55 protein-coding genes (2 of these 55 cut by a window edge) are annotated in these 56,807 nt (G+C 73.1%); 24 read left to right on the forward strand and 31 right to left on the reverse strand.

The window, feature by feature from the left end; all coding sequences use genetic code 11:
• Positions 1-494: the 5' portion of a S1C family serine protease gene (locus tag V6V47_RS03935; protein ID WP_334626572.1), read on the reverse strand. Its footprint begins 835 nt before the window's first position; 494 of the gene's 1,329 nt are visible here — the first part of the coding sequence; its start codon is at positions 492-494; its stop codon lies beyond the left edge, outside the window.
• Between the two features lie 210 nt (positions 495-704).
• Between V6V47_RS03935 and V6V47_RS03940 the strand changes: the two genes are divergently transcribed.
• From V6V47_RS03940 to V6V47_RS03955, 4 genes are all read left to right on the forward strand, one after another.
• Positions 705-2,036 carry a ribonuclease D gene (locus tag V6V47_RS03940; RefSeq protein ID WP_334626573.1) on the forward strand — a complete coding sequence of 444 codons (1,332 nt, stop codon included), beginning with the start codon at positions 705-707 and terminating at the stop codon, positions 2,034-2,036.
• Positions 2,037-2,389: 353 nt separating this feature from the next.
• Positions 2,390-3,586: a thiolase family protein gene (locus V6V47_RS03945; protein WP_334626574.1), complete on the forward strand. Its 1,197-nt coding sequence runs from the start codon at positions 2,390-2,392 to the stop codon at positions 3,584-3,586.
• On the forward strand, positions 3,583-5,643 hold the full coding sequence (locus V6V47_RS03950; RefSeq protein WP_334626575.1) for a 3-hydroxyacyl-CoA dehydrogenase NAD-binding domain-containing protein: 2,061 nt from the start codon (positions 3,583-3,585) through the stop codon (positions 5,641-5,643). Before V6V47_RS03945 ends, V6V47_RS03950 begins: the two co-directional genes overlap by 4 nt.
• A gap of 185 nt (positions 5,644-5,828) precedes the next feature.
• Positions 5,829-6,590, forward strand: coding sequence for a hypothetical protein (locus V6V47_RS03955; RefSeq protein WP_334626576.1), 762 nt, complete (start codon positions 5,829-5,831; stop codon positions 6,588-6,590).
• A 76-nt stretch (positions 6,591-6,666) separates the two neighbouring features.
• Here the strand turns inward: V6V47_RS03955 and V6V47_RS03960 are convergent, their stop codons facing one another.
• The 4 genes from V6V47_RS03960 to V6V47_RS03975 form a co-directional block, all read right to left on the reverse strand.
• Positions 6,667-7,170, reverse strand: coding sequence for a levansucrase (locus V6V47_RS03960; RefSeq protein ID WP_334626577.1), 504 nt, complete (start codon positions 7,168-7,170; stop codon positions 6,667-6,669).
• A gap of 114 nt (positions 7,171-7,284) precedes the next feature.
• Positions 7,285-7,692 (reverse strand): VOC family protein, encoded by a 408-nt coding sequence (locus V6V47_RS03965; protein ID WP_334626578.1) that lies wholly within the window; start codon positions 7,690-7,692, stop codon positions 7,285-7,287.
• Positions 7,693-7,854: 162 nt separating this feature from the next.
• Positions 7,855-9,030, reverse strand: coding sequence for a sensor histidine kinase (locus V6V47_RS03970; RefSeq protein WP_334626579.1), 1,176 nt, complete (start codon positions 9,028-9,030; stop codon positions 7,855-7,857).
• Entirely contained in the window at positions 9,027-9,695 is a 669-nt protein-coding gene (locus V6V47_RS03975) for a response regulator transcription factor (protein ID WP_088951539.1), read from the reverse strand. The genes V6V47_RS03970 and V6V47_RS03975 overlap by 4 nt, the downstream gene beginning before the upstream one ends.
• Before the next feature lie 142 nt (positions 9,696-9,837).
• On the opposite strand from V6V47_RS03975, the gene V6V47_RS03980 reads away from it, so the two are divergent.
• Entirely contained in the window at positions 9,838-11,043 is a 1,206-nt protein-coding gene (locus V6V47_RS03980; protein WP_334626580.1) for a peptidase C39 family protein, read from the forward strand.
• Here the strand turns inward: V6V47_RS03980 and V6V47_RS03985 are convergent, their stop codons facing one another.
• A complete protein-coding gene (locus tag V6V47_RS03985; protein ID WP_334626581.1) occupies positions 11,044-12,312 on the reverse strand; it encodes an outer membrane protein assembly factor BamB family protein in 1,269 nt (422 codons plus the stop codon). It lies immediately after the preceding gene.
• 141 nt (positions 12,313-12,453) lie between these two features.
• On the opposite strand from V6V47_RS03985, the gene V6V47_RS03990 reads away from it, so the two are divergent.
• On the forward strand, positions 12,454-14,325 hold the full coding sequence (locus V6V47_RS03990) for a hypothetical protein (RefSeq protein ID WP_334626629.1): 1,872 nt from the start codon (positions 12,454-12,456) through the stop codon (positions 14,323-14,325).
• Here V6V47_RS03990 and V6V47_RS03995 read toward each other — a convergent pair whose 3' ends face one another.
• Both V6V47_RS03995 and V6V47_RS04000 read right to left on the reverse strand, forming a co-directional pair.
• The gene (locus V6V47_RS03995) at positions 14,326-16,134 is read right to left on the reverse strand and encodes a hypothetical protein (protein WP_334626582.1); all 1,809 of its coding nucleotides are present in this window, start codon (positions 16,132-16,134) and stop codon (positions 14,326-14,328) included.
• Positions 16,134-18,248 carry a hypothetical protein gene (locus tag V6V47_RS04000; RefSeq protein WP_334626583.1) on the reverse strand — a complete coding sequence of 705 codons (2,115 nt, stop codon included), beginning with the start codon at positions 18,246-18,248 and terminating at the stop codon, positions 16,134-16,136. Before V6V47_RS04000 ends, V6V47_RS03995 begins: the two co-directional genes overlap by 1 nt.
• A 157-nt stretch (positions 18,249-18,405) precedes the next feature.
• On the opposite strand from V6V47_RS04000, the gene V6V47_RS04005 reads away from it, so the two are divergent.
• The gene (locus V6V47_RS04005; protein ID WP_442934178.1) at positions 18,406-19,599 is read left to right on the forward strand and encodes a hypothetical protein; all 1,194 of its coding nucleotides are present in this window, start codon (positions 18,406-18,408) and stop codon (positions 19,597-19,599) included.
• A gap of 311 nt (positions 19,600-19,910) precedes the next feature.
• Here V6V47_RS04005 and dxs read toward each other — a convergent pair whose 3' ends face one another.
• The 4 genes from dxs to V6V47_RS04025 form a co-directional block, all read right to left on the reverse strand.
• Positions 19,911-21,857: a 1-deoxy-D-xylulose-5-phosphate synthase gene (gene dxs, locus V6V47_RS04010; protein ID WP_334626584.1), complete on the reverse strand. Its 1,947-nt coding sequence runs from the start codon at positions 21,855-21,857 to the stop codon at positions 19,911-19,913.
• Between the two features lie 151 nt (positions 21,858-22,008).
• Complete coding sequence (locus tag V6V47_RS04015) at positions 22,009-22,263, reverse strand: anhydro-N-acetylmuramic acid kinase (protein WP_334626585.1); 255 nt, start codon at positions 22,261-22,263, stop codon at positions 22,009-22,011.
• Positions 22,264-22,267: 4 nt separating this feature from the next.
• The gene (locus V6V47_RS04020; protein WP_442934182.1) at positions 22,268-23,494 is read right to left on the reverse strand and encodes a class I SAM-dependent RNA methyltransferase; all 1,227 of its coding nucleotides are present in this window, start codon (positions 23,492-23,494) and stop codon (positions 22,268-22,270) included.
• Positions 23,495-23,543: 49 nt separating this feature from the next.
• On the reverse strand, positions 23,544-25,652 hold the full coding sequence (locus V6V47_RS04025) for an APC family permease (protein ID WP_334626632.1): 2,109 nt from the start codon (positions 25,650-25,652) through the stop codon (positions 23,544-23,546).
• Between the two features lie 164 nt (positions 25,653-25,816).
• Between V6V47_RS04025 and V6V47_RS04030 the strand changes: the two genes are divergently transcribed.
• Complete coding sequence (locus V6V47_RS04030; RefSeq protein ID WP_334626586.1) at positions 25,817-26,482, forward strand: potassium channel family protein; 666 nt, start codon at positions 25,817-25,819, stop codon at positions 26,480-26,482.
• A 3-nt stretch (positions 26,483-26,485) separates the two neighbouring features.
• On the forward strand, positions 26,486-27,175 hold the full coding sequence (locus V6V47_RS04035) for a potassium channel family protein (protein ID WP_334626587.1): 690 nt from the start codon (positions 26,486-26,488) through the stop codon (positions 27,173-27,175).
• A gap of 35 nt (positions 27,176-27,210) precedes the next feature.
• On the opposite strand, the gene V6V47_RS04040 is transcribed toward V6V47_RS04035, so the two are convergent.
• The 4 genes from V6V47_RS04040 to dut form a co-directional block, all read right to left on the reverse strand.
• Positions 27,211-27,894 (reverse strand): DUF3159 domain-containing protein, encoded by a 684-nt coding sequence (locus V6V47_RS04040; protein WP_334626588.1) that lies wholly within the window; start codon positions 27,892-27,894, stop codon positions 27,211-27,213.
• Between the two features lie 26 nt (positions 27,895-27,920).
• The gene (locus V6V47_RS04045) at positions 27,921-28,301 is read right to left on the reverse strand and encodes an OB-fold nucleic acid binding domain-containing protein (RefSeq protein WP_334626589.1); all 381 of its coding nucleotides are present in this window, start codon (positions 28,299-28,301) and stop codon (positions 27,921-27,923) included.
• Between the two features lie 126 nt (positions 28,302-28,427).
• Entirely contained in the window at positions 28,428-29,090 is a 663-nt protein-coding gene (locus V6V47_RS04050; protein ID WP_334626590.1) for a DUF3710 domain-containing protein, read from the reverse strand.
• 25 nt (positions 29,091-29,115) lie between these two features.
• Positions 29,116-29,643 (reverse strand): dUTP diphosphatase, encoded by a 528-nt coding sequence (gene dut, locus V6V47_RS04055; RefSeq protein WP_334626591.1) that lies wholly within the window; start codon positions 29,641-29,643, stop codon positions 29,116-29,118.
• An 88-nt stretch (positions 29,644-29,731) separates the two neighbouring features.
• Here dut and V6V47_RS04060 point away from each other — a divergent pair, with 88 nt between their 5' ends.
• Complete coding sequence (locus tag V6V47_RS04060) at positions 29,732-30,259, forward strand: DUF3093 domain-containing protein (RefSeq protein WP_334626633.1); 528 nt, start codon at positions 29,732-29,734, stop codon at positions 30,257-30,259.
• A gap of 5 nt (positions 30,260-30,264) precedes the next feature.
• Here V6V47_RS04060 and V6V47_RS04065 read toward each other — a convergent pair whose 3' ends face one another.
• Positions 30,265-31,062, reverse strand: a complete 798-nt coding sequence (locus V6V47_RS04065; RefSeq protein WP_334626592.1) for a hypothetical protein — start codon at positions 31,060-31,062, stop codon at positions 30,265-30,267.
• Positions 31,063-31,184: 122 nt separating this feature from the next.
• Positions 31,185-31,481 carry a DUF4193 domain-containing protein gene (locus tag V6V47_RS04070; protein ID WP_007075406.1) on the reverse strand — a complete coding sequence of 99 codons (297 nt, stop codon included), beginning with the start codon at positions 31,479-31,481 and terminating at the stop codon, positions 31,185-31,187.
• 427 nt (positions 31,482-31,908) lie between these two features.
• Between V6V47_RS04070 and V6V47_RS04075 the strand changes: the two genes are divergently transcribed.
• Positions 31,909-32,418 (forward strand): LytR C-terminal domain-containing protein, encoded by a 510-nt coding sequence (locus tag V6V47_RS04075; protein ID WP_334626634.1) that lies wholly within the window; start codon positions 31,909-31,911, stop codon positions 32,416-32,418.
• 153 nt (positions 32,419-32,571) lie between these two features.
• On the opposite strand, the gene V6V47_RS04080 is transcribed toward V6V47_RS04075, so the two are convergent.
• The gene (locus tag V6V47_RS04080) at positions 32,572-33,393 is read right to left on the reverse strand and encodes an inositol monophosphatase family protein (protein WP_334626593.1); all 822 of its coding nucleotides are present in this window, start codon (positions 33,391-33,393) and stop codon (positions 32,572-32,574) included.
• A 288-nt stretch (positions 33,394-33,681) separates the two neighbouring features.
• On the opposite strand from V6V47_RS04080, the gene V6V47_RS04085 reads away from it, so the two are divergent.
• Together V6V47_RS04085 and V6V47_RS04090 are read left to right on the forward strand one after the other, a co-directional pair.
• On the forward strand, positions 33,682-35,253 hold the full coding sequence (locus V6V47_RS04085) for an RNA polymerase sigma factor (RefSeq protein WP_334626594.1): 1,572 nt from the start codon (positions 33,682-33,684) through the stop codon (positions 35,251-35,253).
• A 245-nt stretch (positions 35,254-35,498) separates the two neighbouring features.
• A complete protein-coding gene (locus V6V47_RS04090; protein WP_334626595.1) occupies positions 35,499-35,732 on the forward strand; it encodes a DUF7455 domain-containing protein in 234 nt (77 codons plus the stop codon).
• Positions 35,733-35,839: 107 nt separating this feature from the next.
• On the opposite strand, the gene V6V47_RS04095 is transcribed toward V6V47_RS04090, so the two are convergent.
• The 3 genes from V6V47_RS04095 to V6V47_RS04105 all read right to left on the reverse strand — a co-directional run bounded on the left by V6V47_RS04095 (position 35,840) and on the right by V6V47_RS04105 (position 38,684).
• On the reverse strand, positions 35,840-37,573 hold the full coding sequence (locus V6V47_RS04095) for a DEAD/DEAH box helicase (protein ID WP_334626596.1): 1,734 nt from the start codon (positions 37,571-37,573) through the stop codon (positions 35,840-35,842).
• Between the two features lie 189 nt (positions 37,574-37,762).
• Complete coding sequence (locus V6V47_RS04100) at positions 37,763-38,407, reverse strand: trimeric intracellular cation channel family protein (RefSeq protein WP_334626597.1); 645 nt, start codon at positions 38,405-38,407, stop codon at positions 37,763-37,765.
• A gap of 40 nt (positions 38,408-38,447) precedes the next feature.
• Positions 38,448-38,684: a DUF3039 domain-containing protein gene (locus V6V47_RS04105; RefSeq protein WP_334626598.1), complete on the reverse strand. Its 237-nt coding sequence runs from the start codon at positions 38,682-38,684 to the stop codon at positions 38,448-38,450.
• Positions 38,685-38,756: 72 nt separating this feature from the next.
• Here V6V47_RS04105 and V6V47_RS04110 point away from each other — a divergent pair, with 72 nt between their 5' ends.
• Together V6V47_RS04110 and V6V47_RS04115 are read left to right on the forward strand one after the other, a co-directional pair.
• Complete coding sequence (locus V6V47_RS04110; RefSeq protein ID WP_334626599.1) at positions 38,757-39,689, forward strand: pseudouridine-5'-phosphate glycosidase; 933 nt, start codon at positions 38,757-38,759, stop codon at positions 39,687-39,689.
• Positions 39,686-40,585 (forward strand): carbohydrate kinase family protein, encoded by a 900-nt coding sequence (locus V6V47_RS04115; protein WP_334626600.1) that lies wholly within the window; start codon positions 39,686-39,688, stop codon positions 40,583-40,585. Before V6V47_RS04110 ends, V6V47_RS04115 begins: the two co-directional genes overlap by 4 nt.
• A 27-nt stretch (positions 40,586-40,612) precedes the next feature.
• Here V6V47_RS04115 and V6V47_RS04120 read toward each other — a convergent pair whose 3' ends face one another.
• Complete coding sequence (locus V6V47_RS04120; protein WP_334626601.1) at positions 40,613-40,972, reverse strand: DUF3099 domain-containing protein; 360 nt, start codon at positions 40,970-40,972, stop codon at positions 40,613-40,615.
• A gap of 104 nt (positions 40,973-41,076) precedes the next feature.
• On the opposite strand from V6V47_RS04120, the gene V6V47_RS04125 reads away from it, so the two are divergent.
• Together V6V47_RS04125 and V6V47_RS04130 are read left to right on the forward strand one after the other, a co-directional pair.
• Positions 41,077-41,361, forward strand: coding sequence for a hypothetical protein (locus V6V47_RS04125; RefSeq protein ID WP_124816076.1), 285 nt, complete (start codon positions 41,077-41,079; stop codon positions 41,359-41,361).
• Positions 41,362-41,378: 17 nt separating this feature from the next.
• Positions 41,379-41,690, forward strand: coding sequence for a hypothetical protein (locus tag V6V47_RS04130; protein ID WP_334626635.1), 312 nt, complete (start codon positions 41,379-41,381; stop codon positions 41,688-41,690).
• Between the two features lie 9 nt (positions 41,691-41,699).
• On the opposite strand, the gene V6V47_RS04135 is transcribed toward V6V47_RS04130, so the two are convergent.
• Positions 41,700-42,290 (reverse strand): HhH-GPD-type base excision DNA repair protein, encoded by a 591-nt coding sequence (locus V6V47_RS04135; protein WP_334626602.1) that lies wholly within the window; start codon positions 42,288-42,290, stop codon positions 41,700-41,702.
• A 147-nt stretch (positions 42,291-42,437) separates the two neighbouring features.
• On the opposite strand from V6V47_RS04135, the gene V6V47_RS04140 reads away from it, so the two are divergent.
• Together V6V47_RS04140 and dtd are read left to right on the forward strand one after the other, a co-directional pair.
• A complete protein-coding gene (locus V6V47_RS04140) occupies positions 42,438-43,922 on the forward strand; it encodes a DUF7782 domain-containing protein (protein WP_334626603.1) in 1,485 nt (494 codons plus the stop codon).
• A gap of 40 nt (positions 43,923-43,962) precedes the next feature.
• The gene (gene dtd, locus V6V47_RS04145; RefSeq protein WP_334626604.1) at positions 43,963-44,385 is read left to right on the forward strand and encodes a D-aminoacyl-tRNA deacylase; all 423 of its coding nucleotides are present in this window, start codon (positions 43,963-43,965) and stop codon (positions 44,383-44,385) included.
• A gap of 131 nt (positions 44,386-44,516) precedes the next feature.
• Here dtd and V6V47_RS04150 read toward each other — a convergent pair whose 3' ends face one another.
• The gene (locus V6V47_RS04150) at positions 44,517-45,305 is read right to left on the reverse strand and encodes a sporulation protein (RefSeq protein ID WP_334626636.1); all 789 of its coding nucleotides are present in this window, start codon (positions 45,303-45,305) and stop codon (positions 44,517-44,519) included.
• A gap of 259 nt (positions 45,306-45,564) precedes the next feature.
• On the opposite strand from V6V47_RS04150, the gene sigB reads away from it, so the two are divergent.
• On the forward strand, positions 45,565-46,581 hold the full coding sequence (gene sigB, locus V6V47_RS04155) for an RNA polymerase sigma factor SigB (RefSeq protein ID WP_442934179.1): 1,017 nt from the start codon (positions 45,565-45,567) through the stop codon (positions 46,579-46,581).
• 66 nt (positions 46,582-46,647) lie between these two features.
• On the opposite strand, the gene V6V47_RS04160 is transcribed toward sigB, so the two are convergent.
• Genes V6V47_RS04160 through V6V47_RS04170 form a run of 3 tightly spaced genes read right to left on the reverse strand, consistent with a single transcriptional unit; the run spans position 46,648 to position 51,318 of the window.
• Positions 46,648-49,203 (reverse strand): bifunctional acetate--CoA ligase family protein/GNAT family N-acetyltransferase, encoded by a 2,556-nt coding sequence (locus tag V6V47_RS04160; RefSeq protein ID WP_334626605.1) that lies wholly within the window; start codon positions 49,201-49,203, stop codon positions 46,648-46,650.
• Positions 49,204-49,227: 24 nt separating this feature from the next.
• Entirely contained in the window at positions 49,228-50,409 is a 1,182-nt protein-coding gene (locus V6V47_RS04165; RefSeq protein WP_334626606.1) for an acetoin utilization protein AcuC, read from the reverse strand.
• 48 nt (positions 50,410-50,457) lie between these two features.
• On the reverse strand, positions 50,458-51,318 hold the full coding sequence (locus V6V47_RS04170) for a sulfurtransferase (protein ID WP_334626607.1): 861 nt from the start codon (positions 51,316-51,318) through the stop codon (positions 50,458-50,460).
• A 100-nt stretch (positions 51,319-51,418) separates the two neighbouring features.
• On the opposite strand from V6V47_RS04170, the gene V6V47_RS04175 reads away from it, so the two are divergent.
• Positions 51,419-52,108: a metal-dependent transcriptional regulator gene (locus tag V6V47_RS04175; protein WP_334626608.1), complete on the forward strand. Its 690-nt coding sequence runs from the start codon at positions 51,419-51,421 to the stop codon at positions 52,106-52,108.
• Between the two features lie 30 nt (positions 52,109-52,138).
• On the opposite strand, the gene V6V47_RS04180 is transcribed toward V6V47_RS04175, so the two are convergent.
• The 3 genes from V6V47_RS04180 to V6V47_RS04190 all read right to left on the reverse strand — a co-directional run bounded on the left by V6V47_RS04180 (position 52,139) and on the right by V6V47_RS04190 (position 54,108).
• Positions 52,139-52,687, reverse strand: a complete 549-nt coding sequence (locus V6V47_RS04180) for a hypothetical protein (RefSeq protein WP_334626609.1) — start codon at positions 52,685-52,687, stop codon at positions 52,139-52,141.
• Positions 52,688-52,813: 126 nt separating this feature from the next.
• Positions 52,814-53,068 (reverse strand): DUF5522 domain-containing protein, encoded by a 255-nt coding sequence (locus V6V47_RS04185; RefSeq protein ID WP_334626610.1) that lies wholly within the window; start codon positions 53,066-53,068, stop codon positions 52,814-52,816.
• A gap of 50 nt (positions 53,069-53,118) precedes the next feature.
• Positions 53,119-54,108: an asparaginase gene (locus V6V47_RS04190; RefSeq protein WP_334626611.1), complete on the reverse strand. Its 990-nt coding sequence runs from the start codon at positions 54,106-54,108 to the stop codon at positions 53,119-53,121.
• 170 nt (positions 54,109-54,278) lie between these two features.
• Here V6V47_RS04190 and V6V47_RS04195 point away from each other — a divergent pair, with 170 nt between their 5' ends.
• The 3 genes in view from V6V47_RS04195 to V6V47_RS04205 are tightly spaced (at most 47 nt apart) and all read left to right on the forward strand, a layout consistent with a single transcriptional unit that may run on beyond the window.
• Positions 54,279-55,550, forward strand: a complete 1,272-nt coding sequence (locus V6V47_RS04195) for an MFS transporter (RefSeq protein WP_334626612.1) — start codon at positions 54,279-54,281, stop codon at positions 55,548-55,550.
• A gap of 47 nt (positions 55,551-55,597) precedes the next feature.
• Entirely contained in the window at positions 55,598-56,461 is an 864-nt protein-coding gene (locus V6V47_RS04200; RefSeq protein ID WP_334626613.1) for an alpha/beta fold hydrolase, read from the forward strand.
• A 33-nt stretch (positions 56,462-56,494) separates the two neighbouring features.
• Positions 56,495-56,807: the beginning of a MerR family transcriptional regulator gene (locus V6V47_RS04205; protein ID WP_334626614.1), read on the forward strand. Its footprint extends 629 nt past the window's final position; the window shows 313 of its 942 coding nt (coding positions 1-313); it begins with the start codon at positions 56,495-56,497; its stop codon lies off the right edge, out of view.

A 56,807-nucleotide genomic window follows, 5' to 3' on the forward strand; every position in this document is an offset into this window, starting at 1 on the left:
CCCGGGTAACCCGGCGTGGTGAACGGCGGCGCGCTCGGCGGCGGCGCGGCCCCCGCCGGTGCGTAACCACCGACGCCCTGCGCGGCAGGGCCCTGCGCCGGGGCGCCCGGGCCAGCGGCCGGCGGGTAGGTCGGCGCAGCGGCGGGCGGATAGCCCGAGCCGCCGGCCGGCGGGTAGCCGCCAGGGCCGTACGGGGTGGTGGGCGCGGGTGCGCTGCCGTAGGAGGCGGCCGGGGCGGTGCCGGGAGGTGCCGTCGGGGCGGCCCATTGGCCGGCGTTGGGCGGGGCGGACCAGCCGGTACGGGGAGTCGGGACCACCCGGGACGGATCGGTGCCCCCGGCCGGTGCGGCGGGCCACGTCGACCCGACGGCGGGGTGCGGCTCGATGCGCGGTGGCAACGGACCGGGCCGGTCGGCCGCCGGGTCCACTCCACCCGCGTCGCCAGGGTCGGCGCCCGCCGGTCGCCCGTCCCCCGAACCGAAGCCAGCCGTCATGATCGCCTTGCCTTTCCCGTCGTTTCCCCGTGCCGCAGAACCAGCCCGCGAATCACCCGGACCGGCTGTGGCCGCATGGACCGTACCTGCGCGAACGGGGTTTGTCTCCCCCGATGTCCGGCCTCCGACGGGACACCTGCCGGACACCTGACCGACACACGCCGGGACCGGCTGCACCCGCCGGATCACCGCGCGCACTAGGGTTGGCAGGTGACCGACGAACCACCCCTGCGCCGTCGGCCCGCCGAAGACCTTCCGGGAAACGCCCCCCACCAGCCACCGTCGGCACAGCCGCAGCCGGTTGGCGAGGGGGCCGACCCGATCGACGGTGGGCCCGTGCCGCTGATCGCCCCGCGTGACGGCACTCCTGATCCGGTAGCCGCTCCGGCCGAGCTCGCCGAGGTTGTGGCCCGCTTCGCCGCGGGCACCGGCCCGGTCGCCCTGGACGCCGAGCGGGCCTCCGGCTACCGCTACAGCCAGCGCGCCTACCTGGTGCAACTCCGCCGGGCCGGCGCGGGTACGGCATTGATCGACCCCTTGCCGCTGCCCGACCTCAGCACGCTCGACGCGGTGATCGGCGAGGCCGAGTGGGTGTTGCACGCGGCCAGCCAGGATCTGCCCTGTCTGGCCGAGGTGGGGCTGCGTCCGCGGCGCCTCTTCGACACGGAACTGGCCGCTCGGCTGGCCGGATTCGAGCGGGTCGGCCTGGCCGCCCTGACCGAGCAGTTGCTCGGATTCACCCTGGAGAAGCACCACTCGGCGGCCGATTGGTCGAGCCGACCCCTGCCCGAGTCGTGGCTGACCTACGCCGCTCTCGATGTGGAGCTGCTCACCGACCTGCGTGACGCGCTCGACGCCGAGCTGACCCGGCAGGGTAAGTCGGCCTGGGCCGCGGAGGAGTTCGACGCGCTGGTCCGCACCGGTGCGCGCCCACCCAAGGTCCGCGCGGAGCCGTGGCGGCGCACCTCGGGCATCCACCGGGTGCGTGGGGCCCGAGCCCAGGCCCGGGTCCGCTCGATCTGGTACGCCCGCGACCAGATCGCCGCTCGGCGGGACGCCGCGCCCGGCCGGGTGCTGCCCGACTCGGCGATCATCGCCGCCGCCGAGTTGGACCCGACGGACGAGAAGACCCTGCTGACCCTGCCCGGCTTCGGCGGCCGGTCGGTCCGCCGACTGGCCCGCACCTGGCTGGCGGCGCTCGACGACGCCCGGCAGTTGCCGGAGGATTCGCTGCCGGTCACCCCGGTGGTGGAGGGCCCGCCCCCGCCGCACCGGTGGGCCGAACGGGACCCGGTGGCGGCCGGGCGGCTGGCGCGTTCCCGGGAGGTGGTGGTCCGCATCGCGGGCGAGCACAACCTGCCTCCGGAGAACCTGATCACCCCGGATTCGGTCCGCCGGCTGGCCTGGACCCCGCCGCAGGAGGTCACCGAGGAGACCGTGGCGGAGGCCCTGCGCGGCTTCAACGCCCGCGAGTGGCAGATCGCCCTCCTGACCCCCGACCTAACTCTCGCCCTGGACCCCCCGGCAGCAACTCCGGCTTAACCCCCACCCCACCCCACCCCACGCGGCCCCACCCCCGCCCTCGGCGCGGCCCCACCCCCGCCCTCGGCGCGGTTGATCATGAGGTTGACGGGCGATCTGGAGATCCACCGCCCCGTCAACCTCATGATCGCCCGCGAGGGCGGGGCAGAGGCGACCGCGAGGGCGGGCCAGGTGCGACCGCGGGGGCGGGGCAGGGTGCGTGGCAGTGTGGGGTGGGCCACAGCGGGGGGTGCGGACGGGGTTGGTTACTGGCGAGTAGCATCCGGGGCAACGTGCCCGTGTCGGCGACCCTCATTCGTTCCCGAGCCGCCTGTCGGCGCGAAGGCCTGATGATGGTCGAAAAGGAGGCTCCAGTGCCCCGTGAAGTTCGGGATGTCGTCTTCGTCGACGGCGTCCGTACCCCGTTCGGCAAGGCGGGCGGCATGTACGCCAACACCCGCGCCGACGACCTGGTGATCCGTTGCATCCGTGAACTGCTGCGCCGCAACCCGCAGCTGCCCCCGGAGCGGGTCGAGGAGGTCGCCATCGCGGCCACCACCCAGATCGGCGACCAGGGCCTCACCATCGGGCGGACCGCCGCCCTGCTGGCCGGTCTGCCCAAGACCGTTCCCGGCTTCGCGATCGACCGGATGTGCGCCGGAGCGATGACCGCGGTGACCACCGTGGCCAGCGGCATCGCCATGGGCGCGTACGACATTGCCATCGCCGGCGGCGTCGAGCACATGGGCCGCCACCCGATGGGTGAGGGCGTCGACCCCAACCCGCGCATCATCGCGGAGAAGCTGGTCGACCCGTCCGCGCTGGTCATGGGCGCCACCGCGGAGAACCTGCACGATCTCGTCCCGCACATCACCAAGGCACGCACCGACGCGTTCGCGCTCGCCTCGCAGCAGAAGACCGCCAAGGCGTACGCCAACGGCAAGCTGCAGGACGACCTGGTGTCGATGTCGATCCGGGACGCCGAGGGCGGCTGGGGTCTGGCGACCGTGGACGAGGCACCACGGGACACCTCGTTGGAGAAGCTCGGCACCCTGAAGACCCCGTTCCGCCCGCACGGCAAGGTCACCGCGGGCAACGCGGCCGGCCTGAACGACGGCGCCACCGCGAGCCTGCTCGCCTCCGAGGCCGTCGCCCGCGAGCTGGGCCTGCCGGTCGCCATGCGGCTGGTGTCCTTCGGTTTCGTCGGCGTCGAGCCGGAGGTGATGGGCATCGGCCCGATCCCCTCGACGGAGAAGGCGCTGCGCATTGGCGGGCTCAGCATCGACGACATCGGCCTGTTCGAGCTGAACGAGGCCTTCGCCGTGCAGGTGCTCGCCTTCCTCGACCACTTCGGCATCGCCGACGACGACCCGCGGGTCAACCAGTGGGGCGGTGCGATCGCCATCGGCCACCCCCTCGCCTCGTCGGGCGTCCGGCTGATGACGCAGCTGGCCCGCCAGTTCGCCGAGCACCCCGAGGTCCGCTACGGCCTCACCGCGATGTGTATCGGCATCGGCATGGGCGGCACGGTCATCTGGGAGAACCCGCACTGGGAGGGTGGCAACAAGTGAAGGCACCGAACGAGGTCGTCACCAAGGCGCTGCTGCGCCAGGTGAACGTGCCGGGGCTGGACCGGCCGGCCGCCCTGATCACCCTGGACAACGGGCTCGACCACACCAAGCCGAACACCTTCGGGCCGGGCGGGTTGACCGACCTGGACGACGCGATCACCGCGGCGTTGGCCGCCGACCCGGCGTTCATCGCGGTCACCGGCAAGCCGTACATCTTCTGTGTGGGCGCGGACATCGTCGGCCTGCCGCAGCTCGCGGACCGCGCGCAGGCCCTGGAGATCGGTCGGCTCGGCCACCGGGTGTTCGCCCGGCTCAAGGACAGCACCGTTCCGACGTTCGCGTTCGTCAACGGCGCGGCGATGGGCGGCGGCCTGGAGCTGGCGCTGCACTGCCACTACCGCACGCTCTCCGGCGGTGCGGCGGCGCTCGCCCTGCCCGAGGTGTCGCTGGGCCTGGTGCCCGGCTGGGGCGGCACGCAACTGCTGCCGAACCTGATCGGCATCCCCGCCGCCACCCAGGTGATCATCCAGAACCCGCTGATGCAGAACAAGATGCTCAAGCCGAAGCAGGCCGCCGAGCTGGGCGTCGCGGACGTGCTGCTGGAGCCGGCCGACTTCCTGGAGCGATCGCTGGAGTGGGCCGCCGGTGTGGTGCGGGGTCAGGTCACCGTGACCCGGCCCGAGGTCGACAAGGACATGTGGGCGGGCGTGCTCTACTTCGCCCGCGAGACGCTGAACCAGCGGCTGCACGGCGCGGTTCCCGCCGCGTACAAGGCGTTGGACCTGCTGGAGACGGCGAAGGACGCGGACTTCGCGGCCGGCACCGCCGCCGAGGACGAGGCCCTCGCGGACCTGGTCTTCTCGGAGGAGCTGCGCAGCGGTCTGTACGCGTTCGACCTGGTGCAACGGCGGGCCAAGCGCCCGGCCGGCGCACCGGACAAGGGTCTGGCCCGCACGATCACCAAGGTCGGCATCGTCGGTGCCGGCCTGATGGCCAGCCAACTGGCGCTGCTCTTCGCCCGCCGCCTCCAGGTGCCGGTGGTCCTCACCGACCTGGACCAGGCGCGTGTGGACAAGGGCGTCGGCTACGTGCACACCCAGATCGAGAAGGCCGTCACCAAGGGCCGGATGGACAAGGGCACCGCCGCCAAGCTGTACGGCCTGGTCAGCGGCACGGTCGACAAGAGCGCCTTCGCGGACGCCGACTTCGTCATCGAGGCGGTCTTCGAGGACCTGGGCGTCAAGAAGCAGGTCTGGGCCGAGTTGGAAAAGATCGTCTCCCCGGAGGCGGTGCTCGCCACCAACACCAGCTCGCTCTCGATCACCGACATGGCGGCCGACCTGGAGCACCCGGAGCGGGTGGTCGGCTTCCACTTCTTCAACCCGGTGGCGGTGCTGCCGCTGCTGGAGATCGTCCGGGGTGAGCGCACCGACGACGCCACCCTGGCCACGGCGTTCGCGGTCGGCAAGCAGCTCAAGAAGTCGAGCGTACTGGTCAAGGACGCCCCGGCGTTCGTGGTGAACCGGCTGCTCACCCGCTTCCTGGGCACCGTCTTCGCCGCCGTCGACGCGGGCACCCCGCTGGACGTGGCGAACAGCGCACTGGACCCGCTGGGCCTGCCGATGCGCCCGCTCGCCCTGCTCCAGCTCGTCGGGCCGGCCGTGGCGTACCACGTGGGCGGGACCCTGCACGCGGCGTACCCGGACCGGTACGGCGTCAGCGAGAACCTCAAGCGGATCGCCGACTCGGGCCAGCCGATCGTGGTCGACGACCAGGTCAACGAGGACGTTGCCAAGCTGCTCGTGGTCGGCGACCAGCCGTTGACGGCCGAGCAGGTCCGCCAGAGCGCGCTCGACGCGATGGCGCAGGAGATCCGGCTCATGCTGGACGAGGGCGTGGTCGCCGAGGCGCAGGACATCGACCTGTGCATGATCCTCGGCGCGGGTTGGCCGTTCCACCTGGGCGGCGTCACGCCGTACCTGGACCGGACCGGCACCGCCGAGCGGGTCACCGGCCGCCGGTTCCTGCCGCGCGGAGCGGCGAGCCTGCCCGCCTGACCGACCGCAACACCACCGATCGCGGTGGCCGAACCGTCCGAAAGGGACGGCCCGGCCACCGCGATCGTGTCTGTTACCCCAGGCGGTACGGGGTGTCGTGTTGAACGGGCAGCGCACGGGACAGCGCGGAGAGCAGTCTCCGGGTTAGGATCATCCGTTTTCCATCCCGATCTTGGAGCTGACTGATGTCCCAGCCGCCGGCCAACCCCCATGGCACGCCGCCCGGTTCCTATCCCCCGCCGCAGCAGCCCGGCCAGCCGGCGCCGTACGGCCAGCCGGTTCCCGGACAGCAGGGTGGCTTCCCGCCCGCCCAGCCGGGTCAGCCGTACGGCGACCCGAGCCTGTCCGCCGGCCCGCCGGCACCGAAGAAGTCGAAGGCCGGCAAGATCATCCTGATCGTGCTGGCCGTGGTGCTGGTGCTCTGCCTCGGTGGCGCGGCGATCACCTGGTTCGCGGTGAAGGACGAGGTGGGCGACGTCGTCGACGCCACCAAGACCCGGGTGTCCGCGCCGGCCACGCTCGCCGGCCGTGCGAAGAACACCGACCCGCAGTTGCAGAAGGCCGCCGACGACATGGTCGCCGGGATGAAGGCGACGGCGAAGAACGAGACCGGCGCGGTCGGTGCCTTCTACGGCGACCCGGCCAAGAAGGACCTCTTCATGATCGCCGCCGCCTCCGGCGTGATGGCGGACCCGAAGAAGGAACTGGACGACCTGGTGACCGGGCTCTCCAGCCAGGTGGGCGTGGCCAGCATGGCGACGGTCGAGGCCGGCCCGCTCGGCGGCGAGGCGCGCTGCGGCGACGGCAAGATCGAGGACGTGCCGGTGGGCATCTGCGCCTGGGCCGACCGGGGCAGCGTGGGCATGGTGATCTCGTACTACAAGACCGCCGACCAGGTGAAGGCCGAGTTCGTCACCATCCGGGGACAGATCGAGCAGAAGTCCTAAGTCGTTTCACCGGCCGGGGCCCCGGTTCACCCCGACGAGGGCCCGGGGCCCCCTTCGTCGGGAGGCGGGGGGGGGGTCAGGCGACCGGGAAGTACGCGTTGAGCTTGCTCTTGAGGTGCGCCGCGAAGATGATGCCGAGCGCCGCGCTTCCGCGGAACGCGGCAGCCGTGCCGGTGGTGGCGTCCACCGCCACGGGCCGGGCCAGCGCGGCGAACTGCACCCGCTGCTTCTCTGCCGCCCACGCCGAGGCCGCGGGCTCGATCTGGGTGCCGACCAGGGCGGGGAACACCGCCACCCCGTTCTGCAGGCCGCGCAGTTGCCCCTTCCGGGCGAGCACGTACTCCATCGCCGTCTTGCTGAACGACTCCAGGGCTCCGGCCGTGACCAGCGTCGTCGGCGCGGCGATCGTGAACAGGTGCAGCTTGGTCGCCATCCACCGCAGCTTGAAGTCGCCCCGGTGGCCGATCAGCACCGGCACACCGCCCCAGTCCTCGACCTTCACCTCGCAGCCGTCGGCCCGCAGGCGCTCCATGGTCGCGGTGAGGTAGGCCTGCACCGGCTCCGTCGCCGTCGTTTCCATCCGCGTACTCACCCTCCACGCTGCTGTCTCGGCCGCTCATCTAACAGCACCGCAGTAGGCCCCGCCACCCCTGTCGATCGTGGACTGGCGGGGCCCTCTGCTATCCGTCAGCGCTCAGTCGTCACTCGCCGCCGCCGGTGTCGCCGCCCGCTCGGCGGCGCTGCGGACCACACAGAATTCGTTGCCCTCCGGATCGGCGAGCACCGCCCAGCCCGTACCGTCGGCGTGCCGCCAGTCGGCGACCAGGCTGGCCCCGAGGCCGAGCACTCGCTCGATCTCCTCGTCCCGGGTCCGGTCGACCGGTTCCAGGCAGATGTGCAGCCGGTTCTTGGTCACCTTGTCCTCGGGCACCGCTTGGAAGAACAAATTCGGGGTGGCGTCGTCCGGCGGCAGCAGGGCCGCCTCGGGGTCACCCGGGACGTCCTCGGCGTGCCGGGCGTACCCGAGCACGGCCGACCAGAAGCCCGCCAGGGCGTACGTGTCGTGAGAGTCGAAGCTGATGTTGCGGATCCGTGGATACACGGGTGTTCCCTCCGAGCTGGATGGGGACGCTCCGCTCCCGGGGGTCAGCCGGCGTGCACCCGGGGCGCGGAGTCAACAGTGGTGGACATTCGACGCACCCCCTCTCGCGCTCGAGCCGACGCGGTGATCTTTCCATCGGTCGAACAGCGCCCGCAACCCCGTTCAGCCAGGAATGGGCACCGCGTCGGTCACCGCCGAGGCGCCAGCCGACGGCAGCGTGACCGTCACCTCCAAGCCACCGCCGGGCTGCGCGATCACCCGGACCGTGCCGCCGTGCGCGTTGCACACCGCCCTGACGATGGACAGCCCCAGGCCCGAGCCTCGGGCCCCGGTCCGTTCCCGGCCCCCACGCCGGAACGGCTCGAACAGCCCCGGAACGTCGGCCTGGTCGACCTCGAAGCCGGTGTTCCCCACCACCAGCCAGGAGCGCTGGCCGTCCGAGCCGGTCCGCACCCAGAGCCGGCCGTGCAGATGGTTGTAGCGGACCGCGTTCTCGATCAGGTTGCCGGCGAGCCGGTCGAGCAGCCCCGGGTCGCCGACCACCGGCGCGGACTCCAGCGAGGTCTGCACCCGCAGGCCGATCCGGTCCACCTCGCGACGCATCGCCGACAGCGCGTTGGCCGTGCCGGCGGCGAGGTCGCATTCGGTACGCCGGCCGAGCGACCGCCCGGCCTGCGCCTCGCTGCGGGCCAGCACCAGCAGCGCGTCCACCAGCCCGTTGGCCCGCTCGGAGGCGTCCCGCACCACGGTCGCCATCCGGCGGTACTCGGCGGCGTCCGCCTCGTCGTCGCTGAGCGTCACGTCGATCTCGGTACGCATCACCGCCAGCGGCGTTCGCAGCTCGTGCGAGGCGTTCGCCACGAAGCGGCGCTGCGCCTCGAAGGCCGCCGCGATCCGATCCAGCATCGCGTCGAACGTCTTGGCCAGCTCGGCCACCTCGTCGTCCGCCCCGGAGTACCCGATCCGCTGGTCCAGGGTGGCCTCGCCGAGCCGCTGCGCGGTGGCGGTGACCTGGTGCAGCGGACGCAGCGCCCGGCCGGCGACCGCGTACGCCCCGGCCACTCCCACGACACTGATCGCGAGCAGCGCCCCCAGCCCCTTGGCGAGCAGCTCGCCGGAGGCGGCGTCGACCAGTTGCCGCTGCCACTGCGCGGCGTCGAGCGAACGACCGTCGGCCAGCACCACGATGGTCCCGGGCTGCAACTCGTCGGTCGGACGCAGCGCGTCGCGGACGAGCAGCCAGGCCAGCAGCACGAGGATCGCGCCCGCGCCGACCAGCAGCACGCCGTTGAGCAGGGTCAGCCGCAGCCGCAGGGTCGGGCGCAGCCGGCGGCTCACGCGCCCACCTCGGCCGTCCGGTAGCCGGCCCCGACCACCGTCTCGATCAGTGGCGGGTCGCCGAGCTTCTTGCGCAACGTCATCACGGTGACCCGAACGATGGTGGTGAACGGGTCGGTGTTGGCATCCCAGACCCGTTCCAGCAGCTCCTCGCTCGAGACCACCGCGCCGCGCGCCTTGAGCAACTCGCTGAGCACCCCGAACTCCTTGTTGGTCAGGTCGACCGGCACACCGGCGCGGGTGGCGACCCGACGGGCCGGATCGAGCACCAGATCGGCCAGTTCGAGCACCGGCGGCGCGGCCGGTGTGGCCCGCCGGCCCAGCGCCTGCACCCGGGCGACCAACTCGTCGAAGGCGAACGGCTTGGGCAGGTAGTCGTCCGCGCCGAGCTGCAACCCCTCCACCCGGTCGGCCACCGTGCCGCTCGCGGTGAGCATCAGCACCCGGGTCAGTGCCCCGGAGGCCGCCAGGTCGGCGCAGATCTGGTCGCCGTGCACGCCGGGCAGGTCGCGGTCCAGCACGACCACGTCGTACCGGGTGACGAACGCAGCCTCGTGGCCCGCGTCGCCGTCGTACGCCACGTCGACCGCCATCCCCCGCTTACGCAATCCCCGCGCGATCGCGTCGGCGAGGTTGCGCTCGTCCTCCACCACCAGTACCCGCATCCCCGGCCTCCTCGCTGCTGACCACCGCCAACCTAGTGCCGGTCGGCAAACCATCGTCCCTCGCGGCCCGCGCCGGTCGGCGTTGCGGACCACCCGGGCGTACGCGATGCTTCGGGCACCGAGCGACGGACGGGGACGTTCCATGATCACCGCGGCAGCACCCTCCCGGCGGGACATCGCCTACCGGCGTTTCCTCCTACCGACGGACCGAACCGCCGGCACGGGCGACAGCCCGACGGATCGCGCCACCGGCGCGGGCCACGACCTGCACGGCGGTGACCGGGAGCTGGCCCCGGGCGACGCCGGTCGGCCGGTGCTCCGGGACAGTTGGACGACGCCGCCGGTGCGGGTCGGCTTCCCGATCGCCGAGGTGGTGCCGTCCTGGACGGCCGACACCCCGGACGGCTGCTGGATCGAGGTCGAGCTGCGCGGCTGGCACGACGACGCGCCCAGCACCGACTGGTACGTGCTGGCCCGCTGGGCGGCCGACGACCGCGCGGTCCAGCGCACCTCGGTGCCCGGGCAGGGCGACGGTGACGCCCGGGTGGACTGCGACACGCTGATCGTGACCGGGGCGACGGTCACCGGCTGGCAGGCCCGGGTGACCTCGTACCGGCCGGTGGGCAGCCCGGCTGGCCCGGTGATACGCAGCCTCGGCGCGGTCGCCACCGGCAGCACCGTGCCCGCGGCGACCCACGAGCCGGAGCACGGCACCGGAACGGAGCGCAGTGCCGGGCGCGGGACCGTGTTGGACGTGCCCCGCTACTCACAGCGGCTGCACGCCGGCCAACACCCGCAGTGGGGTGGCGGCGGCGACTCGTGGTGCAGCCCCACCTGCACCACGATGGTGCTCGCCTACTGGGGTGCCGCGCCGGCCGCCGAGCGCTACGCCTGGGTGGAGCCGCCCGGCCCGCGTCCGGCGGTGGTGCACGCCGCCCGGCACTGCTACGACCACGCGTACGCCGGGGCCGGCAACTGGCCGTTCAACACCGCGTACGCCGGCCTGCACGGGGTGGACGCGTTCGTCACCCGACTGCGGTCGCTGACCGAGGCCGAGGCGTTCGTCGCCGCCGGCATCCCGCTGATCGTCTCGGCTGCCTACCGTGCCGACGAGGTGCCGGGCCTGGCCTACGACACCAAGGGGCACCTGTTGGTGCTGGTCGGCTTCACCGCCGACGGCGACCCGGTGCTCAACGACCCGTACGCGCCCGACGACGACGGGGTGCGGCGCACCGTGCCACGGCAGCCGTTCGAGGCGGCCTGGCAGCGGGGCAGCGGTGGGGTGACGTACGTGCTGCGGCCGGCGTCGGTGCCGCTGCCTCCGCCGCCGACCCAGGCCAACTGGTAGTCACTTCGGCACCTGCCACAGCCCGTACGAGCCGTCCGCCCGCTGGCACAGCACCCGACCGACGCTCGCGTAACAGTTTCCGCGGGCATCCGGAAGCACGTCCAGCGTGCGTACCGCCCCGGCGTCGACGTCCAGCCCGACGGCGAGCAGCCCGCCGTCGGGACGTGGGCGCAGGCCGACCAGCGGGTTTCCCGGGTCGGACCCGGCCAGCTCCCACCGGCCCAACTCGGCCAGCACCCGCCCGGTCGGCGGGTCGAGCACGACCAGTTGCTGCGGGCCGGCGGGGCCGATGCTGTCGTTGGTGGTGGCCACGAGCCGGCCGCCGGACGGAAACATCCACCCCCAGCGGTCGCTGCTCCAGAGCGTCCGACCGGCCGTGTCGAGCACCACCTGTTCACCGGTCGGTCGCTGCAGGCAGATGACCGGGCCACAGTCCGACGCGTACGACTCGTCGTCGGTGGGCAGCCGCCAGCGCTCGTCCAGCCGGTCCATCCCGTACGCGGTGACCGTGGCCGGCACCCCACCGATGGCGATCAGCAGGTCGCCGACCACGTGCACGCTCGCGTACGCCGTGCCGCCGGGCGCACGCAGCTCCGCGCGGCTCAGCACACTGCCGGTGGTCGCGTCGCGCACCTCGACCGACCCGTCCGCGCCGCTGCGTACCAAACGGTCCACCCCGGCCTCGGCGTAGCGGTAGCTGATCTCGCCCACGGCGTTGGGCAGCTGCCACCGCGTCGTGCCGCAGCAGGGGTCGACCGCCCGGCCGACCGTCCCCGTGTCGGAGATGAGTTGCAACAGCACATTGCCGTCGGCCAGCTCGATGGCGCCGCCCGGCTGGTGCCACCCGACCGCCCCGGTCTCCCGGTCCAGCGCCACGGTCTGGGTGCCCGTATCTGCCAGGTTGTCCTGATGGGCGCTGACCAGCAGCCTCCCGGCCAGCGGCGTCACCCCCCACCTGTCTCCGTCCACCGGCAACAGCGTCTGCCAGGCCGGTTCGCCGCTGGGCAGTCGGTAGGCGGTCATCCGTCGCTGCGCCGACTCGGCGGTGGTCTGGTCCACGACCAGGACCAGGTCGTCGGCGACCAGGACGTCGGCGCCCGGCCGGACCGGCAGCGTCACCACGGCCCGCTGCGGCAGCGGCACGGCGGCGACGAGAGTGACGAACGCGAGCAGCAGCACCAACGCGCCGCGCAGTCGCCGACCGTAGGCGCGGGGCGGGCGCGCCGAAGCCGGCTCGTCCCGGACCACGCCGAGCTCAATGATCGACACCAACCGTCCTCTCGTCGCCGGGCACACTAGGCCGGCGGGTCACCTCCGGCAAACCGACCGTGAGCGCACCGGCCCGGCAAATGCGACGCACGCTCGCCTGTACGATGGCGCGTCGTGGCTGTGCCGGTGGTAGAACCTTCGCTGAATTCCGTGACCGACGTCGACCCGGGCGAGGTCGAGTCGACGCGACGGCTCCGGCGCCGCCCGGTCCGCGCCGACCTGTTGGCAGTCGGAGCCTATGTGCTCCTCGGCGTGTTCGTCTGCCTCAACTATTGGGGCGACGTCGAGGGTCGGGTCTCCTCGCACCTGCCGACCGACCACAGTTGGTTCGAGTGGCTGTTCGCGCACGGCGCGTACTCGGTGCGGCACCTGGAAAATCCACTCTTCACGGCCCAGCAGAACGCCCCGGACGGGGTGAACATGATGGCCAACACCTCGCTGCTCGGGGTGACGCTGCCGCTGGCCCCGCTGACCATGCTGCTCGGCCCGCAGGTGATGTACGCGCTCTACCTGGGCGCGGCGTTGGCGGCCACCGCCGGCACCGCGTACTGGATGCTCTCCCGGCACCTGGTGCGCTCCCGGGCGGCGGCCTTCGTCGGCGGCGCGTTCCTCGGCTTCGCGCCGGGGATCATCCACCACGCCAACGGGCAGCCCAACTTCGTGTCCAACTTCCTGCTGCCGCTGATCGTGGTGCGGGTGCTGCGGCTGGGCGAGCCGGGCCGGTGGCGGCGCAACGGGCTGGTGCTCGGGCTGCTGGTGGCGTACCAGATCTTCATCAATGAGGAGATGCTGCTGCTCACCGCGCTGGGCTGCCTGGTCGTCGTGCTGGCGTACATCGTGCAGCGGCCGGCGGCGGCGCGGGCCGCGGCCGGCCCGTTCGTGGCCTCCCTCGGCGTCGGCGGCGGCCTGGCTCTGCTGCTCGCGGCCTACCCGATCTGGTTCCAGTTCAACGGCCCGCAGTCCTACCGGGGCCTGCAGGGCGGCGTCTTCCACAACTGGGGCGAGGACCTGGCCGCCTTCGTCACGTTCGCCCGCGACACCTGGGCCGGTGACCCGGCGGTGGAGCAGACGATCGGGTTGACCGAGCAGAACACCTGGTTCGGCTGGCCGCTGGTGCTGCTCTCGGTGGTGGCCCTGGTGCTGCTCGTACGCCGGTCGCTGGCCGCCCGGATCGTCGCGGTGCTGGTCGTGGTCTTCACCGTGGCCGCGATCGGGCCGTGGGTGCGGTTCGACGGGGAGCTGACCGGCGTGCGCGGCCCCTGGTCGTACGTGCCGGACGACCTGCCGCTGGTCGAGATGATGATGCCGACCCGGTTGACGCTGGTGGTGGCCGCCGCGGTGGGCGTGCTGCTCGCGCTGGCCTGGGACGCCGTGTCCCGCCAGGGCCGGCCGGTGGCCGCCCCGCCCCGGGTCCCGGCCCCGCGTACCGGCGAACCGGCGACGACGACCGAGCCGGTGGCGGCCGAGAAGCCGGGTCCGTCGCGTCGACGGTGGCTGCGCCCGGTGGGGTACGCGGCGATCACCCTCGCCGTGCTGCCGCTCTTCCCCCGGCCGCTGCCCGCCCAGCAGATCGACCCGCCGCCGCACTTCATCACCGCCGGTGGCTGGCGGCCGTACGTGCCGGCGGGCCGGACCCTCGTGCCGGTGCCGATCCCGAGCAACGTGCACGGTCTGCCGACGCTGCGCTGGAGCGCGTTGACCGGGCAGGAGTTCCCCATCCCCGGTGGCTACTTCATCGGCCCGAACGAGGTGGGCGAGGGGGTCTTCGGCGCGCCGAACCGGCCGACCAGCAGCCTCATCTACTCCACGATGGACGCCAACGCCGTACCGGCGCTCACCGACGAGAACCGCCGCCAGGCCATCGAGGACCTGCGGTTCTGGCGGGCGTCGGTGGTGGTGCTCGGTGCCAACCCGCGCGAGGCGGTGCTGCGCGAGCTGGTCACCGCCCTGATCGGGCCGCCGCAGCGGGTCGACGACGTCTGGGTCTGGGACGTCCGCGCGCAGGTGGGCTAGTCAGCCGCCGAGGTAGCGCACGTCCCACATCCACCCGCCGTCGACCGGCCGACCCGGGCCGAGCAGGTCCTCGACGGTCCGGCGCACCGGCTCGACGTGGGTCTGCCGGCCGAGCACCACGAGCGCGGCGCGCCAGTGCCGCAGGTCCTCGACGGCCTGCCGGCGGTCGGCGTCGGTGAGCACCGGCACCGTGCCGGTGTCGGCGACCCGGCGCAGCAGCACGGCCGTGGGCCGGTCCGGGGCGCCCCAGCGGGCCGTCGGGTCGTCCGGGCCGCTCGGCCCGATGAAGTACCCACCCGGCGCGCGGAACGCCAGCCCGGTGCGGGCGGACCAGAGCATCACCGGGCTCAGCGCGGCGCCGGTGACCGGGGGCACCGCGACCACGGTCCGGCCGGGCGGCACCAGCGGCCGCCAGCCGCCGTCGGTGACGAACGGCGGCACCGGCGCGACCGGCACCACCCGGATGGGCGTCGGGACCAGGGGCAGCAGCGCGGCGGCCACCGCGCCGGCCCACAGCAGCCGCACCGGCAGCCCCGGCGCGGCCGGCGGGCGGCGCGCCGCCCGGACCCGGTCCAGGGACAGCGCCACCAGTACGCCCAGCACCGGCACGCAGACCAGCGCGAACCGGGCCGGCACCGCGAGGTCGAGCAGCGGCAGCCCGGCGACCAGCCGGTACGGCCCCGGGATGCCGGTGGCGGTCCCGTCCACCCGCAGCTCGGCGCCGAGCGAGAGCAGGGCGAAGACCAGGGCGCAGACCGCCAGCGCGCGCACCAGCGGTCGCCGCCACAGCCAGATCACGATCACCACGGCGAGCACGAGCAGCCCGGGGCCGAAGAACGAGTTCTCCTCCGTCGGATTCGGCGACAGCAGCCCCGGCAGCCAGTCGTCACCGAGCACGGTCTGCCGGGCCGAGGCGGTGAACGACGCCGCGTCCAACTGGAAGCCGTGCGCGGCGAACGCCATTCCCGAGTAGTGCTGCGGGCCGTGGAACTGGAACCACAGCGGGTACGCCAGCAGCGTCGCCGCCACCAGGGCCGCCACCCCGAGCCGACCGAACAGGGCCGGCGCGAGCCGCCGTGCCGCCACCCGGTCGGCGAGCGCGTAGCCCACCGCGAACACCCCGGCGGCGAGCGCCAGGAAGACCAGCACCTCCTCGCCGATGAAGACCTGCCAGACGAGCAACAGTCCCAGGCCGACGCCGGACCGCCAGACGCCACCGCGTCGCCGCTCCTCGGTGGAGCCCTTGTCGGGGCGGAACACCAGGGCGAGGATCGCGGGCACCAGGAACTGCGCGGCCACGTGCAGGTGCGCACCCGCCTGGGCGATCATGCCGGGGGCGAAGCCGCAGATCAGCCCGCCGACCGCCGCCGCGGACCGGGCGGTGACCAGCCGGCGGCGCAGCAGCGCGTACCAGGCCGTGGCAGTGCCGGCGAGGCAGCAGACGACCGCCACGCAGAACGCCGCCTGCGAGCCGAAGAGCAGGGTGACCGGGGTCAGCGGGACACCCAGGCCGAGCACCGAGGTGTTCGCCATCAGGTTGACGCCGTCCGGCGCGTTCAACGCGGTGCTGTAGAGCGGGTTCTCGCCCTCGACCACGGCGTGCGCCGCGTGGGCCAGCATCCACTCGAAGAGGACCTGGTCGCCGGCCTGGTGGAACAGCCGCCACGGGTGGCCCCACTGCGCGCTGGTCAGCAGCACGGCCAGGCCCAGATAGCCGGCCACCACGAGCGCGTCCCGGAGCCAGGCCGGCCGGGACCGGCGGGGCGTCGTCGGGGACACCGTCGCCGGGGAGGCCGTCCCGGTGGTCATCAGGCCGATCGAGCGGTCAGCGTCCGCACGTCCCAGACCCAGACGTCCAGCTCCCGGCGGCCGGGGCCGACCAGCTCCTCGACGGTACGCCGCAGCGGATCGGCGTTCTGCTGCCAGACCGGCAGCACGAGGATCGCCGCCTGCCAGTGCCGTAGTTCGTCGACGCAGCGGCGGCGCTGCCGGTCGTCCAGCTTCGGCGTCCGGCCGGTGGTCGCCACCTCCTCGAGCAGCTGACCCACCCCGCTGGGCCGCCCGCCGAACCGGCCGCGGTCACCGGTGTTGCCGTTGCGGGGGGCGAGGAAGTAGCCACCGGGGATCTTGAAGTCGAGGTTCGTGGCCGCCGCCCAGCGCATGCCGTGCGTGTTTCCCATGCTGGGCACCGGGATCGGCACGAGCGTCTGGTCCGGGCCGACGTACGCCCGCCAACGGTCGGCGGTGATGAACTTCGGCACCGGCGGCCGGGAGACCATGCGCAGCGGCATCGGAGCGACCGGCAGCAGCGCGAACGCCAGGCCGGCGGCGGTGAGCATCCGCACGGTACGCCGGTCGGGCACGCGCAGCGCCGAGGCCCGCTCGACGGCGAGCGCGAGCAGCAGGCCGATCACCACGCTGGTGATCAGGCCGAACCGGGTCGGCACCACGGCGTCCAGCAGCGGCAGGTGAACCAGCAACTGCCAGGGCCCGGTGAACAGCTCCCGGTCCCACCACGACACCCGCTCGCCGAGGGAGAGCACGGCGAAGAACGCGCCGGTCACCGCGAGCGCCCGGACCATCAACTCCCGTCGCAGCCAGACCACTATGCCGACGGTGATCAGCGACAGGGTCCAGCCGAAGAAGGCGTTCTCCTCGGAGTAGTTCGGCGCCAGGTTGATGTTGGCCCGCTGGTTTCCACCGAGGGTGGGCGAGCCCGGGGCGAAGAAGGCGGCGATGTTGTTGCCGTAGTCCTGCACCGCGTCGCTCAACCCGTGGTACGCCATCGGCCCGGCGAACTGCACGTACAGCGGGTACGCCAGCAGCCCTCCGGCCAACACCGCGCAGGCCACCAATCCGATGCTCAACGGTCGCCAGGCCGCCGACCAGCGGGCCGGCTCCTGGGCGAGCACCGCGAGCAGGAAGACCCCGCAGGCCAACGCCGTGAAGAGCAGGATCTCCTCGTTGATGAACGCCTGCGCGGTGACCAGCAGGGCGAGCACCAGACCGTCGCGGATCGGCCGGCGGGACCGGGTCAGCACCAACACCCGCCAGACGATGAACGGCAGCAGGAACTGGCTGATGATGTTCGGGTGCCAACTGGCGTGCGAGAGCATCGCCGGGGAGAACCCGCAGAACCAGCCGCCGACCGCCGCCGCGAGCGGGGTACGCACCAGGTTGCGGGAGAGCATGAGGTACCAGGCCATCGCGGTCCCGGCGAGCCCGAGCGTCACCAGCACCACGAAGGACACCGCCGGCCCGAACAACAGAGTCACCGGCACCATCGGGATGCCGAGCGCCAGCACGGCCGTGTTGGCCATCAGGTTGACGCCGTCGGGGTAGTTGAACTGCTCGGTGTAGAACGGGTACTCGCCGTGCAGCACCACGCGTACCGAGTGGGCGAGGAAGAACTGCACCTGGGCCGGGTCGCCGGTGTAGAGCGACGCCACGCGCCCGGCGGGGTCCAACCAGATCCGGCTGGTCACCCAGAGCGCGGTCAGCAGGAAGAGCCCTCCAACGGCCAGGTGCTGCCGGCGCCGGTTCCATCGACGCCACCAGGCCCGGGTCGGTGCCACCGCGTCGGCGTCGGCGGGCGCCGTCGGCTCAGCGGGCGCCGTCGGCTCAGCGGGCGCCGTCGGCTCGGCGGGCGCCGTCGTCGGGGCGGCCGGCTCGGCCAGCGCGGCGTCGTCGGTCGCTTCCGCCGGCGCCGTCGGCACAGCGGGCGCCGTCGGCTCAGCGGGCGCCGTCGTCGGGGCGGCCAGCGCGGCGTCGTCGGTCGCTTCCGCCGGCGCAGCGGACGTGCCGGTCATCGCGGCGGGACCGGCGAGGATGCCGACCGGGGTGCGGTAGCTCACCGTCTCGTCGGGGCCGGCCGCCGCCTCCGGGTGCGGCGCGGGCAGGGCGCGGGACTCGGCAGGCGTCACAGTCGGCGGAGTCTACCCGAGCGGCGAAAAGGCATCCAAAGCCCCGGGCAGGTCCACAGTGGTGGGTGGACCGGTGGCCAGATGCGGAATCGCGTCGGACATCTCGTACTATGGCGCTTTCCGACAGGCGACGGCGAGGCGATCGGGGGCGGATCAGGTGACTCCAGGCCGCCGACTTGGTGGGACGCTCACCGTCCTGCTGAGCACGCTGTTGGCCGGCACCGCGTGCGGCCCGGTCGCCGACCGGCAGCCGCAGAACCTGCGGGTCGGGTACGACAGCCTGGACGGTTCGCTGGCGGTCTGGCCTCCTCGGGGCGACCTGTCCGGCGACGCTGCCGCGACGTCGGCGGTCACCGACGCCGTCCGCGACTGGCGGTCTCCGGACGACGACCGGGCGCATCTGCCCTCCTCCGGCATCCTCTTCTCCGGCCGGGTCGACGGCACCCCGGTGGCCCTGGTGGCCGCCGACGTGCCCGGTGAGAGCGCCTCCTGGCTGCTGCAGCTCACCCGCGAAGGCGACCGGTACGAGGTCACCCGCGCCACCGACTACACCGACCCCGGCTACCTGGTCTACTCCGACGTGCTGCCCGTGCAGGCCGCCGGGGGCCGGCGTTACCTGGTCTCCGGCCGGGTGCAGCGACTCCTCGGGCCGGAGGGCCGTGCGCTGGCCATCGCCGACGGCCTCAGCGCGCCGGCCAACGTGCCGGCCTGCGCGGCGGTTCCCGTGACGGCGACCCTGCTGGCCACCGAGTCCCTGCCCCGAGGGCGGGCCGCCGACCGACTGCTCGACCTGGGCACCGGCACCGTCGATCCGCGCTACCCGCTGGTCCGCGACGAGTCCGGCGCGGGCAAGCGGGCGCTCACCGGCCTGGACACCTGCGTGCTGGCCGGCGACCGGGGCCCGTTCGGCAGCATCCCGCGCCGAATCGGTGACCGGGACGCGCCGCGATCGGTGCCGACGTCCTGGCCGATGGCGAAGCTCACGGTCCGTTCGCTCGGCGAGGTCGCCCTCGGCGGCGGTGAGCCGGCCGAGTTGCAGCAGCTCAGTTGGGACACCGACGCCGGCACGATGACCGCGGTGGTCTACCGCCCGGCGGATGGGAGCGCCCCGGTCGTCTCACCGGCCGACCGGGCCACTCCGCTGCAGACGTACGAGCTGCCGGTGCCCGGTCAGCCCCTGGTGGTGCTGAGCTGGCGGGCCAACCGGGACAGCTCCCTGTCGGTGCCGCCCGGTACGCCGCTGTTGGTGGAGCGACCCGGGCTGGCGGTGGTGCCGGCGCCGGAGCGCTCGGGAACGTTCAGCCTCGCCGGCCCGGACAAGACGCACTACCGGTCAGTCGCGGGCCGCTAGCCCACACCCACTCCCCGCGCCCGACTCCCCGCGTCGACTCCCCGCGTCGATCTAGGGGAAATCGTGGTGAGTTGACCTCTGGCAACAACGATTCGCCCTAGATCGACGCGACGCAGGCGCGACGCCGGGGCGACGCAGGCGCGACGCAGGCGCGACGCAGGCGCGACGCAGGCGCGACGCAGGCGCGACGCAGGCGCGACGCAGGCGCGACGCAGGCGCGACGCAGGCGCGACGCAGGCGCGACGCAGGCGCGACGCAGGCGCGACGCAGTGCGGGCGGCCCGAGGATCGGGCCGCCCGCCGTCGTACTCGTCAGTTCTGTGCGGCCGCGTCGCTGGCGGTGAGCTGGACCGGCGTGCCGTCCAGACCGGAGATCCAGCCGGTGACGTCGCGCGCCACGTCCTGCGCGGTGAGGCCGAGGTCGGCGAGGATCTGCGCCCGCGTGCCGTGCGGGTGCCAGTCCGCGGGCACCCCGAGGTCGCGCATCGGCACCCGGACGTCGGCGTCGCGCATCGCCTGGGCGAGCGCGCTGCCCACCCCGCCGACCCGGACGCCGTCCTCGACGCTGACCACGAGCCGGTGGCCGGCGGCCAGCTCGACCAGCTCCTCCGGAATCGGACGGACCCACCGGGGGTCGACCACGGTGACGCCGTAGCCCTGCTCGGCGACCCGGGCGGCCACCTCCATGCCCAGGTGGGCGAAGGAGCCGACGGCGACCAGCAGCACGTCGGTACGGGCCGACTCGGCCAGCACGTCGACCGGGCCGACCCGGCGCAGCGCCGGCAGGTCTGCGGCGACCGAGCCGGTCGCGAAGCGCACCACCGTCGGGCCGTCGTCGATGGCCACCGCCTCGCGCAGCTCCTCGCGCAGCGTGGCGGCGTCCCGCGGGGCGGCGATCCGCAGCCCGGGCACCACCCCGAAGACCGACATGTCCCAGATGCCGTAGTGGCTGGGGCCGTCCGGGCCGGTGATGCCAGCCCGGTCCAGCACGAAGGTCACCGGCAGCTTGTGCATCGCCACGTCCAGCAGGACCTGGTCGAACGCGCGGTTGAGGAAGGTGGCGTAGACGGCCACCACCGGGTGCAGACCGCCGAGCGCCAGACCGGCCGCCGAGGTGGCGGCGTGCTGCTCGGCGATGCCCACGTCGTACACCCGCTCGGGGTACTTGCGGGCCAGCTTGGCGATGCCGGTCGGCTCGGCCATCGCGGCGGTGATGCCCACCACGTCCGGCCGCTCGTCGGCGATGGCCAGCAGCTCGTCGGCGAAGACGTGGGTCCACTTCACCGACGGGGCGGCCAGCAGCGCGCCGGTCTCGACGTCGAAGGCGCTGCCGGGGCCGTGCAGGCAGTCCGCCTCGTCCTCCTCGGCTGGGCGGTAGCCGTAGCCCTTGCGGGTCACCGCGTGCACGATCACCGGGCCGCCGAAGTTCTTCGCCGCGCGCAGCGCCGACTCGACCGCCGCCACGTCGTGCCCGTCCACCGGGCCGACGTACTTGATGCCGAGATCCTCGAACATGGCCTGCGGTGCGACCGCGTCCTTGATGCCCTTCTTGACCGCGTGCAGCACCTCGTACATCGGCTTGCCGACCAGCGGCGTGGAGCCGAGGGCGTCCTTGACGGTGTCGAGGACCCGCTCGTAGCCGGGGTTGAGCCGCAGCGAGGAGAGGTGGTCCGCCAGGCCACCGATGGTCGGCGAGTAGGAACGGCCGTTGTCGTTGACCACGATCACCAACGAGTTGCCGGCGGTGGCGATGTTGTTGAGCGCCTCCCAGCACATGCCACCGGTCAGCGCGCCGTCACCGACCACGGCCACCACGCTGCGCGCCTCACCCCGGAGGGCGTACGCCTTGGCGAGGCCGTCGGCGTAGGACAGCGCGGTGGAGGCGTGCGAGTTCTCGATCAGGTCGTGCTCGCTCTCCGCCTGGCTGGGGTAGCCGGAGAGACCGCCACGCTGGCGCAGCTTGTCGAAGCCGGCCTGCCGGCCAGTGAGGATCTTGTGTACGTACGCCTGATGCCCGGTATCGAACAGGAGCCGGTCCCGGGGGGAGTCGAAGACCCGGTGCATGGCCAGCGTCAGCTCGACCACACCGAGGTTGGGCCCGACGTGGCCGCCGGTACGAGAGACCTTGGTGATCAGAAAGTCGCGGATCTCCGCGGCGAGAACGTCCAGTTCCTCGACGGACATCCGCTTGACGTCCTGCGGACCACGCACCGTCCCCAGAAGCCGACCCTGGTTGCCCGCGTCCTCTTCAACACTCATGACCCGAGAGTCTATCGGCCGCCCGATACTTCGCAGCCTGGCCTGCGCATCGCACGCTCCGACCCGGCCCCTGCCCGCCGGTCGTAGCACCGGCCGGCCGACCGCACCGGCGATCGGCCGCGTGCCCGGTCAGAACCGGCTGCGCCGCTGGTCAGGCCCGGACGCGCAGTCGGCGCGGCCAGTCCGCCGGCGCCTCGGCGGGTGCCGGCACGGCCGGCGTCCAGGAGCCGAGCGCCGCACCCCGGGTGGCGCCGGTCACCGTCGGGATCGCCCCGGGCTGGCCGTGCCAGGACAGCCAGCCGAGCAGCGCGAAGGCGTACGCCTTCCTGGCCTGCGCGGGCACACCAAGCTCGTCGGTGCCGCGCAGCCGCCACCGGCCGGCGCCCCGAGCGGCGAGCCGGCCCACCGGATCAGCGCCCGGCGGGCGGGAGCAGCAGGCCGACCAGCTCGACGTGCTGAGTCATCGGGAACAGGTCGAAGCCGCGCAGCGCGGCCAGCCGCCAGCCCAGCCCGGTGAAGGTGCGGACGTCCCGGGCGAAGGCGGCCGGATCGCAGGCCACGTACGCGATGGCGCGCGGGCCGACGGCGGCCAGCGCGCGGACCACCGGGGCACCGGCTCCGGCGCGCGGCGGGTCGAGCACCACCACGTCGACCGGCCCGGTGATCCGTCGGCGGGCCAGCGCGGTCTCCACCTTGGCCGCCACCACCTCGACGCGGGGCAGATCGGCCAGGTTCTCCCGGGCGGCGGCGACGCTCTGCTCGGCCGCCTCCACCAGGGTCACCCGGCCGGTACCCACCCGGTCGGCCAGCGCGGCCGCGAACAGCCCCGCCCCGCCGTAGAGGTCCCAGGCCGACTCGCCCGGTCGCGGGTCGAGCAGCTCCAGCACCGCGGTGACCAGGGTCTCCGCCGCCGCCGGGTGCACCTGCCAGAAGGCGGACGCGGGCAGCGTCCAGTCCCGGCCGGCGGCCACCTCGCGGACCACGGTCGGCCCGCTCACCTGGGTGGTCACGCCGTGGCGGACCTCGGCGACGGTCACGTCTCCGCCGGTGCTGGCGACGGTCTCCACCGCGTCGGCGGCCGGCCAGTGCGCGCCGGTCGGCGTGAGCACCGGCAGTTGCTGGATGGCGGGGTGGGCGATCAGGCAACGGTCGATCGGCACCACCTCGTGCGAGCGGTGCTTGAGCAGGCCGGCCCGGTCCGCCGCGTCCACCGCGTAGCGGACCCGCGAGCGCCAGCCCAGCGAGCCGCCGGGCAGCGCCTCGACCTGGATGACGAGCTGCTCCAGCTCGGCGTCGGTCAGCCCGCCGAGGCGGACCAGCTGTTCGCGTACCACGGCGGTCTTCCAGGCGAGCTGCGCGTCCGGCGCGACATGTTGCAGGTCGCAGCCGCCGCAAAGACCCGGCTTCGCGTACGGGCAGGGCGGCTCGACCCGGTCCGGTGAGGGCTCCAGCACGGTCACCGCGTCGGCCCGGACGAACCCCTTGTGCACCTCGGTGACCTCGACGACCACCCGCTCGCCCGGCAGTGCGTGCCGGACGAAGACCACCTGCCCGTCCACCCGGGCCACGCAGTGCCCGCCGGGGGCGACCGCGTCGACGGTCAGCTCGACCCGGTCCGTCTCGGCCAGGCCACGCACCGCCTCGACGGCCTGCCCCAGGGGCTCCTCGGCCCGCGTCACATCCGGCTCAGTCACGGCCGGTCCCGATCGGGCCGCTCTCGACCGGACCGCCCTCGACCGGATCGCTCTCGCCGGGGCCGCTCGCACCGGGCGGCACGGGAGCCACCGACGGCAGGGTGCCGCGGGGGTTGACCCGCGGACCACGCGCCGGGCCCCGGGACAGCGTGGCGTCGAGCCGGTCCAGGTTCTTGCTCGCGGTCGAGGCGAGCTGCCACGGCACGCTGACCACCATCACCCCCGGTTCGAAGAGCAGGCGGCCCTTGAGGCGCAGCGCGCTCTGGTTGTGCAGCAGGTTCTCCCACCAGCGCCCGACCACGTACTCGGGGATGAAGACGGTGACCACGTCCCGGGGCGACTTGCGGCGGGTGGAGGCCACGAAGTCCAGGATCGGCCGGGTGATCTCCCGGTACGGCGAGTCGATCACGGTGAGCGGGATGGCCATGTCCCTCCGCTCCCAGTCGGCCTGCAGATCGCGGGTGTCCTTGTCGTCCACGTTCACCGTCACCGCGGTCAGCGTGTCCGGTCGGGTGGCCCGGGCGTACGCGATGGCCCGCAGGGTCGGTTGGTGCAGCTTGCTGACCAGCACGATCGCGTGGTTACGGGCGGGCAGCACGGCCCGGCCCTCGTCCGGCGGGGTCAGCTCGGTGGCGACCCGGTCGTAGTGCCGGCGGATGCCCAGCATCAGCACGTAGATCACCGCCATCGCGGCGATCGCGATCCAGGCCCCGAGCAGGAACTTGGTGATCAGGACGATCACCAGCACCGTACCGGTCAGACCCATGCCGAAGGTGTTGATGGCCCGGGAGCGGTGCATCCGGCGCCGCGCCTCCGGATCCCGCTCGGTCTTCAGGTGCCGGTTCCAGTGTCGGATCATGCCGGCCTGGGAGACGGTGAACGAGACGAAGACCCCGACGATGTAGAGCTGGATGAGTCGGGTCACCTCGGCCTGGAAGCCGACGATCAGCACGATCGCGAAGACGGCGAGGAAGCTGATGCCGTTGGAGAAGGCCAGCCGGTCGCCCCGGGTGTGGAACTGGCGGGGCAGGTAGCGGTCCTGGGCGAGGATCGAGCCGAGCACCGGGAAGCCGTTGAACGCGGTGTTCGCGGCCAGGAAGAGGATGAGCGCGGTCATCCCGGCCACCACGTAGAGCAGGAACGAGCCGGAGCCGAAGACCGTCTCGCCGAGCTGGGTGGTGACCGTCTTCTGCACGTACCCCTCGGGGCCCGAGACGATCTGGAGGGCCGGGTCCTCGACGAACTGCAGGTGGGTCAGCCGGGCCAGCCAGATGATCCCGACGAGCAGGCTCACGGCGATCGCACCCAGGAGAAGCAGCGTGGTGGCGGCGTTGCGGCTCTTCGGCGCCTTGAACGCCGGCACGCCGTTGGAGATCGCCTCGACACCGGTGAGCGCGGCGGCGCCCGAGCTGAACGTCCGCAGCAGCAGGAAGATCAACGCGAAGCCGGTCACGCTGTGCTCGGCCTGGATGACCAGGTCGGCGCTGGGCGCACGGAGGTCCTCACCCAGCACGAAGACCCGGAACAGCCCGGTGCACAGCATCCCACCCATCACGATCACGAAACCGTAGGTGGGGATGGCGAACGCGGTGCCCGACTCGCGCAGCCCTCGCAGGTTGACGGCGGTCAGCAGGACCACGGCGATCACCGCGATCATGACCTTGTGGGTGGCCACGAACGGCACCACCGAGCCGAGGTTGGCCACGCCGGACGAGACCGACACGGCCACCGTGAGCACATAGTCGACCAGCAGGGCGCTGGCCACCCCGACACCGAACTTCGGGCCGAGGTTGACGGTGGCCACCTCGTAGTCGCCGCCCCCGGACGGGTAGGCGTGCACGTTCTGCCGGTAGCTGGCCACCACCGTGAGCATCACCACGACCACGGCCAGCGCGATCCACGGGGAGAACAGAAACGCCGAGGCGCCGGCGATGGAGAGGGTCAGCAGGATCTCGTCGGGCGCGTACGCGACGCTGGACAGCGCGTCGGAGGCGAAGACGGGCAGCGCGATGCGCTTCGACAGAAGGGTGTGCTCGAGCCGGTCGGACCGGAACGGTCGACCGAGGAGGAGTCGCTTCAGCAGCGAGGTGGGACTGGCCACGAACGCCAAGAGTACGACCACCACGACGAGGGTGCGGGGGTGGGCGATCTCGACCGGCCGGGACGACGCGGTACCGTCGGTCCCCGCTCCCGACCGGGACGTGGCAGGCTCGCACTCGGAGGCCACCGTCAGCGGGAGCGGTACGCACCTTTGGGAGGGACAGCGTGCACGTCGTGATCATGGGATGTGGCCGGGTCGGCTCGACCCTCGCCCACAGCCTGGAGTCCCGGGGGCACTCGGTGGCGGTGATCGACCAGGACGCCGACGCCTTCCGCCGGCTCGGCCCCGACTTCGCCGGCATCACGGTGACCGGGGCGGGCTTCGACGGCGACGTGCTCCGGCAGGCCGGCATCGAGCGGGCGGACGCCTTCGCGGCCGTCTCCAGCGGCGACAACTCCAACATCATCTCCGCCCGGCTGGCCCGGGAGACGTTCGGCGTGTCCCGGGTCGCGGCACGGATCTACGACCAGCGCCGCGCGCAGGTCTACGAGCGGCTGGGCATTCCCACCGTGGCGACCGTGCGGTGGACGGCTGACCGGATGCTGCGGCACCTGGTGCCGGAGGGCAACGTGGAGATCTTCCGCGACCCCACGAGCACCGTGTCGATCGTCGAGGTCCCCGTGCACAAGGACTGGATCGGCCGGCCGGTGCGCGCGCTGGAGGAGAAGTCGGGCGCCCGGGTGGCCTATCTGATCCGCTTCGGCATCGGCACGCTGCCCACCGCCTCCACCGTCGTACAGGAGGGTGACCAGGTCTTCATGCTGGTCAGCGACGACATCGCGGCGACGGTCACGACGGTGGCGGCGACGCCGCCGGAAGGGGGGCACTGAGCCATGCGGATCGCCATCGCGGGCGCCGGCAACGTCGGCCGCTCGATCGCCCAGGAGCTGATCGACAACGGCCATCAGGTGATGCTGATCGAGCGCCAACCCAAGATGCTCCGCCCGGACCGGGTGCCGACCGCCGAGTGGGTGCTGGCCGACGCCTGTGAGCTGGCCAGCCTGGAGGAGGCCAACCTCGCCGGCTGCGACGTGGTGGTCGCCGCCACCGGCGACGACAAGGTCAACCTGGTGGTGTCGCTGCTGGCCAAGACCGAGTTCGCGGTGCCCCGGGTGGTCGCCCGAGTCAACCGGGCCGAGAACGAGTGGTTGTTCACGGAGCAGTGGGGCGTGGACGTCGCGGTGAGCAAGCCGCGGGTCATGGCCGCCCTGGTCGAGGAGGCGGTCACCGTCGGCGACCTGGTCCGGCTGATGACCTTCCGGCAGGGCGAGGCGAACCTCGTCGAGATCACCCTGCCGCCGACCGCGCCCTACGTCGGTCAGCCGATCCGCGCCGTGCCACTGCCCCGCGACGCCGCGCTGGTGGCGATCCTGCGCGGCAAGCGCGTCCTGGTGCCCAGCCCGGACGACTCGATCGAGGTCGGCGACGAGCTGGTCTTCGTCTGCACCGCCGAGGTGGAGGACGAGGTCCGCGCGGTGATCCTCGGCCCGGACAGCGTGGAACGGACCCGCGGCTCACGCTGAGCAGCGGTGCCGAAGGGCCCCGGCGGGCCCGGCGCTCAGGCGCCGGGCAGCGGGGTCGGTTGCGGCTCCCGGGTGACCCGGCGCACCGTCCAGACCGTGATCAGCAGCAGCAGCGCGTACGGCGGGTAACCCAGCGCCAGCCGGGCCACGCCCAGCGCGGTGTCCTGGTGGGCCAGGTAGAGCCCGGCCTGCACGCCCACCTTGGCCAGCCACACCACACCCCAGAGCACGGTCAGCTGGGTGAAGGTGCGCACCAGCTTCGGGTCGTCACGCCACTCGGCGCGGCCCTTGGCCACCAGCACCGACCAGATCCAGCCCACCAGCGGCTGCTTGATGGCCGCCGAGATCAGCAGCGCGACGCCGTAGCCGATGCCGTAGAGGATGCCGGGGAGGTAGAAATCCCGCTCGTTGCCGGTGCGCCAGGCGATGGCCGCGCCGACACCGACGCCGAACAGCCCGTTGACGGCGTGCCGGATCGGGCGACGCTGAGCCAGCCGCAGCCCCGCGATGAGCAGCGCGACGACCACCGACGCGATCACCGCGGGCCGCAGCTCGCCGATGATGTTGGCGACGACGAAGACCACCACCGGGATGCTGGACTCGACCAGCCCCCGCCAGCCGCCGAGCTGGTCGGCCATCTGCTCGGCGATCGTCGGCAGTCGCTCGTCGTCCTCTGGGCCGGTCTCCGGCTGCGCTGCCCGGTGCTGTCCCGTCGTCATCGCCGGCCTTCCGTCCGCGGTGCCCGTCACTTCGGCGAGTCCAGCTCGTAGTACGGGTTGTAGATGACCTTGCGGTCGTCGCGCACCGCGACCCGGCCACGGGCGGTCAGGTGGCGCCCCGGCTCGATGCCGGCGATGTGCCGCCGGCCCAGCCAGACCAGGGTGACCACGTCGCTGCCGTCGTACAGGTCGGCCTCGAGGGTGGGCAGGTTGGTCCGCGGCGTGTAGACCACGGTGCGCAGCCGGCCGGCCACCGAGACCAGCTGACCCCGGGAGCACTGCTGGGCCGGGATGCCGCCGCACTCGGCGCTCTCCCGGCGCAGCTCCTGCGCGTCGATCTCGGCCTCGCTGGCGGTGAACCGTTGCAGGATGCGCCGCAGCGACACCTTGCTCTCGTCGGTCGTCATGACCTCCGCGTCACCCTCTCCACGCTCACCGGCCTTGGCCGGGACTGGCCCAGCACCGGCGACGCCGGAACCGTGCCGCCAGCGTACGCCGACGGGGTTGGTTCCGGCGGGCCGGTGCGCGCGGGATCAGACCTGGCGGGGCTCGGCGGCGGCGGACCCGTCCCCGGTGCCGGCCTGGTCGGTGATCTCCCGGGGCAGTCGCAGCGGCAGCGGCTCGCGGACCGGCTTCGCCTCCTGGCCCCGGTCGACCACCAGGCCGTCCAGGCACTCGGCGAGCGGCCCGGCGACGACCGGGTCGGTCGCCAACGGGCCCTGGAACACGCCACGGACCATCCAGCGCGGCCCGTCGACGCCGACGAACCGCAGGTTGGTCGGCCCGTCCGGGGTGCGTACCTGGGCGTGCAGCTCGGCGCCGTACTCGCCCTCGACCTCCTGGGCGGTCGCACCGTCTTGGAGCAGCGACTGGCGGATCTCCTCGCGCACCTCGTCCCAGATCCCCTCGGACCGGGGGGCGGCGAAGACGCCGAGCTGCAACGCGTTGTCGCCGTGCACCAGGACCACCTGCTGGATCACGCCCTGCGGGTCGGCCTGCACCCGCACCTCCACCTCGGCGATCGCCGGGATGTGCAGGCTGCCCAGGTCGAGACGCTCCACGTCGTCGTTGACCTCGGAGATGTCGTACGGGCCGCGCACGAGCGCCGGCGCCTCGGCACCGCTGTCGAGCACCTCGTCGGTCCGCTCGTCACGGATGCTCCGCTCGGCACCGGCCCGCTTTCGGGAGAAGATCACTGCGCCCACCCTCCGCTGTTCACGCTCACCCTGCCACCTCTTCCGTCCGCCCGCGGTCCGGCCGCTGTTCGGCCCGGTCCTGGCCCACCGGCGACGGCACCAACCCGGCGTGCCCGCCGGTGGAGCCGTGCCCGCCGGTCCCACGCCGGGACTCGGGCAGCTCGGCCACCGGCTCGAACCGCGCCCGCGCGACCCGCTGGACCACGAGCTGCGCGATGCGGTCGCCGCGAGAGATCAACGCCGGCGTCTCCCGATCATGGTTGATCAGGTTGACCAGGATCTCACCCCGGTAGCCGGCGTCGACCGTACCGGGCGCGTTGAGCACCGTCACGCCGAGCCTGGCCGCCAGGCCGGACCGGGGGTGGACCAGGCCCACGTACCCCTCCGGGAGCGCGATGGCCACGCCGGTGGGCACCAGGGCCCGGCCGCCGGGCGGCAGCCGCACGTCCGCGGCCGCCACCAGGTCGGCACCGGCGTCGCCGGGATGGGCGTACGTGGGTAGTGGCAGCTCGGCATCGAGCAGCCGTACGGGCACGGGTACGACGTCGGTCACGGTTCCTCTTCCGTCCGGTTCACGGGGTGACCCTGCCATCCTGCCGGTTGCCCGGGCCGTCGTGCGCCGTACCCTCGCAGGAGTGAGCATGTCGCCCTCCCCGACCGTCGGTCGACCGCCCGCCGCGGCCCGCCCGGCGTACGCCGAACGGCTGGCCCTGCCCTGGTGGCTGTGGCTCGCCGGGCTGGTGGCCGCCGCGCTGGTGGCCGTCGAGATCTGGATGGGCGCGTCCGGTGTACGCGCCTGGCTGCCGTTCGCGGTGCTGCTGCCGGTCACCGCGGTCGGGCTGTGGTGGCTGGGTCGGATCCGGCTCGCCGTCACCGATGCCGAGCTGCGGGTGGACGACGCCCGGCTGCCGGTGCGCTTCGTGGCCGACGTGGTGCCGCTGGACGCCGCTGGCCGCCGTGAGGTGCTCGGTGTCGGCGCGGACCCGCTCGCGTTCGTTGTGCAGCGGCCGTGGGTCGGCGGCGCCGTCCAGGTGGTGCTCGACGACCCGGCCGACCCCACCCCGTTCTGGGTGGTGAGCACCCGGCACCCGGTCGAGCTGGCCGAGGCGGTGCTGGCCGCCAGGGACGCCCGACCGCTGGCCGACCGGCCGGCTGCCGAGTCGGACTGACCGGGTCAGGTGCCGGTCGGCGGCCCGGGCAGGGCTGCCGGCGGCGCCGGCCGAGCGATGGCGCGTCGGCGTAGGTCCACCTGAAGCTGGTCGGCCATCGACCGGGTGGCCCGGCGGTTGAGGAAGCTGGCGACCGCCGCGCCGGTGAGGAACGGCCCGAGCGTGGTGAGGTTGCGCCCGAACCGTCGGAGCAGCGTGTCCCGCAGCTCCTTGCGGGCGGCGGTGCCGAGCACGGCGGCCGCGCCCACACCGGGGACCATCGGGTTGATCCCGCGCTGGGTGGCCCAGGAGTGCACCAGCGCGACCGCCCGTTGGCTGCCGGCGCCCGGCAGCTCCACGCCGTGGATCTCGTGCAGCTCGCCGATCAGTTTCAGCTCGACCGCCACCACGGCGACCGTCTCGGCGGCGAGCAGCACCGGCGCGGAGAGCAGGGTCGGGGCGACCGTCCACTCGACGGCGGCGACTCCCCCGCCGGCAGCGCCGATTCCGGCGGTCGTCCGGGCCGCGTTGCGGATCAACCGCTCGGCCAGGGCCTCGTCACTCAGCCCGGGGAAGTGCCGGCGCAGAGTGGCCAGATCCCGCACCGGTACGTGTGGGGCGACCTCGGTCACGGTGTCGACCATCCAGCGCATGGCGGCGCGGGGCTTGAACAGGTCGGCGATGCCTCGGGCGCGGGCCTGCCCGACCATCCGGGTGAGCAGTTGGCGGCGCCGGGCGGGCTCGATGTCGTCGGCGGTCAACGCCGCGACGGTGGCGCCGAGATCCTCGACGTCACCGCCGTTGGTGTCGCCTCGCTCGCTCATGTGGATCGAACCTCCCGGTGACTCGGCTACCGCTACGAGTCAAGCAGGTCCCCACCCGTGTTGCACGGCTACGTCAGCAGCGGCGGCCCCGATCAGGAGGCCGCCGCTGGTGTTTGTGCGTGTCAGACGCACTCGCGGCAGATCAACTCGCCGTTTCGCTCGACCGCCAGCTGGCTGCGGTGATGCACCAGGAAGCAGCGGGCGCACCGGAACTCGTCCTGCTGCATCGGTAGCACCTTGACCGTGAGCTCCTCATCGGCCAGATCGGCGCCGGGCAGCTCAAAGCTCTCGGCCACCTCGGCCTCGTCGACATCCACCGCGCCCGACTGTGAGTCGACGCGCCGGGCCTTGAGCTCTTCCAGGCTGTCCTCGCCGAGGTCGACCTCGTCGCGACGCGGGGCGTCGTAGTCGGTGGCCATCGGTTTTCACTCTCCCATATCGATGTTGTCGCTTCCCGGTTGTAACGCCGGGCGACGCTGTTTCGGTTCCGCTGGCCGGCCACCAGTTGTGTCGGTCACCCGACCCGGGGACCGAACGGGTCGAGACCGCTGGGGCGACTCCCCTGCGAGCGCGGAACCTTACCCCCCCTTGGGCGAGGCATGTATACCGCCCTCGCGGCTGAGATGTACGCCCCTGCGCGCGAAGTTGTTCCCAATGTGATTCAGGCGACACGAAGATAGGGGTAGTAGTACCCGGTTCGCGGTCGGCGCGCCGGCATGTCGGACTGTTTCCACGCGACGGCCGGACAACCGTTAACCTCAGCGGCGTATTCGACGGCCGGCGGGTCCGTGCGACCGCCGCCACCCACCTGAGGTCCCGGGGAGCGCCCAGATGAGTTTTGCGCGAGTGCGAGCACTCGTCGTCGTCGGTCTACTGGCGGTGCTGGCCCTGACCTTCGTGGTCATCGCCGTGGTCCGCGACACCCAGGGCAATGCGGGCACAGCCGCGAGTTGCCCGGACGGCTGGCCGCTTGCCGACGTCACACTGCGCGAGACCAAGGACGTCAAGATCAATGTGCTGAACGCGACGGACGAGGCAGGCCGGGCCGCCACCGTGGCGGACGACTTCCGCAACCGCAAGTTCCAGGTCATCAAGGTCGGTAACGCCAAGGCGATCAACGACGTGGCCATGCTCAGGTACGGCCCCAAGGGTGTCGGCTCCGCGCACCTGCTGAGCGCGTACTTCCTCGACCAAGCCACGCTGGGGTACGACGAGAAGCGCACCGACGACACCGTGGACGTGGTGCTGGGCGCGGCCTTCCAGCAGCTGGCCACCACGACCGAGGTGAACCAGTCCCTCGGCGACCTGGGCGCCCCGGAGGCGCCTGCGGGCTCCTGCCCCGCGCCGAAGAAGTGACTCCGTACCCCGGCGGGCGCTGCCAACCACCACGCCCGCCGGGGTGCCAGCTCTCGATCTGACGGCGCCGGATCGCCGGGCGCCACGGCCGCCGGCACACCGTGGACGCCCGACCAGACGCCGCCGGGGGTGCTGTCGGTGCCGGGTCGGCGGTCAGGGGCCGCCGGAGGCGTCCAGGGCGGCCAGCCGGTCGTGCAGTGGCGCGAAGAGCGCGGGTGGGGCCGCGAGCACCAGGTCCGGGCCGGCCGGGCGGCCGGACAGGCCGCCGACGCGTACGCCCCCCTCGGCGGCGACCAGGCCACCGGCCGCCAGGTCCCAGGCGGCCAGGCCCTTCTCGAAGAACGCGTCCAGCCGCCCCTCGGCGACCAGGCAGAGGTCCAGCGCGGCGGCGCCGAGCCGGCGGATGTCCCGCACGTGCGCGATCAACCCGGCCACCACCTGGGCCTGGTGCGCCCGGCGGCCAGCGTCGTAGCCGAAGCCGGTGCCGACCAGCGCCTGCCCGAGGTCGGTCTCGCCGGAACAACCCAACCGGACGCCGTCGCGCCAGGCGCCGCCCCCGGCCGTGGCGGTCCACTCCTCGCCGGTGATCACGTTGCGCACCACCCCGGCGACCACCACCCCGTCCACCTCGGCGGCCAGCGACACGGCGCTGTGCGGCAGCCCGTACAGGTAGTTGACCGTGCCGTCGATCGGGTCGACGATCCACCGCACGCCGCCGGGCCCGACCGGCCCGGTGTCCCCCGTGCCGTACTCCTCGCCGAGCACCGCGTCGTCCGGCCGCAGGCGGTGCAGCGCGTCGAGCACCTGGCGCTCGACCGCCCGGTCGGCCGCCGTGACGACGTCGGTGACCGTACTCTTGGTCGCGGCCACGGAAACGCCCTCGACCCGCATCCGGTACGCGGTGGCTGCCGCATCCCGTGCGACATCGATCGCGATCGCCAAAAGGTCCTGCGGTAGCGGCGTCGTTCGGTGCATCCCACGTCCCCTTCCCGCACGACCGGGGCGTTCCGGGCCACGCGCGAGTATCATCCTTACAAAGTCCACATCTGCGCCGAATCGGCGGTCCCCACCGCCGGTACGCCGTGCGGCGCAGGATGATCGCCGCAGACGGCGTTACAATTCACCCCTGCCCACGCGGCACGGACCGCCGACCACCGGCCGGACCGTGACACGAGGGTCCCTCAAACACATCGCCCGGCGTGGTGCCCCACGCTGCGCCGGACGACCCGGCCTTGCTCGCTCTTCGCCTCCGGAAGGTCATTCGTGACAGAACCCCGCCAGACCGGCGCCGACGTTCGCTCGCTCACCGACACCCTGATCGCCCACGCGCAGAGCGCCGGTGGCCAGCTCACGTCGGCCCAGCTCGCGCGCACCGTCGAGTCCGCCGAGGTGACTCCGGCCCAGGCCAAGAAGCTTCTGCGGGCGCTCTCCGAGGCGGGAGTGACCGTGGTGGTGGACGGCTCAGCGAGCACCCGCCGCAAGGTCGCTGCCGCTCGGTCCACCACGCCGGCGTCCCGGGCCACCACCGCCAAGACCACCAAGAAGGCCGCCGCGCCGGCCCCGAAGCAGGCCCCCGCCTCCGACGAGGGCCCGTCGACGCCGGGCCCGCGCAAGGTAGCCGCGCGCAAGGCCACCGGCGAGACCGCCGCCGCGAAGGCAACCAAGTCGACCCGGGCCACCAAGGCGACGGTCGCCGCCGCCACCGGCACCAAGCCGGCCAAGGCCGGCGCCGAGGGCGAGATCGACCCGGAGGAGCTGGCCGCCACCATCGAGGACGTGGTGGTCGAGGAGCCGGCCGAGTTGGCCCAGGCCGCCGAGGCGGACGCCGCCAGCTCCGCCACGGACAACGACTTCGAATGGGACGACGAGGAGTCCGAGGCGCTCAAGCAGGCCCGGCGGGACGCCGAGCTGACCGCCTCCGCCGACTCGGTCCGTGCGTACCTCAAGCAGATCGGCAAGGTCCCGCTGCTCAACGCCGAGCAGGAGGTGGAGCTGGCCAAGCGGATCGAGGCCGGCCTCTACGCCGCCGAGCGGCTGCGCGCGGCCGACGAGGGCGAAGAGAAGCTCACCCGGGAGATGGTCCGCGACCTGGGCTGGATCTCCCGCGACGGCGAGCGGGCCAAGAACCACCTCCTGGAGGCAAACCTCCGCCTGGTGGTGTCGCTGGCCAAGCGGTACACGGGACGCGGCATGGCCTTCCTGGACCTGATCCAGGAGGGCAACCTCGGCCTGATCCGCGCGGTGGAGAAGTTCGACTACACCAAGGGCTACAAGTTCTCCACGTACGCCACCTGGTGGATCCGGCAGGCGATCACCCGCGCCATGGCCGACCAGGCCCGCACCATCCGCATCCCGGTGCACATGGTCGAGGTCATCAACAAGCTTGGTCGCATCCAGCGCGAGCTGCTCCAGGACCTGGGCCGCGAGCCCACGCCGGAGGAGCTGGCCAAGGAGATGGACATCACACCGGAGAAGGTGCTGGAGATCCAGCAGTACGCCCGGGAGCCCATCTCACTGGACCAGACCATCGGCGACGAGGGCGACAGCCAGCTCGGTGACTTCATCGAGGACTCCGAGGCCGTGGTCGCGGTCGACGCGGTCTCGTTCTCGCTGCTGCAGGACCAGCTCCAGCAGGTGCTGCAGACGCTCTCCGAGCGTGAGGCGGGTGTGGTACGCCTGCGCTTCGGCCTGACCGACGGCCAGCCTCGCACGCTGGACGAGATCGGCCAGGTCTACGGGGTGACCCGGGAGCGGATCCGGCAGATCGAGTCCAAGACGATGTCCAAGCTGCGTCACCCGTCCCGGTCGCAGGTCCTCCGGGATTACCTGGACTGAGCGGGTTTCGTCAACAGAACGTGTCGTTTTGACCACCTGGTGTGCATCGCCAGATGGTGATCGTCCGGATGCACGAATGTGATCGTTGACGTGGCACCCTGGGTGCACGGCACACTGTCCCTGCCATGTGTGACCTCGGTCCCCCGCGGGCACACAGGGAAGGCAAGGCCTGGCAAGGGTGTTGCACGATAGGTGAGCAACGACCGAAGAGATTGTTCATCGGTGACGACCAGAGGAGGAAGGCGATGAACTCGACCCTCACGCCGCCGCCCGAGACGGTGGCTCCCCCAGCCGCCGATGAACGGTGCGACCGCTGCAATGCAGCCGGCAAGCTCCGGATCACCCTTGAGGGTGGGAGCGAGTTGGTGTTCTGTGGGCACCACGCGAACAAGTACGCGGAGGATCTCGTGAAGATCACCGTTCGGTTCGCGACGGACCCTGAGTTCAGCTGGCGTGGCGCCGATCTGATGGCGAACTGAATCCCGCATAACGACATAGCCGACCACCCGCCCCAGGCGCCCACGATCCGGCCGGTACCGCCCGTGGGGGCCAGCGGAGAGGGCGGGGCTCGTGTGCAGGAACGGGGCTAGAGGGTCTGGACGGTGGCGATGCGTTCCTCTAGCTGCTCGATGGTGGCCTGCGCGCTCGGCGGGCCGCCACAGAGGCGGCGCAGCTCGGCGTGGATCTTGCCGTGGGGCTGGTTGGTGCGGTGGTGCCGGGCGGCCACCAGGGCGTTCAGTTGGCGCCGGAGCGCCACTCGGCGCTGGGCAGCACTCATTGGTGCCGGCGGCGCCGCAGTGGGCGCAGCGGCCGGCTGAGCGGCCCCCTCGGCGGTCCGGCGACGTTGGGCGGCGAGTTGATCGGCCTGCCGTTTGGTCAGCAGTAGGGAGACCTGGTCGGCGGTGAGCAGGCCGGGCAGGCCGAGGTACTCCTCCTCCTCGGGGGTGCCCGCCTGGGCCGCGGTGCCGAACGACGCGCCGTCGAAGATCACCTGATCCAGCTCGGCGGTGGCCGACAGTGCGAGGAACCGCTTCTCCAGCTCACCGCTGGCCTGGTCGTCGCGCTGGGCCCGTTCGAGCAGATCGTCGTCGAAACCGTCGGATTCCTTGGGCTTGCCGAGCACGTGGTCCCGCTCGGTCTCCATCTCGCTGGCCAGCCCGAGCAGGTGCGGGACGCTGGGCAGGAAGACCGACGCGGTCTCCCCGGTCCGGCGGGCCCGGACGAACCGGCCGATCGCCTGGGCGAAGTAGAGCGGCGTGCTGGCGCTGGTGGCGTAGACGCCGACCGCGAGCCGCGGGATGTCCACCCCCTCGGACACCATCCGCACCGCGACCAGCCACCGCTGGTCGGACGCCGCGAACGTCGCGATCCGCGCGGACGCTCCCTGGTCGTCGGAGAGCACCACTGCGGCCTTCTCGCCGGTCAGCTGTTCGACCAGCTTGGCGTACGAGCGGGCGGTCTGCTGGTCGGTGGCGATGATCAGACCGCCGGCATCGGGCATCCCGGCGTTGCGCAGCACGGTGAGCCGGGCGTCGGCGGCCCGCAGCACCTGCGGCATCCAGTCCCCGGCCGGGTCCAGCGCGGTACGCCACGCCTGGGCCACCAGGTCCTGGGTCATGGGCTCGCCCAGCCGGGCCGCCAGCTCCTCCCCCGCGTTGGTCCGCCAGCGGGTCTCCCCGGAGTACGCGAGGAAGAGCACCGGCCGGACCACGCCGTCGCGCAGCGCGTCGGAGTAGCCGTACACCGAGTCGGCGCGGGAACGCATCAGCCCGTCACCGCCCCGCTCGTAGCTGACGAACGGGATCGGGTTGTCGTCGGAGCGGAACGGGGTGCCGGTGAGCATCAGCCGGCGTACGGCGGGCTCGAAGGCGGCCTTCACCCCGTCACCCCAGGAACGGGAGTCGCCGGCGTGGTGGATCTCGTCGAGGATGACCAGGGTGCGTCGCGTCATGGTGCGCCGCCGGTGCACCTGCGGGGCCATCCCCACCTGCGCGTAGGTGACCACCGCGCCGTGGAAGTCGGCCGCCGAGTGCAGGTCGGCGTTGCGGAAAGCGGCGTCGAGCTGGATGCCCACCCGGGCCGCCGCGTCCGCCCACTGGTTCTTCAGGTGCTCGGTCGGCGCGACCACGGTGACCGCCTCGACCGTGCCGTCCGCGAGCAGCTCCGCGGCGATCCGCAGGGCGAAGGTCGTCTTGCCGGCACCCGGCGTGGCGACCGCCGTGAAGTCGTCGGTACGTCGGCGCAGGTATTCCACCAGGGCCTTGCGCTGCCAGGCGCGTAGTGCCGGGAACGTCTCGAGCACCGGCGTCCGGGCTGCCACGCGAAGCTCCTCTCCGACCGCACGAAGGCGGAAACGGGGCGAGGGCCGCGAGTGCCGCCGCCCATGAAAACGCCTCCGCGCAGAAGCTGCCGCGAAGGCCGACTCAGCATAACCAGCGCGAGCCCCACAGCCCAGGCGACGCCACGCTGGTCACATCGGCACCGCCAGCCGAGCGGTCGCCCGGGTGCGTCACCACTCCCGGTCGGTACGCCGTGGCGGCCGCGCCGTCGCCACCGGAGCGGACCAGCGGCGGCGCAGCGCGACCAGGCGCAGCCCGAAGACCAGCACCGCGGCGGCGGTGAGTGGCGCTGGCCCGGCCTGATCGGCGAGGTAGAGCACCGCCACGACGACCGAGCCGACCAGCGCGGCCACCGCGTAGATCTCCCGGCGCAGCACCACGGGGATCTCGGCGGTCAGCAGATCCCGACCGAGGCCCCCGCCGATCGCGGTCAGCATGCCGATCAGGCAGGCACCCACCGCCGGCACCCGCGCGTCGAGTGCCTTGAGCGTGCCGGTCACGGTGAACAGGCCCAGACCCGCCGCGTCCAGCACCAGCACCGTGGTGCGCAGCCGGGCGAGCTGGGGATGGAGCCAGAAGACGGCGAGCGCGGTGATCGCGGCGGTGCCGGCGTACCGCCAGTCGGCGAAGGCCAGCGGCGGCGACTCGTCGATCACCAGATCCCGGAAGATCCCACCGCCGAGGGCGGCCACGAAACCGACGAACGCGACGCCGAACAGGTCGAGTCGTTTGGCCACCGCCGCCGAGGCCCCGGACGCGGCGAACACCGCCACCCCGGTCAGGTCGGCGAGGAGCAGGGCGGTGGAGGTGGTCACCGCCGCAGGCTACGTCGCGGGCCGGGGCACCGGCCCGGGTTCACTCGCGGTACGAGTCGTAGATCTCCTTGCACTTGGGGCAGACCGGCGAACCCGGCTTGGCCGCCTTGGTGACCGGGAAGGTCTCGCCGCAGAGCGCGACGACGAAGGTGCCCATGACGGCACTTTCGGCGATCTTCTCCTTGCGGACGTAGTGGAACATTTCGGGACCGGTGTCGGCGTCCTTCAGCTCCGGACGCTCGAGAACCTCTGTGCTCACGTCTGCACCTCCAACCATCAAGTTTGGCAGCTCCCCGCGGCCGGGTCCACTTGAGCCCGGCCAAGGTCCAACAACGTACGGTGGGCGACCGTGACTGACTTTCACATTCGCTTCGGCACCGAGGTGGCCGACGCCCTGCGCGACGGCCGGCCCGTCGTCGCCCTGGAGAGCACCATTGTCTCGCACGGCCTGCCCAGGCCGGAGAACCTGCGGGTGGCCCGGGAGATCGAGCGGGCGGTCCGGGACGCTGGGGCGGTACCGGCGACGATCGGCATGATCGCCGGCGAGCTGGTGGTCGGCCTGGACGACGCGCAGCTGACCCGGCTGGCGACCGTCGACGGGGTGACCAAGCTCTCGGTCCGCGACCTGGCGGTGGCGGCCGCGACCGGGGCGGACGGCGCCACGACCGTGGCCGCGACCAGCGCGGTGGCCGCCGCGGCCGGGATCGGGGTGTTCGCCACCGGCGGCCTGGGCGGCGTGCACCGGGAGGCGGAACACACCTTCGACGAGTCGGCGGACCTGATCACCCTGGCCCGCACCCCGATCACCGTGGTCTGCGCCGGGGTCAAGTCGATCCTCGACGTGGGTGCGACGCTGGAGCGGCTGGAGACCCTCGGGGTCGCCGTGGTGGGCTACCGGACCCGCCGCTTCCCGGGCTTCTACCTGACCGACGCCGGTTTCGACCTGGACTGGTCGGTGGAGTCGCCGGAGCAGATCGCCGCCGTGCTCGCCGCCCGTGACCAGCAGGCCGTGCACGCCGGCGGCCTGCTCGTCGCCAACCCGCTGCCGGTCGATGAGCAGCTCGACCCCGAGCTGCACGACCGGACCCTCGCCGACGGCCTCGCCCGGCTGGAGCGCGACGGGGTGACCGGCAAGGCCGTCACGCCCTACCTGCTGGCGCACTTCCACTCGGCGACCGAGGGGGCGAGCCTGGCGGTCAACGTCCGGATCATCCTGCGCAACGCCGACCTGGCCGCGCGGATCGCGGTCGCCGCCGCCCGCACCACCGCCCTTCCCGCATGACCCAACCGCCCCGGGTGATCGTCGTCGGCGACGTGATCACCGATGTGGTCGCGGTGCTGTCCGGGCCCCTCATGGCCGGCTCGGACACCGCGGCCGAGATCCGCTTCAGCGGTGGCGGCCAGGCGGCCAACACCGCCGCGTGGGTCGCCGCGCAGGGAGTGGACGTGACGCTGGTCGGCGCGATCGGCGACGACGACGCGGGGCGGGACCGGGCGGCCGAGCTCGAACGCGCGGGCGTGGACTGCGCGCTCGAGCGGATCGAGGGCACGGCGACGGGCACGGTGGTCGTACTCGCCACCGAGGACGAGCGCACGATGGTCAGCCAGCGGGGCGCGAACCTGCGGCTGAGCGTCGCGCACGTCGAGCGGGCCCTCACGGCGGTGCCCGACGCTGGGCACCTGCACCTGTCCGCGTACACCCTGTTGGATGTGGGGTCGCGCGGCGCCGGGCTGCGGGCGTTGGCCGCCGCCCGCGAGCACGGGCTCACCACCAGCGTCGACGCGGCCTCCGCGGCGCCGCTGCGGCGGATCGGTGCGGCGGCCTTCCTGAGTTGGGTACGCGACGTCGACCTGCTGCTGGTCAACGCGGACGAGGCGACGGTGCTGGCCGGCGGCCTGGACCCGGCGGCGCAGGGGCGTGCGCTGACGGCGGCGGCCCGGCGGGTGGTGGTCAAGCGTGGCGCGGCCGGCGCGGTCTGGGTGGACCGCACCGCACCGGTCAGCGTGGCCCCGGCCCGACGGGTGGCCGTGGTGGACGTCACCGGGGCGGGCGACGCCTTCGCGGCCGGTCTGCTCACCGCCTGGCTCGGCGGCGCCACCGCGTCGGCGGCCCTGAACCGGGCCGCCGAGCTGGGCGCTCTGGCCGTCTCGACCATCGGTGCCCGGCCGCATCCGTGAGGCGTCGGACCCTGGCCCGTACGCGGGTCAGGGTTCGACGTCGATGACCTTGTGCGACCGCTCCTCGGCGGTGAGGCTCATCGGCGGGGTGTCGTCCTTCTGGCGGGGGTGGAACCGGTTGGCCAGCCGGTGCTCCTCCTTGGGCGGCCGGTCGTTGGCCAGCAGCACGGCGAGCCACGGGATGAGCACCATGCCGAGGGCGCACAGCGGCAGCCAGAGCCAGAGCAGGGGTGCGTTCACGCCGACCAGGATCGCGCCAACGATGATGCAGGCCACCCGGATGCCCATCATCAGGACATAGCGGCGCTGCCGGCTGGTGAGCTGATCATTCTGGCTGCGCGAGGCGTCGGTGATCAGAATCGGCTGGTACGCCTGACGCTTCACCATGAACCTCCTCGAGGGGATTACGACTCATCCTGTCACCGCCCGGCCGTGATCAGCGAAATTCGACGCATCACACCTCGTGTTACGTGCGTGGTACGCTCCGCGGTGTGGGCAGCAGGTTCAGCTTCACCGACGAGGCGTTGGCCAACCTGAGGGTCTACGACGTCACGCCCGGGGAAGTCTGGGAGGCGCTGCACAGCGCCCGACGGGTGATCCGCCACCTGGGCGACGACGTGATGGTGGTCTACGCCGCCGGCCGGCGGGGCCGACGACTGGCGGTGCTGCTCGCCGAGGCTGATGGCACCGACAACGACTGGGACATCCTCTCCGCCCGCGAGCTGAGCGACGTGGAGTCCAAGCGCTACGACGAGGCCGTGCGGAGATCTCGGTAGATGAGGAGGCCGTGACGATGCACCGTGACGACGCGACCAAGCAGTTCCACAGCGGCGACGAGCGGCTCGCCGAGCTGATCGACGACAGCCCGGCGGCGGACCTGCCCACCCCCGACACCGACGAGCCGATGGTGAGCCGATCGGTCCGGCTGCCGCTGGAGACCTACGAGCGGGTGCGGGCCGCGGCCGACGCCCGGGGCATCGGCGTCACCACGCTGATGCGTCAGTGGATCGAGACGGGCCTGGCCGACCTGGACGACTCCGCCACCGTCTCACTCGCCGACGTCCGGCGCGCGCTGGCCTCGCTGGCCCACCCCACCGCCGCCTGAGCGACCGGCTCAGTTGCCGGTGGCCTTCGCCTTGGCCGCCGCCTTCATCTGCTGCTTGTACTCCCGCACCCGGCGCAGCGAGTCCACGTCGGTGACGTCCGCCACCGACCGGTACGCGCCCGGGTCGCCGTACCCGCCGGCGGCCTCCCGCCAGTCCTGCGGCGTCACCCCGAACCGCTTGCCGAGCAGCGCCACGAAGATCTGCGCCTTCTGCTTGCCGAAGCCGGGCAGCTCGGCGACCCGACGCAGCAGCTCCGGCCCGTCGGCGACGTCGTTCCAGAGCCGGGCCGCGTCACCGTCGTAGCGGTCCACCAACGCCTGGCAGACCTCCTGCACCCGGGCGGCCATCGCCTTGGGGAACCGGTGCAGGGCGGGCGGGCCGGTGAAGAGCACGAGCAGGGCCTGCGGGTCGTACCCGGCCAGCTCCGCCGCGTCCAGGTCATGACCGAGCCGCTGCACCAGCACGTACGGCGAGGAGAACGCCTTCTCCATCGGCACCTGCTGGTCGAGGACCATGCCGAGGAGCAGGGCCAGCGGGCTGCGCTCCAGCAGCCGGTTGGCCTCCGGGTCGATGGGAAGCACGAGCGTCATGCCTGCCATCTTGCCCTGACCGGATCGACCGGTGAAATCCGGCGCAACCGGACCTTTCGCTAGACGGCCTCACCTACGGCCGGCCGCCGACCCGCGACCGGACCGGATGCGGCGGGTGGCGGCGACCCGCGGCGGGCGGAGAGGCAGGATGACGGGGTGGACGGATACGACATGCTGCTCTCCCCCGCTGGCATCGACGCGCTGCGGACCGCGCTGACCCGGGCCGGGTTCACCAGCAACGGCATCGCCGACCGGCTCGGCGCGCAGGCCACCAGCGCGGTGGCGCGCAACGACTACCGGGCGGCACTGCGGGCCACCGAGGACCGCGACCCGCTGGGCACCCTGATCCGGGTGTTCATCTGCGACCAGATCGAGTCGGAGACGGCGGTGGCCGCCGCGCTGGCGCCCCTGAGCGTGGCGGACGCGGTGGCCGGCGGGCTGGTCGAGCAGCACGGCGACGGCCTGCGCGCCAGCGTCGACCTGGAGCCGTACGGCGACGACTGGTGGGTGCTCGCCGACGTGCCGGCCAGCGCCCGGCCGGGCCGACCCCTGCACGGCGAGCACGTGCTCGGTCTCGGCGGGGCGACCCACACGCTGATCGGCGCGACGATCCGGCGGCCGGTCGACACCGCACTCGACCTGGGCACCGGCTCCGGCATCCAGTCCCTGCACCTGGCCACCCACGCCAGGTCGGTCACCGCCACCGACCTCTCGGAGCGGGCGCTGCGCTTCGCCGCGACCACCGCCGCCCTCAACGGCCAGGACTGGGAGCTGCTGCGCGGCGACATGGTCGCACCGGTCGCCGGGCGGCGCTTCGACCTGGTGGTGAGCAACCCGCCGTTCGTGGTGGGCCCGGGCACGACCACGCACGTCTACCGCGACTCCGGGCGGGTGGGCGACGCGATCGGCGCCGAGCTGGCCGCCGCCGCGCCCGGCCTGCTCACCGAGGGCGGCACCATGCAGTACCTGGCGAACTGGGTGCACGTCGCCGGCGAGGAGTGGGACGAGCGGGTGGCGGGCTGGTTCGCCGGGACCGGCCTGGACGCCTGGGTGATCCAGCGCGAGGTGGCCGACCCGATGGCGTACGTCGACCTGTGGCTCACCGACGTCGGCGAGAGCGCCGACCCGCAGCGGACGGCCGCATGGCTGGACTGGTTCGACGCGCACAAGGTAGAGGCCGTCGGCTTCGGCATCGTGTCGCTGCGCCGGGGCGGGCACGCCGACCCGGTGGTGCGGGTGGAGGACCTGCGCCAGCGGGTGCAGCCGCCGCTGGGCGACCAGGTCGCCGCCTGGTTCGACCGCCAGGACTTCCTGGGGGTACGCGACACCGGGGCGCTGCTCGCCGAGCGCTACCGGGCCGCCGACGGTCTCCAACTGCGCCAGGAGGCCACCATGGGCGAGGAGGGCTGGGCGGTGGACCGGCAGGTCCTCGCGATGCCGAACGGCCTGCGCTGGACCGAGGAGATCGACCCGCTGGTGCTGGCGCTGGTCGGCGGGGCCGACGGCCGGCTGCCGCTGCGCGACCAGCTCGCCCTTCTGGCCGCGGCGCACGACGTCGAGCCCGACGAGCTGGCCGAGGCGGCCGGTCCGATCGTCGCGCACCTGGTGGAGCGCGGCATCATCGAGCCGGTGACCCCCTGATGCGGGCGGTCGACGCGACGGCTCCAGCGGTGGTCAGCTGATGCGCGCGGTGGTGCAGACGGTCGGGCAGGCCAGCGTGACGGTGGCCGGCGAGGTGGTCGGCGCGATCGAGGACGGCCTGCTGGTGCTGCTCGGGGTGACCCACACCGACACCGTCGAGACCGCCCGGACGATGGCCCGCAAGGTGCACGAGCTGCGCATCCTGGACGACGAGCGGTCCGCCGCCGACACCGGCGCGCCGATCCTGGTGGTCAGCCAGTTCACCCTCTACGGCGACGCCCGCAAGGGCCGCCGTCCGAGCTGGACGGCGGCGGCACCGGCCGAAGTGGCCGAGCCACTGGTCACCGAGGTCGTCGAGGCGCTGCGCCAGCGCAACGCCAAGGTGGAGACCGGCCGCTTCCGCACCCACATGCTGGTCCAGAGCACCAACATAGGCCCCCGAACCCTCCTCCTGGACCTCTGACCCGACCCACCCGCAGCCAGCACCCTCAGCGGTGATCAAGAGGTTTGCGTCACCGCCAGGGCGGATTCTGACGCAAACCTCTTGATCACCGGTGGGTCCGGGCCGGCGAAGGTCGGGTGGGGTGGCGCGGGTCAGGAGAACAGGCCCCGGCGGGTCAGGGACTGGCGGAGCCAGTTGTCCAGTTCGGCGGTCCAGTCGGTGCGGTCGGCGGCGGCATGGTCGACCGTGAACCGGCCGAAGGCGTCCCGGCCCTCGGTGAAGACACCGCCGCGCTTGTCGACCTCCAGCACCACCTGCATCTGCTGCGCGTCGGCGATGAAGGTGACCTCCAGCTGGTTGATCGAGCGGGCGTACTGCGGTGCCGGGCTGAACTCGATCTCCTGGTAGAACGGCAGAGTCTGCCGTACGCCGTAGATGTGACCGCGCTCCACATCGGCGCGGGCGAAGCGGAAGCCGAGCCGCAGCAACGCGTCCAGCAACCGCTCCTGCGCCGGCAGCGGGTGCACGGACACCGCGTCCAGGTCACCCTTGTCGACGGCCCGGGCGACCTCCAGCTCGGTCCGCAGCCCCATCGTCATGCCGTGCAGGTGCTGGCCGTACAGCTCGGTGACCGGGGTCTCCCACGGCACGTCGAAGCGGAACGGGATGTCGTAACGCTGCCCCGGCTCCAGCCGGAACGCGCCGGTGACCTGCTGACGGTGGAACTCCTGGGTGGTGTCGTAGTCGTTGTCGCCACTCTCCACCTCGACCCGGGTGACCAGGCCGAGTGCCACGTGGTCGACGTCGACCTGGTGGTCACCGCCGACCACTTGGATGCGCCCCTCCAACTGGGTGCCCGGGCGGCAGTTGGGATTGGCCAGCACCGTCTCCACCGACGGGCCACCGACCCCCATCGCCTGCATGAGCCGCTTGAAGACCACGCTGTCCTCCACCTCCAGACCACGGCCGACCCGGGTTGGCCGACCGTCGGCACCGTAACCGGGGCGGGCAAGGCGGCACCGGGAGGACACACCGGGTTGCACATTCCGGCGACACTCCCCTCCGTCGATCCGACGGAATTCCTGTCGGGTGGCCGATCGCCTCACTCCCGTTTCACGCCCCGCCCGCCAAGCTGTGTCTCACACCGGCACCACTGGGCCGGAGACGTCGGCACAGACGTGGACACGGGGAGAGACAGAGATGGTCCTGCAGATGACGGAACACCGGATGCGCACGGCCGCCAGCACCGACACCGACGCGGCCACCGAGGTCCTCGCCGACCTGGACGCCACCGACGAGCGCGGCATCTCCACCGACCTGGTCCGGGCGTACCTCAACGGGATCGGCCGGACGAAGCTGCTGACCGCGGCGCAGGAGGTCGACCTGGCCCGGCGGATCGAGGCCGGCCTGTTCGCCGACGAGAAGCTGGCCACCTGCACCCCGGTCTCGCCCGAGCTGCGGGCCGATCTGGAACTCGTCGTCGCGGAGGGCCGGGCGGCCAAGGACCACCTGTTGGAGGCGAACCTGCGGCTGGTGGTCAGCATCGCCAAGCGCTACACCGGGCGCGGGATGGCCTTCCTCGACCTGATCCAGGAGGGCAACCTCGGCCTGATCCGCGCGGTGGAGAAGTTCGACTACGCCAAGGGCTACAAGTTCTCCACGTACGCCACCTGGTGGATCCGGCAGGCGATCACCCGTGCCATGGCCGACCAGGCCCGCACCATCCGCATCCCGGTGCACATGGTCGAGCAGGTCAACCGGATGGTCCGGGCCCGTCGCGAGCTGGCCGTCACGCTGGGCCGCGAACCCACGGTCGCCGAGGTGGCCACGGCGTTGGACATCCCCGAGTTCCAGGTCATCGAGCTGATCTCCTACGACCGGGAGCCGGTCAGCCTGGACCAGGCCGTCGGTGACGACGGCGAGAGCGCGCTCGGTGACTTCGTGGCCAGCGTGGACCCGCGCAACGAGCCGGGCGACGCCGCCGCGCAGGGCGAGCTGCGCAACGAGGTGAGCATCGTGCTGGCGACGCTGTCCCAGCGGGAGCAGGCGGTCATCCGCCTCCGGTTCGGGCTGGACGACGGTCGGCAGCGCACCCTGGACGAGGTCGGCCGCGAGTTCGGTCTGTCCCGGGAGCGGATCCGGCAGATCGAGAAGGTCACGCTGTTGAAGCTGCGGGCTCCGGAGCGTGCCCAGCGCCTGGAGGCGTACGCCTGCTGACGCACCGGTTCGCACGGAAGCCCTGGCGGTTCGCCGGGGCTTCCGTGCGGTCAGGGGCAGAGCGGTTCAGAGCCGGCGGGGGCCGGTGTCCGGCCGGGCGGCCACCCCGCCCACCTGCACCTGGGCGTGCAGGACCGAGATGCCGTCGGGGCGGGCGAGCACCGGGTTGAGGGTCAGCGACCGCACCCGGGGCTGCTCGTCCGCGAGCCGGCCCACCCGCAGCAGCAGGTCGGCCAGGGCGCCCCGGTCGACCGGGGCGGCACCCCGGTGCCCGCGCAGCAGCGGCGCCGCCCGGGGCTCCTCGACCAGCTCGGCGGCGTCCCGGTCGGTCAACGGCACCGCCCGCCAGGCCCGGTCACCGAGCAGCTCGGTGGCGACCCCGCCGAGGCCGAACCCCACCACCGGCCCGAACGCCGGATCCTCCACCAGCTCCACCACGCAGGCCACCCCGGGCGCGACCATCGGCTGGACCAGCACGCCCGCGCCGAAGCCCACCGCCAGCTCGGCGTACGCCCGGTGGACAGCGAGCGCGTCGGGCAGGTCGAGCCGGACCGCGCCGAGGTCGAGCCGGTGCCGCAGCCCGGGGGCGGCAGCCTTCAGCGCCACCGGGAAACCCAGCCGCGCCGCCGCGTCGACGGCCCCGTCGACCGAGGCCACCAGCACCGACGCCACCACGTTGATGCCGTACGCGGCCAGCAGCGCGGCCGGATCGGCGGTGTCGACGCGCAGCGCGGCCTGCCCGGCGGCCGGGTCGATCCGGGGCAACTCGGGTGCCACTCCGGGCGGGCGGCGCAGCCACTCGGCGTACCGGTGCACCCGGGCGAGAGCCCGCACGGCCTCCTCCACACCGCCGTACGCCGGCACTCCGGCGGGCAGCCGGCCGACCAGGAACGTCGCCACGGTCGGTTTGCCGAGCGCGAGCGCGGCCGGCAGCGCGGCGGTGACGTCGGCGTCCACCTCGGCGTGTTGGCCGGGCAGCGGTGGAGCGAAGACCACCACCAGCGCGTCCACCCGGTCATCGCCGGCCGTCTCGGCCAGCGCGGCGGCGAACTCGGCGGCACCGGCGCGCGGCCCCACGTCCCGGGGGTAGCCGTCGACCACGGTGAGGCCCTGCCCGACGCAGGCGGTGGCGGCCAGGCCGGTGAGCGCCGGGGAGTTGCCGACCACGCCGACCCGGCCACCGGCCGGCAGTGGCTGATTGGCCAGCAGCACGCCGACGTCGAGCAGCTCCGGCACCGTGTCCACCCGGATCACGCCGGACTGGGCGAAGAGCGCGGCGACCGCCGCCTCGTCCGGCCCGGCGCTGTCGCCCACCCCGATCGGCCGGGCCGGTGAGGCCAGCGCGACGACCGGCTTGGCCCGGCCGATCCGCCGAGCCAGCCGGGCGAACTTGCGCGGATTCCCGAAGGTCTCCAGGTACAGCATGATCACGTCGGTGCCGGGATCGTCCTGCCAGTACTGCAGGAGGTCGTTGCCGGAGACGTCGGCCCGGTTGCCGGCCGAGACGAAGCTGGACAGCCCGAGGCCACGCCGGTCGGCCTCGGCGAGCAGCGCCACCCCGAACGCCCCGGACTGGCTGAAGATGCCGACCCGGCCGGCCGGCGGCAGCGCCGGGGCGAGGGTGGCGTTGAGGCGTACCGCCGGGTCGGTGTTGGCCACGCCGAGACAGTTCGGGCCGACGACGCGCATCCCGGCGGCGTGCGCCGCGCGGACCAGCGCCCGCTGCGCCGCCGCGCCCTCGGGGCCGGCCTCGGCGAAACCCGCCGAGATCACCACCAGGCCGTGCACCCCGGCGGCGGCCGCGTCGGCGACCACCTCGGCCGCCGCCTCCGGTGGCACCGCCACCAGCGCCAGGTCCACCGGGACGCCGGCGTCGACCGCCGCGGGGTACGCGGGCAGCCCCGCCACCGTCGACGCGGTGGGATGCACCGGCACCACCGCGCCGGGATAACCGCCGTCACGCAGATGCCCGAGCACCGCCGCGCCGACGCCCTGGCCGGTCGCGCTGGCGCCGTAGACGGCGATGCCCCGCGGGGCGAGCAGCCGTGCGATGGAACGCGCCTCGGTGCGGTGCTCCCGGCCGCGCTGCACCGCCAACGTCGCCTCGGTGGGCGCGATCGGGAAGCTCAGGTGCACCACACCGTCGGCGTACTCGCGCTGGACCTGGTAGCCGAAGTCGGCGAAGACCCGCAGCATCGTCCCGTTGGCCGGCAGCACCTCCGCGACGAAGCTCATGATGCCGTTGCGTCGGGCGGCGTCCGCCAGGTGCTCCATCAGCACCGAGCCGATGCCCCGCCCCTGGTGGGCGTCCTCCACCACGAAGGCCACCTCCGCCTCCGGCGCCTGCGGGCCGAGCCGCTCGTAGCGGCCGACCGCGACGATCCGGTCGCCGGCCAGCACCACGAACGCCTCCCGGTCCCGGTGGTCGACCGTGACGAACCGGATCAGGTCCCGTTCGGGGATGCGCGGGTACGGCGAGAAGTAGCGCAGGTAGCGGGTGCGCTCGGAGAAGCGGCCGTGCATCGCCACGATGTCCGGCGCGTCGGCCGGGGATATCGGTCGCAGTTGGACCGTGCTGCCGTCGCTGAGCAGCACGTCCACCGGTGGATCCACGGTCGTCACCGGCGCGTCCTCCTCCGGCCCGGCTCAGTCGCGCGGATCGTGAGGGTCGAGCCCGAGCAGCGGGAAGACCGTCTTGCGGGTGGCCGCGATGGCCCGGTCCACGGCGTTCGGCTCGCCGGTCGGTTCCCACGGCTTGTACGACGGATCGGCGTCGTCGGTCATCCGCAGCGGCACCTCCCGGCCCGGTCGACGGTCGGCGGCCAGCGCCCGCCAGGCCGGCGGGGTGAGCGTGGCCGGGGCGATCGGGTCACCGGTGGCCACGGCCAGCAGGTGGGTCCACGCCCGAGGCACCACTTCGACCAGCGCGTACCCGCCGCCACCGGTGGCCACCCAACGGCCGTCGCACAGCTCGTCGGCGAGCGCCCGCAGCGCCAGGTACGTGGACCGCTGCCCGTCCACCGTCAGGTGCAGGTCGGCCAGCGGGTCCAGCCGGTGCCCGTCCGCGCCGCACTGGCTGACCAGCACCTGCGGCCGGAACGCGCGCAGCACCGACGGCACGATCGCGTGGAACGCGCGTTGCCAGCCGGCGTCGTCGATGCCCGGCGGCAGCGGCAGGTTGACCGCGCTGCCCTGCGCGCCCGGGCCGCCGGTCTCGTCCGGAAAACCGGTGCCGGGGAAGAGCGCGAGCGGGGTCTCGTGCAGGCTGACCGTGAGCACCCGCGGGTCGTCCCAGAAGATCTCCTGGACGCCGTCGCCGTGGTGCACGTCCACATCCACGTACGCGATCCGCTCGGCGCCCAGGTCGAGCAGGCGGGCGATGGCCACCGCCGGGTCGTTGTAGACGCAGAAACCGGAGGCCCGGGCGGGCATCGCGTGGTGCAGGCCGCCAGCCACGTTCACCGCCCGTCGGGCGTCGCCCCGCCAGACCGCCTCGGCGGCCGCGACGGTGGCGCCGGCGATCAGCGCACTGGACTCGTGCATCCCGTCGAAGACCGGATTGTCGGAGGTGCCCAGCCCGTACCCGGCGAAGAGCGGGTCACGGGGTGCGGAGCGGACCGCGGCCAGGTAGGCCGGATCGTGCACCCGGGTGAGCAGGGCGTCGTCGGCGGGCGCCGGCTTGACGAGACGGACCCCGGGGCGGTCCAGGACGCCCAGCTCGCGGGCGAGGGCGAAGGTCAGCTCCACCCGCACCGGATCGAGCGGATGGTCACCCATGTCGTAGGCGAGCAGCGACTCGTCCCACACCACCACCGTGTCGTCGGACATGAGCCCATCGTCGCACGAGGACCGTCGGCGGCTCACCGCACGCGCTGGTCAGGGACCGGGTGTCGGCCCGGAGGCGATCGGCCGGACCGGGTCGGCCACCCAGTTGCTCCACGATCCGACGTAGAGCGCCGCGTCCGGTCGGCCGGCCAGGTGCAGTGCGAGCACCGCCTGCGCGGCGGTCACCCCGGAGCCGCAGTACGCCCCGACGGGTGTCGCCTCGGTCACCCCGGCGGCGGCGAACCGCTCGCGCAGCACGTCGGCGGCGGCGAAGCGCCCGTCCGGGCCGACGTACTCGGGAGCGGGCAGGTTCGCCGCACCCGGCACGTGCCCGGCGATCGGGTCGATCGGCTCGACCTCACCCCGGTAGCGCGGTGCCGCCCGCACATCCAGCAGCACGGCGTCGTCCGCGGTTGCCAGCGCGGCGGCCTGCCCCGCGTCCAGCACCGGCAACGCTCCGGGGCGTACCTCGACGTCGCCGGAGGCCGGGGCGGACGCCGCACTGGAGACGGCCCGGCCGGCGGCGACCCAGGCCGGGAAGCCGCCGTGCAGCACGCGGACCTGGCGGAGCCCGGCCCAGCGCAGCGTCCACCAGGCGCGGGCGGCGGCCAGCCCGTCGCCGCCGTCGTACACCACCACGGGGTGACCGGCCCGGACGCCGGCGGCCCGCAACGTGGCCTGCAGCGCGGGTGGATCGGGCAGTGGGTGCCGGCCGCCGGCCCCGGGCGGCCCGCAGAACGCGGTGTCCAGATCCACGAAGACCGCACCCGGCAGGTGGTTGACCAGGTAGTCGTCGCGGCCGGGTGGGCCGGTGAGCCGCCAGCGGACGTCGAGCAGGGTGGGCGGGTCGGCGTGGTCGAGCTCGGCGGCGAGCCGGTCCACCTCGACCAGCAGCTCCTGGGTACCGGACATGGCGACCATCCAACACTATTCGGGTCGTCACCACGCGGTTCGGCTGCGGTCGATCGACCTTCGCCGGGGTAGCATCGTGCACCGGAGGGCCGCTGACGTCATGAAGTCTCACGACCTGGTCGACACGACCGAAATGTACCTACGCACCATTCTCGAACTGGAAGAAGAGGGTGTGCCGCCGCTGCGCGCCCGGATCGCCGAACGGCTGCACCAGAGCGGCCCCACGGTGAGCCAGACCGTCGCCCGGATGGAACGCGACGGCCTCCTCACCGTCGAGGGCGACCGGCACCTGACACTCACCGAGCAGGGTCGCGGCAGCGCCGTGTCCGTGATGCGCAAGCACCGGCTCGCTGAGCTGCTGCTGGTGAACGTCATCGGGATGCCCTACGAGGAGGCCCACGAGGAGGCCTGCCGCTGGGAGCACGTGATGAGCGACGCGGTCGAGAAGCGGGTGTACGACCTGCTCAACCGGCCGACCCGCTCCCCGTACGGCAACCCGATCCCCGGGCTACAGGAGCTGGGCTCGCCGGCGGCGGAGACCTCTGAGGCGGTCGAGGGCGAGCGCAACCTGGCGTTCCCGGGCCTCTCGGGGCCGGTGGTGGTCCGCCGGATCTGCGAGAGCGTGCAGAAGGACGCCGACGTGCTGCGCCAACTGCACGCCGCCGGTGTCGACCCGGGCGCCACGGTGACCGTGGCCCAGGAGCGCGACGGGGTGTCGATCGACCGCTCGGGCGACCGTGTCCGGTTGCCCCGCGAGGTCGCCTCCCGGGTCTTCGTCGCCGCAGGCTGAGCACCGCCAATCCAGGGTGGGCCCCGGGCGTCACAACGCCCGGGTGTCCACCTTCTTGGCGAGTGCGACCAGATCGCCGGTCAGCTTCTCGGCCGCCGACCGCTCCACGTCGCGGGCGGTGGTCCAGCTCAGCGTGGCCAGTCGCCCGTCGGCGGCCAGCCAGCCCACCTCGGCCACCGGCCCGTGCCCGCCCGCTGCGGCGACGGTCCGCCGGTACGCCTGCTGACCCAGCCCGGTGACCTTCGTCGCCTTGTCGGGCACCACATCGGTGCCGAAGGTGGCCTTGTCGATCGTGGTCTCGGTCACGGAGAGGGCCAGCTCCGGCATCGTGGCGCTCTCGGCCCGGACCACGCAGCTGTGTGTGTCACCACGTTCGCTGGCCGCCGCCACGTCGAAGCGGACCTTGACCAACTGCTCGATCACCGTGAAGTCCAGCAGCCGGCAGGCGCCGCCCGAGGAGGCTGCCGGCACGTCCACCGCGATCGGTGCGGGCGGCGGCACCGCCACCGGCTCGGCCTCGGCAGCGCAGCCACTCACCAGCAGCCCCGCCAGCCCGGCGACCACGATCCGCCCGCGCACGTTCCACCCTCTCCCACAAACCGACGGCGGGAGGCGCCCGCCGGATGTCCGTCGGCCACCGTACGGGGTGTCCGGGTCGGACGGAACCCCTCATTCGGTGCATCCGCCATCACTGTGCGCGAACGGTCACTCCGACGGCGGGTCGTCGACGTACGGGCAGTGCCGACAACCGCGTCCGCAGCAGGTGCCGCGCCGAGCCAGGAAGCCGGCGCTGAGCACGAACAGCCCGGTCGCCGGGTCCAGGTAACCGGGCTCCCCGGCCGCCAGCGCGGCGGCGTGCGCGGCGAGGACCCGGGCCCGACCGGGGTGCTCGGGCGGCAGCCGGGACGGGTGCGGCTCGGTGAGCGGCCGGTCCGCCAACGGTCGTCGCTCTCCGGTCACCCGCAGCAGTCTAGGGACGCCGGGCGGGATGCCCACGCCGGAGCCACCGGTCAGCCGTGCCGGGCCAGGGCACCGGCCACCTCGTCCCGGCCAGCGCCGGCGGCCAGCAGCAGCCGCAGGAGCACCCGCGCCTTGTACGGGTCGAGCAGCCCACCGTTGAGCAGGCCGCGCCGTTGCAGGTCGGTCTCCGAGCCGACGGCGCCGTACGTGTGCCGCAGCACCGACCCGGCCCCGGACCGGGAGGTGAGCACGACCGGCATCCGATCGGCGAGGTCACCGAGCACCGGGGCGAGCGCGGCCGGCACGTGCCCCACCCCGAAGCCGGCGACCACCAGACCCTGGTGGGTGCCGGCCAGACCGTCCAGCAGCAACCCGTCGTCCTCCAGCGTCACCACGTACAGGGCCACCCGGGTGGCGTCGAGCCGGTCCGGGTCGACCGACGGCAGTGGTTCGTGCCGCTGTGGCCGGGTCAGCAGCCGTACCTCCCCCTCGATCACCTGCCCGACGGGGCCCGCGTTCGGTGCGGCGAACGTGGCAGTGCTGGTGCTGTGCGTCTTGCGCAGCCAGCGGGCGGCGTGCACCTCGTCGTTGACGGCGACCAGCACGCCCAGGTCACGGGCGGCCGGTGCGGCAGCGACCCGCAGCGCCGCGAGCAGGTTCGCTGGCCCGTCGGCGCCGGCCAGGGTGGGGTTGCGCATCGCGCCTGTGAAGACCAGCGGGGCGGCGTGCGGCCAGACCAGGTCGGCCAGGAACGCCGTCTCCTCCAGAGTGTCGGTGCCCTGGGTGACCACCACGCCGGTGGCGCCTTCGGTGACGGCCTGGGACGCCTGTGCGACCACGTCGAGCAGGTGGCGACCGGTGAGGTTGGCGCTGGGTACCGCCCGGGTGTCCCGCACGTCCACGGGTACGCCCAACTCGGCGAGGCCGGGTACGGCGGCGGTGAGGTCCGCGCCGGTGAGGCGGGTGACCACGCCGGGACGACCGGCGTCGACGCCGCCCATCGCGATCGTGCCGCCGAGGGTGATCAGGGCGATGGACACCGGTCGAGCCTCCGTTCCGCCACCCGGGTTCCCGGGAGCCCTGGGACCCTACCCGTCCGGCCCCGCGGCGTGCCCCGTGGCGCGAAATGCGGTGTCGCGCCGGACCGCGGCCCGGATAGTGTCCGCGCGCCACCAGGTCCTTCGGTGGACCGCGACCACAGAGACGGGCAATGAGCGTGACCCAGCAGGTGATCGAGGCCCCGGCAGGGCGTGGCCCGTCGCTCTGGCGCAGCCGGAACTTCCTGCTCCTCTGGAGCGGTCAGACGGTCAGCGAGCTGGGCACCCGGATCGCCGGCGTCGCGGTGCCGCTGCTCGCCGCCGACACCCTGCACGCCAGCGTCTTCCAGGTCTCCCTGTTGACCGTCCTGGCCTGGCTGCCGTACCTGCTCTTCTCGCTGCCGGCGGGCATCGTCGCCGACCGGCTCGACCAGCGGCGGCTGATGATCGCGTGCGACCTGGGTCGGGCCGCGCTCATGCTGTCGCTGCCGGTGGCCGCGCTGGTCGGTCACCTCACCCTGCCCTTCCTGTACGCGGTGGTCGGGCTCGGCGGTGTGCTCACCGTGCTGTTCACCGTGGCGTACAAGAGCCTGCTGCCTCGCCTGGTGCCGGCCGACCTGCTGGTGGACGGCAACGCCAAGCTCACCATCAGCCAGGACGCCGCCGAGTTGGTCGGCCCGACGGTCAGCGGCGCGTTGATCGGGGTAATCGGCGCCGCGCGGACGTTCCTGACGAACGGGTTCGCCTTCCTGGTCAGCGCGCTGACACTGGTCCTGATCCGAGAGGCGCCGGTACGCCGCGAGCCGGCCCCCCGGGTGCCGCTTCGGGTGGAGCTGACCGGAGGGCTGGGCTTCATCCGGCGGCAGCCGATCCTGGTCAGCATCCTGGCGTGCACCACCTGGTCGAACTTCTTCGTGATGGCGTCCAGCTCGATCGAGGTGATCTTCCTGGTCCGCGAGCTGCACGCCACCCCGGTGCAGGTGGGGCTGGTCTTCTCGGTCAGCGCCGTCGGTGGGCTGGTGGTGGGGGTGCTGGCCGCCCGACTGTCGGCCTGGCTCGGCTCGGCTCGGGTGATCTGGGTGGCGATGACCGTCCCCGGCCCGTTCTACCTGCTGATGCCGTTGGCACGGCCCGGCTGGGGGTTGCTGCTGTACGGGGTCGGGCTGGCCGCGTTCTCAGCCAACGCGGTGCTGTTCAACGTGGCGGCGATGTCGTACCGACAGCGGATCACCCCGCCGACGCTCCTCGGCCGGGTCAACGCGGCGTTCCTCTGGATCTGCTTCGGGGTGATCCCCCTCGGCGCGCTGACCGGCGGCACACTCGGCACCGCGCTGGGGCTACGCGGCGCGCTCTGGGTGTGCGTACTGGGCACCTGGGCCGCGTGCCTGTTCGTGGTCTGCTCACCACTGCGCCGAATGCGCGACACGCCGGCGGTTCCGTCGTAGGGTCCGACGATGCTCGGGTTGACCAGTCGACGAACATCGGAGGGGCCATGACCCACACCTTCGTCGCGTTCGACGGGACCACACTCGCCTACCGGACCGTCGGCGGCGGTCACCCGCTGGTCTGCCTGCCCGGCGGTCCGATGCGTGACTCGGCGTACCTCGGTGACCTTGGCGGCCTGGCCGCGCACCGGACGCTGGTCATCCTCGACAACCGGGGCACCGGCCGGTCGGCCGTGCCGGCGGACGTCTCCACCTACCGCTGCGACCACCTGGGCGACGATGTGGAGGCACTGCGCCGGCACCTGGGCCTCGACCGACTGGACCTGTTCGGGCATTCCGCCGGCGCCAACCAGGCGCTGGTGTACACCACCCGGTACCCGGATCGGGTGGGCCGGCTCGCGCTGGTCACCCCGAGCACGCGGGCGGTGGGGTTGGCCGCGACCGCCGCACTGCGCCAAGAGGTGACCCAGGTTAGGGCGGCCGAGCCGTGGTTTCCCGCAGCGACCATGGCACTGGAATCCATAGTGGCCGGCGCGGCCAGCCCGGAAGCCTGGCAGGCGGTCGCGCCGTTCTTCTACGGTCAGTGGGACGCGGCGGCCCAGGCCCACCAGGCGGCCGAGTCCGGCCAGCGCAACGGTGAAGCGGCCCGGATCTTCGGCGGCGAGGGGGCCTTCGACCCGCTGGCCACCCGCGCCGCGCTCGCCGCGCACCGAGGCGCCGTGCTGCTCCTCGCCGGAGAGGTCGATCTCGGCGCGCCGCCGGGCCTGGTGGCGCAGCTCGGCGGGCTGGTGCCCGACGCCAAGGTGGTCGTGCAGGTGGGCGCCGGGCACTACCCCTGGCTCGACGACGCCGAGGCGTTCACCGCGACGCTCGCGGCGTTCCTCGACCGACCATCGCCGCCGGCGGCTTGAGTCTCCTGCCGGGGGAGACCGCAGGGTGGAGGCATGGACGGCGACACGCGTTACTCGATCGGCGAGTTGGCCAGGCGGACCGGGCTGACCGTCAAGGCGATCCGGTTCTACTCCGACCGGGGCATCGTGCCGCCCACCGACCGCAGCCGAGCCGGCTACCGCCGCTACGACGCCGACGCGGTCGCCCGCCTGGAGTTGGTCCGGACGCTGCGCGACCTGGGTGTGGACCTGTCCACCATCCGGCGGGTGGTGGACCGCGAGGTGCCCTTGGCCGAGGTGGCCGCCGCGCACGCCGAGGCGCTGGCGGTGCAGATCCGCGTGCTGCGGCTGCGCCGGGCGGTGTTCA

It is taken from the genome of Micromonospora sp. CPCC 205539 (assembly GCF_036906815.1).
Taxonomy (GTDB): Bacteria; Actinomycetota; Actinomycetes; order Mycobacteriales; family Micromonosporaceae; genus Micromonospora.

Bases quoted from the DNA above. Each gene is read 5' to 3' on its own strand.
- V6V47_RS03955 (WP_334626576.1), top strand. From the start codon at position 5,829: ATGTCCCAGCCGCCGGCCAACCCCCATGGCACGCCGCCCGGTTCCTAT.
- V6V47_RS03960 (WP_334626577.1), bottom strand. From the start codon at position 7,170: ATGGAAACGACGGCGACGGAGCCGGTGCAGGCCTACCTCACCGCGACC.
- V6V47_RS03975 (WP_088951539.1), bottom strand. From the start codon at position 9,695: ATGCGGGTACTGGTGGTGGAGGACGAGCGCAACCTCGCCGACGCGATC.
- V6V47_RS03980 (WP_334626580.1), top strand. From the start codon at position 9,838: ATGATCACCGCGGCAGCACCCTCCCGGCGGGACATCGCCTACCGGCGT.
- V6V47_RS03995 (WP_334626582.1), bottom strand. From the start codon at position 16,134: ATGACCACCGGGACGGCCTCCCCGGCGACGGTGTCCCCGACGACGCCC.
- dxs (WP_334626584.1), bottom strand. From the start codon at position 21,857: ATGAGTGTTGAAGAGGACGCGGGCAACCAGGGTCGGCTTCTGGGGACG.
- V6V47_RS04035 (WP_334626587.1), top strand. From the start codon at position 26,486: ATGCGGATCGCCATCGCGGGCGCCGGCAACGTCGGCCGCTCGATCGCC.
- V6V47_RS04040 (WP_334626588.1), bottom strand. From the start codon at position 27,894: ATGACGACGGGACAGCACCGGGCAGCGCAGCCGGAGACCGGCCCAGAG.
- V6V47_RS04045 (WP_334626589.1), bottom strand. From the start codon at position 28,301: ATGACGACCGACGAGAGCAAGGTGTCGCTGCGGCGCATCCTGCAACGG.
- V6V47_RS04060 (WP_334626633.1), top strand. From the start codon at position 29,732: ATGTCGCCCTCCCCGACCGTCGGTCGACCGCCCGCCGCGGCCCGCCCG.
- V6V47_RS04065 (WP_334626592.1), bottom strand. From the start codon at position 31,062: ATGAGCGAGCGAGGCGACACCAACGGCGGTGACGTCGAGGATCTCGGC.
- V6V47_RS04070 (WP_007075406.1), bottom strand. From the start codon at position 31,481: ATGGCCACCGACTACGACGCCCCGCGTCGCGACGAGGTCGACCTCGGC.
- V6V47_RS04080 (WP_334626593.1), bottom strand. From the start codon at position 33,393: ATGCACCGAACGACGCCGCTACCGCAGGACCTTTTGGCGATCGCGATC.
- V6V47_RS04090 (WP_334626595.1), top strand. From the start codon at position 35,499: ATGAACTCGACCCTCACGCCGCCGCCCGAGACGGTGGCTCCCCCAGCC.
- V6V47_RS04105 (WP_334626598.1), bottom strand. From the start codon at position 38,684: ATGGTTGGAGGTGCAGACGTGAGCACAGAGGTTCTCGAGCGTCCGGAG.
- V6V47_RS04115 (WP_334626600.1), top strand. From the start codon at position 39,686: ATGACCCAACCGCCCCGGGTGATCGTCGTCGGCGACGTGATCACCGAT.
- V6V47_RS04120 (WP_334626601.1), bottom strand. From the start codon at position 40,972: ATGGTGAAGCGTCAGGCGTACCAGCCGATTCTGATCACCGACGCCTCG.
- V6V47_RS04130 (WP_334626635.1), top strand. From the start codon at position 41,379: ATGCACCGTGACGACGCGACCAAGCAGTTCCACAGCGGCGACGAGCGG.
- V6V47_RS04135 (WP_334626602.1), bottom strand. From the start codon at position 42,290: ATGGCAGGCATGACGCTCGTGCTTCCCATCGACCCGGAGGCCAACCGG.
- dtd (WP_334626604.1), top strand. From the start codon at position 43,963: ATGCGCGCGGTGGTGCAGACGGTCGGGCAGGCCAGCGTGACGGTGGCC.
- sigB (WP_442934179.1), top strand. From the start codon at position 45,565: ATGGTCCTGCAGATGACGGAACACCGGATGCGCACGGCCGCCAGCACC.
- V6V47_RS04165 (WP_334626606.1), bottom strand. From the start codon at position 50,409: ATGTCCGACGACACGGTGGTGGTGTGGGACGAGTCGCTGCTCGCCTAC.
- V6V47_RS04170 (WP_334626607.1), bottom strand. From the start codon at position 51,318: ATGTCCGGTACCCAGGAGCTGCTGGTCGAGGTGGACCGGCTCGCCGCC.
- V6V47_RS04175 (WP_334626608.1), top strand. From the start codon at position 51,419: ATGAAGTCTCACGACCTGGTCGACACGACCGAAATGTACCTACGCACC.
- V6V47_RS04195 (WP_334626612.1), top strand. From the start codon at position 54,279: ATGAGCGTGACCCAGCAGGTGATCGAGGCCCCGGCAGGGCGTGGCCCG.
- V6V47_RS04200 (WP_334626613.1), top strand. From the start codon at position 55,598: ATGACCCACACCTTCGTCGCGTTCGACGGGACCACACTCGCCTACCGG.